Source organism: Streptomyces sp. ME02-8801-2C (assembly GCF_033793965.1).
GTDB lineage: Bacteria > Actinomycetota > Actinomycetes > Streptomycetales > Streptomycetaceae > Streptomyces.
In genome coordinates this window covers 573,210-630,880 of the sequence record NZ_JARAXP010000002.1, presented here as the reverse complement: position 1 = coordinate 630,880, position 57,671 = coordinate 573,210, and the positions used below count along the sequence as shown (strand labels likewise).

Genomic DNA, 57,671 nt, shown 5'->3' with positions numbered 1-57,671 from the left:
CCACCTCGTGATCGGAGTCCAGCAGGGCCTGGAGCGTGCGGTGCCCCCAGGTCTGATAGCCGAACATGACGACCCGCATAGTCGATCCTTCCGTAGACCACACCATTGCAAGGTAAGGCTAACCTTATTTAATATCAGTGGCGCCTAGGGGAAGGGAAGTTGCGGTGAACGCACTGCACGACGCGCCGGACGCCATATATGACGTGCTCGGTATCGGCTTCGGCCCGTCAAATCTGGCGTTGGCCATAGCCATCGCGGAACACAACGCACAAGCCGCGCCAGAGGAGCGGATACACGCCGAGTTCCTGGAACGCCAGCCGCGGTTCGGCTGGCACCGCGGCATGCTCATCGACGACGCGACCATGCAGGTGTCCTTTCTCAAGGACCTGGTCACCATGCGCAACCCGACCAGCGATTTCAGCTTCCTGTGCTTCCTGCGGGACCGCGGCCGGCTGGTGGACTTCCTCAACGCGAAGACCCTCTTCCCGCTGCGGATCGAGTTCCACGAGTACTTCGAGTGGGCGGCCGCCCGGATCGCGGACCAGGTCACGTACGACGCCGAAGTGCTGTCCGTGGACCCCGTGCTGACCGAGGAGGGCGAGGTCCGCTGGTTCGACGTGGTCAGCCGCGTACCGGGCGACCCGGAACGTACGGTGGTCCGCCGGGCCCGCAACATCTCGGTGGCCGTCGGTCTCGAACCGCATGTTCCGCCGGGCACCGCCCTGTCGGACCGCATCTGGCACAACAGCGAACTGGTCCCCCGCACGAGCGAGCTGACCGCCAAGGGCACCTCCGTGGACCGCATCCTCGTCCTCGGCGCGGGGCAGAGCGGGGCCGAGGCGGTGGACTACCTGCACCGCTCGTTCCCGGGCGCCGAGGTCTGCGCGGTCTTCGCCAAGTACGGCTACACGCCCGCCGACGACAGCCCGTTCGCCAACCGGATCTTCGACCCGGAGGCGGTGGACGTCTACTTCCGGTCCCGGCCGGAGGTGAAGCAGTCGCTGCACGAGTACCACCGCAGCACCAACTACTCGGTCGTCGACATGGACCTGATCGAGACGCTGTACGCCACCATGTACCGCGAGAAGGTCCAGGGCACCGAGCGGCTGCGGATGCGCAACGTCTCCCGCATCCGGGACGTCGAGCAACTGGACGACCGGCTGGACGTCACCGTCGAGTATCTCCCCACCGGAGAACGGGAGGTGCTCTCCTGCGACGTCCTCGTGCACGCCACCGGTTACCGCCCCCGCGACCTCGACACCCTGCTGGGCAGAGCCGCGAAGCTCTGCCTGCGGGACGACAACGACGCCGTACGAGTGGGCCGCGATCACCGCGTCGAGGCGGCACCTGAGGTCACCGCCGGCATCTACCTCCAGGGCGCGACCGAGCACACGCACGGTCTCACCTCGACGTTGCTGTCGACGACGGCCGTGCGTTCGGGAGAGATCCTCGACTCCCTGCTCGCCCGTCGCACGGGCGACGCGGTGGTGAGCTCTGGGCAGGCGTCAGCAACTTAGGGTACCCTCACCTAAGTTTTTGGCCTGTCCGGGTGAGCGCACATGTGCCCGGACAGGCCTTCCGGCCCCAACTGTCGTCCGATCCCGGAGGGTTACGGGTGAGTAGTCCTTCACAGCCGTCGGGGCGTGGCGTCCTGCGGCAGGCGGTCCGAGGGCAGCGGCGTGACGTCGCCCTCGGCGCGCTCCTCGGCTCCGGCCATCAGCTGGGCGAGGTGATGGTGCCGGTCGTCATCGGTCTGGTCATCGACCGCGCCGTCACGGGCTCCGACACCGGCGCCCTGCTGACCTGGCTCGCCGTCCTCGCCCTCGTCTACGTCGGTCTCGCGCTCAGCTGGCGCTTCGGCGCCTGGTCCACCGACCGGGCCGCCGCCCAGGCCGAACACACCCTCCGCGTCACCCTCGTACGCCGGATCCTGGCCCCCGGTGGCGGCGCCGAGGAGGGCCGGCTGCCCGGCGCCCTCGCCAACATCGCCACCGAGGACGCCAAACGCGTCGGCGCCGTCAGCATGGCGGCCATGGCCGGGATCTCCGCCCTCGCGGGCATCCTGGTCGGCGCGGTCGTCCTGCTGCGCATGTCCGTCACGCTCGGGCTCGTCGTGCTGTTCGGCACGCCGGTGCTGCTGTGGCTCGGCCATCTGCTGAGCAAGCCCCTGGAATCGCGCAGCGAGGCCGAGCAGGACCGGGCCGCGCACGCCTCGGCCGTCGCCGCCGACCTGGTGGCCGGCCTGCGCATCCTCAAGGGCATCGGCGGCGAGTCCACCGCGCTGGCCCGCTACCGCACCACCAGCCGCGACTCCCTCCGGGCCACCCTGAAGGCGGCCCGCGCGCAGGCCTTCCAGAGCGGCATGGTGCTCTCCCTCACCGGCTGTCTGATCGCCGCCGTCGCCCTGGTCGGCGGCCGGCTCGCCGCCCAGGGGGACATCAGTCTCGGCCAGTTGGTGTCGGCGGTCGGGCTCGCCCTGTTCCTGCTCGGCCCGCTGGAGACCCTCGCCTGGGTCAACGCCGAGCTCGCCCAGGGCCGGGCCTCCGCCACCCGTATCGCCGAGGTGCTGGCCGCTCCGCCCAACGTCACCCCGGGCACGGCGACCCTGACCCGGCCGGTACGCGGTGCCGTCCGGCTCACCGGCGTCACCCTCGGCGGCCTCAAGGGTCTCGACCTCGACATCGCACCCGGTGAACTGCTCGGCGTGGTCGCGACCGACCCCGTCCACGCCACCGACCTGCTGCGCTGCCTGGCCCGGCAGTCCGACCCCGAGTCGGGCACCGTCGAACTGGACGGCACGCCCCTGCGGGACCTGGACCCCGCCGAACTCCGCACCGCCCTGCTGGTCGCCGAGCACGACGCCGACCTCTTCGAGGGCACCGTCCGCACCAACGTCACCGCGTCCGCCCCGCCCGACGCCGACCCGGGACCGGCGATGACCGCGGCGGGCGTGGCCCAGGTCGCGCAGACCCTCCCGGACGGTGAGGACACCGCGGTCAGTGAGCGGGGCCGTTCGCTCTCCGGCGGGCAGCGTCAACGCGTCGCGCTGGCAAGGGCGTTGGCGTCGAAACGGCCCGTCCTGGTGGTCCACGATCCGACGACCGCCGTCGACACGGTGACCGAGGCGGGCATCGCCACCGGTGTCCGGGAGATCCGCAAGGGCCGTACGACCGTACTGGTGACCAACAGTCCCGCGCTGCTGTCGGTCACCGACCGGGTGGTGCTGCTCGAGGACGGCCGGGTCACCGACACCGCCTCGCACACCGACCTGATCAACCGTCACGAGACCTACCGAGCGGCGGTGCTGGCATGAGCGGCGACGAACTCTCCAGCAGTATCCGGGAGTTGCTGCCCACGGCGACACCGCGGCGGACCCGGGAGGCGGTCCGTGAGGTACTGCGTCCTTACCGTCCGCTCGCCTTCGGCGCGTTCGCCGTGATGGTCGCGGCGACCGCTGTCGGACTGCTCGTCCAGCCGCTGCTGGGCCGCATCGTGGACCTGGTCGCCGACCACCGCCCGCCGGGCGACCTCACCCTCCCGGCCGTCCTGCTGATCGTGGTGGCCGTCGTCCAGGGCGTCGCCACCGCGCTCGGGCTCGGCCTGGTGTCGCGGCTCGGGGAGACCGTGCTGGCGCAGTTGCGCGAACGGTTCGTCGAGCGGGCACTGCGGCTGCCCCAGGAGCAGGTGGAGAAGGCCGGTTCCGGCGACCTCAACTCCCGTGTCACCAGGGACGTTTCCGTGGTCGGCGAGGCGGTGCGCAGCGCGCTGCCCGAACTGGCCCGCTCCCTGCTGGCCATCGTGCTGACCTTCGCCGCGCTGGCCGTGCTGGACTGGCGCTTCCTGCTGGCCGCGCTGCTCGCGGTGCCCATCCAGGCGGGGACCGCGCGCTGGTACGTGCGCAACGCGGTGCCGCTCTACGCCGAGCAGCGCATCGCCATGGGGGCCCAGCAGCAGCAGTTGCTGGACACCATCGCGGGCGCCGGCACCGTACGGGCGTTCCGGCTGGAGGAGGAGCACACCGAGTCGGTCACCCGGCGCTCGTCCGCCGCGGTCGCGTTGACGATGCGCGGCGTGCGGCTGGTGCTGAACTTCTACAACCGGCTGCACCTCGCCGAGTACACCGGTCTCGCGGCGGTCCTGGTCACCGGGTTCCTGCTGGTGCGCGCCGACTCCGTGTCCATCGGTACGGCCACGGCCGCCGCGCTCTACTTCCACAGCCTCTTCGGGCCGGTCAACCAGGCTCTGGCGCTGCTCGACGACGCCCAGTCCGCGACGGCCGCGCTGGCCCGGCTGGTCGGCGTCACGGACATACCGGAGCCCGAGGCCGCCGCACCGATGCTCCCGGCACAGCGGAGTGAACCCGGCACGGTCACGGTGACCGGGGTCCACCACGAGTACATAGCGGGGCGTCCCGTCCTTCGGGACGTTCATCTCACGCTGGCCGCCGGGGAGCGGGTCGCGCTGGTCGGGCCGAGCGGCGCCGGCAAGACGACGCTCGCCAAGCTCGTCGCGGGGGTGCACGAGCCGAGCGCGGGCACGGTTGTGCTCACCGGCGCCTCAACGTCCGCCGACAGCCTGCAGGTTGCGCTGGTCACCCAGGAGACGCATGTCTTCGCGGGTCCGCTCGCCGACGATCTGCGTCTCGCGCGCGCCGACGCCACGGACGACGCCCTGCGCGCCGCCCTCACCGAAGTGGACGCGCTGGACTGGGTGTCGGCGCTTCCCGAGGGCCTGGCCACCGTCGTCGGCGAGGGCGGGCACCGGCTCACCGCCGCCCAGGTGCAGCAACTCGCCCTGGCCCGGCTGGTGCTGGCGGATCCGCCGGTCGCCGTGCTGGACGAGGCGACGGCCGAGGCCGGCAGTACCGGTGCGCGGCTGCTGGAGAAGGCGGCCGACCGGGCGATCGAGAACCGCACCGCGCTCGTGGTCGCCCACCGACTCACCCAGGCCGCCGACGCGGACCGGATCGTCGTCATGGACGGCGGCCGGATCGTGGAGAGCGGCACCCATGACGAGCTGTGCGCGGCGGCCGGCACCTACGCCTCCCTCTGGCAGGCCTGGTCCGGCACCCGTACGACAGCCGAGAAGCCCCCCACGCGTCCCAGCACCGAAACAACCACCACCGTGAAGGACCACTGATGTTCGGCTCTCCCAGAGGCACTCGGCTCGCCGCGGCGCTCACCTCCGTACTGCTCCTGTTCGGCACCGCCGCCGCCTGCGGCTCCGACGACGACTCCGGCGCGCCGGGCCCCGCCGCCGACGCGTCCGCCAACTCCGCCTTCCCGGTGACCCTTTCGCACAAGTACGGCAGCACGACGATCAAGTCCGAGCCGAAGCGGATCGTCACGGTCGGTCTGACCGACCAGGACGCCGTGCTCGCGCTGGGCAAGGTGCCGGTGGGCACGACCGAGTGGCTGGGCGGCTACAAGGGGGCCATCGGCCCGTGGGCGACGGACAAGCTGGGCGGCGCGGCGGTACCGACCGTCCTGAAGGACACCGGGACGGGCCCGCAGACCGAGAAGATCGCCGCGCTCCGGCCGGACCTGATCCTCGCGGTCTACGGCGGTCTGACGAAGGCGCAGTACGACACGCTGTCGAAGTTCGCCCCGGTGGTGGCCCAGCCCAAGGAGTACAACGACTTCGGCGTGCCGTGGCAGAACCAGACCGAGATCATCGGCAAGGCGCTCGGCCAGGAGGCCAAGGCGAAGGAGCTGGTCAGCGGGGTCGAGTCCGACTTCAAGAAGGCGGCGGCCGAGCACCCCGAGTTCGCCGGTGCCACCGCCCTGATGGCGACCCCGTACGAGGGCATCTTCGTCTTCGGCAGTCAGGACCCGCGCTCGCGCGTCCTCACGAACCTCGGTTTCAAGCTGCCCACCGACCTGGACAAGGTCATCGGTGACGAGTTCGGGGCCAACATCAGCAAGGAGCGCACCGACCTCCTGGACACGGAGGCGATCGTGTGGATCGTCTCCGACACCGCCAAGGACAAGGCGAAGCTGCGCAAGGACCCCCTGTACGCGGACCTGAAGGTGGCGAAGGAGGACCGTGAGGTCTTCGTCAAGGAGACCAGCGACTACGGCAACTCGGTGTCGTTCGTGTCGGTGCTGAGCCTGCCGTACATGCTGGAGCGGCTCGTCCCGCAACTGTCGGCGGCCGTCGACGGCAAGACGGCCACGAAGGTGGTCGAGGCGACGAGCTGACGGAACAGCAACTGGGCGTGGCCCGACCGGAGTTCCGGTCGGGCCACGCCCATGGGGTCTGTCCGGGAGCTATCGGCTCACGTGGTGGGCTTGATCTGCCACTGCTGGCAGTTGTTGTTCAGCCAGGTCCACTGGCGTACGTCGGCGCCGTTCGCGGTGGAGCAGTCGGCGACGTCGGCGACCTTGCCGGTGGACTCGTTCACGATGCGGACGTAGTCGCCCGTGGCCGTGTAAACCAGCCTGAACTTCTGGCAGTTGTTGTTCAGCCAGGACCACTGGCGCAGATCGGTGCCGTCGGCCGTGGCGCAGGCGGCGGTGTCCATCACCTTGCCGGTGGCGACGTTGACCAGCCGGCTGGTGTCGTTGGCCTGGTCCTCTATGCGCCACTTCTGGTTGGCGCCGCCGTTGCAGGTCCACTGGAAGATGTTGGTGCCGTCGGCGGTGTTCCCGCCCTCCACGTCGAGGCACTTGCCGCTGTTGCGGTTCACCAGCGTGTACGCGGTCGGGGTCGCGGCGGTCTCGCCGGACGGGCCGGGCAGCGTGGTGCCGAGCGCGACCGGAGTGCCGAAGTTCGGCGTGCCGTCCGCGTTCCAGGTGAACTTCTGGGCGCGGGTGGTACGGCCGTTGCCGCAGCCGCCCGAGGCCGAGTCGTTGGCGTGGTAGACGATCCAGTTCTCGGTGCCGTCGGGGGAGGTGAAGAACCCGTTGTGGCCCGGCCCGTAGACCCCGGCGGCGTCGTTGCGCTGGAAGACGGGCGTCTGCTTCTTCGTCCAGGAGGACGCCAACAGCGGGTTGGTACCCGTGAGTTCGAGCTGGCCGAGCTTGTAGTCGGCGGTCTGGCAGTAGCTGGCGGAGAAGGTGAGGAAAGTCCGACCGTCGTGGTAGAGCGGCTCGGGTCCCTCGTTGACGGGCGCCCCGGACGTCTCCCAGGCCAGCGTCGGCTGCGAGATGAGGCTGAAGGTGGAGCCCTGGATCGTGTAGGGGTTGCTCATCGGCGCGATGACCAGGCTCTGCTTGCTGCCGCCGATGGCACCGCTGCCGATCAGGTAGAGCTTGTTGTTGTACGTCAGCACGGTGGCGTCGATGAGCCAGCCGCCCGGGTCGAGGTTGGAGCCGGTGAGCTGGTTCTTGAAGGTGTACGGGCCCATCGGATCGGTGCCGGCGCTCTCCACCACGTACGTCCGCTGCTGGTCGCAGCAGGCGGCCCCGCTCGGCGCGCCCGAGTAGTACAGGTACCAGTGGCCGTCGAAGAAGTGTAGTTCGGGCGCCCAGAAGTTGTTGTTGCGGGTGGAGGTGGTGTCACTCCAGACCTGCACGCTGGGAGCCGTCGCGAGCCCGGCCAGGGTCGGCGACTTGCGCATGGTCAGGACGCCGGTGAAGGACGTGGTGACCAGGTAGTAGTTGCCGTTGTAGTACTCGAGCCAGGGGTCGGCGCCCTTCTGGGACTTGACAGGGTTTGTGTACGGACGCCCCTCGGCCGCACCGGCGGGCTGAATGCCGACGACAGGTACGAGCAGCGCCAGCAGAGCGGCCAGGAGGGTCAGCCAATGACGGGTACGGAACACAGATGCCCCTTCTCACAATCGTGATTCGAAATATCGGACAGTGTGCGTAACTTCGGCCAGAACATAGGTACGCGGGGTGCATGAGTCAACGGTTGTGACAGGTTCCGTTCCGTTTGGGCATGTCTCGCGTAAAAAACAAGTTGTCCGACCCGCCGAACATTGTTCGAAAACTCTTGACGCCTCTGGTCGCACCGATTGACACTCACGCAACGCGCGGACACACAGCCGAAACCTGTTGTCTCCCGCCCCTCCCCCGTGTCCGATCAGAGGAAGCCGAAACGATGCAACTCGCGCGATCACGCGGCCGTAGCAGACCCTGGTCCGAAAGGCTCGCCGGACTGACCGCCGCATCGCTTCTCCTGGGCCTCGCCGGGCCGTTGGCCATGTCGGTGCCCGCTCACGCCGACGCGGCCGACATCACCGACGGGCTGGCCCTCTGGTACAAGCTAGACGCGGCCTCCGGCACGACCGTCACCGACGCGTCGGGCAACGGCCGTACGGGCACGGTGAACGGGACCGCCGGATGGTCCAACTCCGGTGACGGGCTTGCCTTCAACGGTTCCGACACCTACATCAAGGTGCCGGACAACATCATGAGCGGCATGAACTCGATCACCGTCGCGATGGACGTGAAGATCGACTCCGCCCAGTCCAGCCCGTACTTCATCTACGGCTTCGGCAACACCAGCGGGTCGGCCGGCAACGGCTACCTGTTCACCACGGGCAACTCGTACCGGACGTCCATCGCCAGCGGCAACTGGTCGACCGAGCAGACGACACGGAGCGCCGGCACCAACCTGCAGCGCGCCGTCTGGAAGCAGATCACCTACACCCAGACCGGCAACACGGGCGTGCTCTACGAGGACGGCGTGGAGGTCGGTCGCAACACGGCGATCACCCTCACCCCCGGCTCCGTCGGTGCGGGCAAGACCACCGCCAACTACGTAGGCAAGTCGGTCTACCCGGGCGACAACCTGTTCAAGGGCAACATCCGCGACTTCCGCGTCTACGACCGGGCGCTGGCGAGCACGGAGGTCGAGCAACTCTCCGTCCCCATCGCCGCGCAGGGCGTCGCCGCCGACAAGTCGGCCCTCACCCTGGGCGACACCAGCGCGGTGACCGCCGACCTCACGCTCCCGAGCGCGGGCCCGGCCGGTGGCTCCGCCATCACCTGGGCGAGCGACAACGCCTCGGTGGTCTCGGCCTCCGGCGTGGTCACCCGCCCGGCCGCCGGTCAGCCGGACGGCCACGCCACGCTCACGGCGACCCTGAAGAAAGGCCCGGTGAGTGACACGAAGACCTTCGACATCACGGTCCCGGCCACCTTCGACGACGCCACCGCCACTCAGCAGGCCGCCGACGCGCTGACCCTCCCGAACATCGACGACGTACGCGGGAACATCACGCTTCCGACAACAGGCGCCTACGGCACGGCAATTGCCTGGTCCTCGGCGAACCCGGAAGTCATCGCGACCGACGGCGTGGTCCACCGCCCCGCGCACGGCGCCGGCGGCACGACGACCGAGCTGACCGCGACGATCACCAAGGGCACCGCCACCGCGACCCGGGTCCTGACGGCCAAGATCCCCGAACTCCCCGCCAGGGAAGCCCTCAAGGGCTACATGTTCAGCTACTTCACCGGCGAGGGCACCGCGGACGGCGAGCAGCTCTACGCGGCGCTCAGCAAGGGCAACGACCCGCTGAAGTGGCGGGAGCTGAACGACGGCAAGCCCGTCCTGACCTCCACGCTCGGTGAGAAGGGCCTGCGCGACCCGTTCATCATCCGCTCCCCCGAAGGCGACAAGTTCTACCAGATCGCCACCGACCTGCGGATCTACGGCAACGGCGACTGGGACGCCTCCCAGCGCACCGGCAGCAAGTCCATCATGGTGTGGGAGTCCACCGACCTGGTCCACTGGACCGACCAGCGCCTGGTGAAGGTCTCCCCCGACTCGGCCGGCAACACCTGGGCGCCCGAGGCGTTCTACGACACGGAGCTCGGCTCGTACGTCGTCTTCTGGGCGTCGAAGCTCTACGACAACCCCGACCACTCCGGCGACACGTACAACCGCATGATGTACGCTACGACCCGTGACTTCCGCACCTTCAGCGCGCCCAAGGTGTGGATCGACCGCGGCTACTCGGTCATCGACTCCACGATGATCAAGGACAAGGACACCTACTACCGCCTGTCCAAGGACGAGCGGAACAACAGCTCCTCGACGCCGAACAGCAAGTTCATCTTCGAGGAGAAGAGCGACTCGATCCTCAACCCGTCCTACACCGCCGTCGCCGAGGGCATCGGCAAGGGCGCGATGAGCGCGGCCGAGGGTCCGCTGGTGTTCAAGTCGAACACCGAGGAGAAGTGGTACGCGTTCCTCGACGAGTTCGGCGGTCGCGGCTACATCCCCTTCGAGACGACGGACCTGGCCTCCGGCGTCTGGACCCCGTCCACCGGATACGACCTGCCGTCCAAGCCCCGCCACGGCACAGTGCTCCCGGTCACGCAGGCGGAGTACGACCGGCTGCTGCAGACCTACCAGCCGGACCAGATCATCACGAGCGCCGAGAACGTGAAGGTCGAGACGCGCATCGGTGAGGCCCCCGTCCTTCCCGCCACCGTCATCGCCCAGTCCGGGGACGGCGTGAAGCGGCCCGTCGCGGTCACCTGGGCGAGCGTGGACGCGTCGCAGTACGCGCAGGCCGGCACCTTCACGGTGACGGGCGACCTCGCGGGCGACTCGGCCATCGCGGTCAGCGCCGAGGTCACGGTCTCCGCCGAGGGCCCCGACGTCCCGGCCGACCTGCTCCTGCACTACGACTTCGACGAGACCGGCGGCAACATCGCCCGTGACTCCAGCGGCCACGGCTACCACGGCACCTACGTCCGTACACCCGCCTTCGGCACCGGCGTGCACGGCGGCTCGTTCCAGATGTCCGGCGGCAACAGCAGCTCCAGCTCGCCGTACGTGAAGATCCCCAACGGGGTGCTGAAGGACACGAACAGCGTCACCGTCTCCACGTACGTCAAGTGGAAGGGCGGCGACAACTTCCAGTGGCTCTTCGGCCTCGGCCCGGACAACAACAAGTACCTGTTCGCCTCGCCGTCCAACGGCGCCGGCAAGCTGTTCTCCGCGATCACCAAGGCCACCTGGTCCGGTGAGAAGCAGATGATCGGCGGCTCCCCGCTCACCGCCGGCGAGTGGCAGCACGTCACCGTCACCCTGGACGGCGCGACCCAGACGGCGATCCTCTATGTGAACGGCGCCGAGACGGCCCGCGTGAACGGTGTCACCATCAAGCCGTCCGATCTGTACGACGCGTCGAAGGACTACTCCGGCTACATCGGCAAGTCCCTGTACTCACCGGACCCGTACTTCGGCGGCGAGGTCGACGACTTCCGGATCTACAACCGGGCCCTGACGCCCTCCGAGGTCCTGGAGCTCGGCGGCAACACCACCGGGATCGCCGCGGTGACCCACCCGGCGCTCAAGGTCGACGCGATCATCACCGACAAGGAGAGCAAGGTCGTCCTGCCCCTCAACCCGGGCAGCAACATCAAGGCCCTGGCGCCGCAGTTCATCCTGGCCCACGGCGCGACCATCAGCCCCGCCTCCGGCACGCTGCGCGACTTCACCAAGCCGCTCACGTACGAGGTCACCGGCTCGGACGGCAAGAAGCGCACCTGGACCGTCTCGGCGGTGGAGATGAAGAGCCCGGTGCTGCCGGGCCTGAACGCGGACCCGAACATCGTCAGGTTCGGTGACACCTTCTACATCTACCCGACCACAGACGGCTTCGACGGCTGGAGCGGTACGCAGTTCAAGGCGTACTCCTCCACGGACCTGGTCCACTGGAAGGACCACGGCGTCATCCTGGACCTCGGTCCCGACATCAGCTGGGCCGACAGCCGCGCCTGGGCGCCGGCGATGGAGGAGCGCAACGGCAAGTACTACTTCTACTTCTGCGCCGACGCGAACATCGGTGTGGCGGTGTCGGACTCGCCGACGGGCCCCTTCAAGGACGCCCTGGGCAAGCCGCTGCTGAAGGCCGGTGCCTACCCGGGCCAGATGATCGACCCGGCGGTCTTCACCGACGACGACGGCCAGTCGTACCTGTACTGGGGCAACGGCCACGCCTATGTGGTCCCGCTCAACGACGACATGGTCTCCTTCGACGCGTCGAAGGTCTCCGACATCACGCCGAGCGGCTACAACGAGGGCTCCTTCGTCATCAAGCGGGGTGGCGTCTACTACCTCATGTGGTCCGAGAACGACACCCGTGACGAGAACTACCAGGTGGCCTACGCGACCGGTTCCTCGCCCAAGGGTCCCTGGACCAAGCGCGGTGTGATCCTGCTGAAGGACCTGACCCTGGGTATCAAGGGCCCCGGCCACCACTCGGTGGTCCACGTCCCGAACACCGACGACTGGTACATCGCCTACCACCGCTTCGCCATCCCCGGCGGTGACGGCATGCACCGTGAAACGACCATCGACAAGCTGGAGTTCGACGCCGACGGTCTGATCAAGAAGGTCGTCCCGACCCTGTCGAGCATCGACCCGGTGACGATCGTCCACGCCGGCGCCGACGCGACGGGCCCGGAGGGCAGCCCGATCACGCTCACGGGCAGCATCTCCGGAGCGGGCACGCCGAGTTGGAGCGTGGCTCCGGGAACGCCCTGCACGTTCGCCGGCAGGACCACGATCCCGACGTCCATCACCTGCACGGACAACGGCTCGTACGAGGTCACGCTGACCGGTGGCCGCAGCAAGGACACCCTGACGGTGACCGTCTCCAACGCGCCGCCGTCGATCACCTCGGTCCAGGGCCCGAAGACCCCGGTCCCGGCGGGCAAGCGCACCCCGGTCCGCCTGTCGGTGAAGTTCACCGACCCGGGCCGGTCCGACACCCACACCTGCAGGATCGACTGGAAGGACGGCACCGCGCCGACGGCCGGCAAGGTCACGATCGGCACCTGCGAGGCGACCCACGCCTACCTGAAGGCGGGCATCGTCCGCCCGGTGATCACGGTGAAGGACGACGACGGGGCCTCGGCCACCACCCAGCTGCCCGAGCTGATCGTCTACAACCCCGACGCGGGCTCCGCGACGGGCAAGGGCGCCATCACGTCCCGGGCCGGCTCCTACGCGGTCGACCCGAGGCTGAGCGGCAAGGCGTCGTTCTCCTTCGGCCTCTCCTACCCGAAGAACGCCACGGTCCCGAAGGGCCGCACGGCCTTCGACTTCACGGCCACCGGGAAGCCGAAGCCGAGCGTGCAGCTGCGCGCCACGTCCTCCGACTGGCTGGTGATCACCGGCTCCACGGCGGTGTTCCAGGGCTCCGGAACGGTCAACGGCAAGGCCGGTTACGTCTTCCGGGTCACGGTGACGGACAAGCCCGACTCGTTCCGCATCCGGATCTGGAAGAAGTCCACGGGCGTCGTCCTGTACGACAACCGCACCGGGGCTGCGACGAAGGGCATCGTGATCGGCCGCTAGGCCGGATGTACCGGTAGCGCGAACACAGGGGCGCGCACACGGAGTTGGGCCTGACGGCCCGCTCGGTGTGCGCGCCCTCGGCGTTCCCGCCGTCACCCCCTCCCCAAATACGCATCTCAGATGCAACATTGATAGGCTGCCGCCGTGAGGCTGACCAGATACACGGATCTCGCCCTGCGGGCAGTGATGCGCCTGGCCGTCGTGGACGGCGAGGAGTTGCTGACCACGCGGCAGATCGCCGACTCCATGAACGTCCCCTATACGCACATGGCGAAGGCCATCGCCCAGTTGCAGCACCTGGGGGTGATCGAGGCGCGGCGCGGGCGCAACGGCGGGCTGACCCTCACCGACGCGGGCCGGCGTACCGGCGTGGGCGATCTGGTCAGAACACTGGAGGGCGACCGGGAGGCGGTCGCATGCGAGGGCGACGCGCCCTGCCCCCTCTCGAGCGCCTGCCGACTGAGGCGGGCACTGCGGGAAGCGCAGGAGGCCTTCTACTCCTCACTGAACGAGGTGACCGTGGCCGACCTCGTGACCTCCCCGACGGGACCGCTGCTGCTGACGCTGAGCGCTTCCCCGGGCTGACCGCCTCCTCCGCCTCGCCCGCCTCACGAAGAGATCACCATCACCGGGCGGGGCGATTGCGCCCAAAAATAAGCATCCCAAATGCCAATTACCAGCAACCAACGATCCAGGAGTGTGTCTGATGTTGTCCGCACAGTCGGTACCCGTGGTCCGGGCGACGCTTCCCGTGGTGGGAGCCTCGCTGAACACGATCACGGAGTTGTTCTACCGGCGGCTGTTCGAAGAGCGCCCGGAGCTGCTGCGGAACCTGTTCAACCGGACCAACCAGGCCACCGGCGCCCAGCGCGAGGCACTGGCCGGCTCGGTGGCGGCGTTCGCCACCCTCCTGGTCGAACGCCCCGACGAGCGCCCGGACACCGTACTGTCGCGCATCGCCCACAAGCACGTCTCACTGGGCATCACCGCCGACCAGTACCCCCTGGTGGGACGTCATCTCCTCGGGGCGGTGGCCGAGGTCCTCGGCGAGGCCGTCACCCCCGAGATCGGCGCCGCCTGGGAGGAGGTCTACTGGCTGATGGCCAACGCCCTGATCGCCATCGAGGCCAGGCTGTACGCCGAGGCCGGCGTCGAAAGCGGGGACGTGTGGCGGCGCATGGAGATAGCCGAGCGCCACCAGGAGTCCGCCGACGCCGTCTCCCTGATCCTGCGCCGTCCCGACGGCCGTCCCACCGCTCCCTTCCGGCCCGGCCAGTACGTCAGTGTGCGCGTGGAACTGCCCGACGGCGCCCACCAGATCCGCCAGTACAGTCTGTCCACCGCACCCGACCACCGGACCTGGCGCATCACCGTCAAGCGCGAGGACGCCGCCGAGGCCACCGTCCCGGCCGGTGAGGTGTCCTCCTGGCTGCACGCCCACGCCGAGGTGGGCGACGTGCTGGACGTCTCGCTGCCCTCCGGTGACCTCGTGCTCCCCGCCGCCGAGACCCCCCTCTTCCTCGCCTCCGCCGGCATCGGCATCACCCCCATGCTGTCGATGCTCGACCATCTCGCCCTCACCTCCTCCCCGCGTCCCGTCACCGTCGTCCACGCCGACCGCACCCCCGGCGACCACATCCACCGTGCCGAGCAGGCAGACCTCGTCACCCGTCTGGCCGACGCGGAACTTCACCTCTGGTACGAGAACGACGCCCACCGCTCCGCCGCGAGCAACGTCCTCGCCGGCCGTGCCACGCTCGACCACCTCACCCCCGCCCCGGACACCACCGCCTACCTCTGCGGACCGCTGCCGTTCATGCGCGCGGTGCGCGGCGAACTGCTGACCAAGGGGCTGCACCCCTCCGCCATCCACTACGAGGTCTTCGGCCCCGACCTGTGGCGTTGAGGGGCCCGCGGAGAATTTTCCCGTCTTCCGGCGAACAGCTGTCACAGGCAGAGCCGCTGTCCGGTCTTTCTCAGTACAGAGACCGAACGCGGGAGGAATCCGTAATGAAGATCGTAGTGATCGGTGGCACCGGACTCATCGGCTCGAAGCTGGTCGTCAGGCTCAACGAACACGGCCACGAGGCGGTTGCCGCCTCGCCGAACACGGGCGTCAACACGTTGACGGGCGAGGGCCTGGCCGAGGTTCTCGAAGGCGCGTCGGTCGTGGTCGACGTGTCCAACTCGCCCTCCTTCGAGGACCAGCCCGTCATGGACTTCTTCCGCACGTCCACGACCAACCTTCTCAAGGCAGAGGCGGAAGCAGGCGTCACCCATCACGTGGCGCTGTCCGTGGTCGGCACGCAACGCCTCCAGGAGAGCGGCTATTTCCGTGCCAAGCAGGTCCAGGAGGAGCTGATCAGGGAGTCCGGCATCCCGTACTCCATCGTCCACGCCACCCAGTTCTTCGAGTTCGTCAACGCCATCGCGGACATGTCCACCGAGGGCGACACCGTGCGTCTGGCCCCGGTCAGGTTCCAGCCCATCCACTCCGACGACGTGGCCGCGGCCGTCGGCCGCACGGCGGTCGGCACCCCGGTCAACGGCGTGGTGGAGATCGCCGGCCCGGATCTGTTCCAGCTCGACGAGCTGCTGCGCAAGGTACTCGCCGAGAAGAACGACCCCCGCACGGTCGTCACGGACGAGCACGCCACGTACTCCGGAGCCGAACTGCGGGACACCACCCTCGTCCCGGGCGCGGACGCGCACCTCGGCGAGACCCACTTCGCCGACTGGCTCGCAGCTGCGTAAGCCCCGATCCCCGCAACTCCCTGAACTCCAGGGTGTTGCGGGGATCAGTAGAACTGGCCAAGCCGGCGGGGCATCGTCGTATCAGGTCCTTGTCTACGCAGAACCCCCGCCCGAGCAAGCCGACGGGGGATACCGGGCCCGGGGCCGGTTCAGTTGTTCCGATCGTTCAGTACGTTCTCGCGGCTGGTCAGTACGTGGTCGATCAGGCCGTATTCGGCCGCCTGTTCGGCCGTGAGGATCTTGTCCCGCTCGATGTCCTGCTCTATCCGCTCCACCGGCCGGCCGGTGTGACGGGCCAGGACGGTCTCCACCAGCACGCGCACACGCTGCATCTCGCGGGCCTGGATCTCCAGATCGGAGACCTGTCCGCGCGCTCCCCCGCTGTGGGGTTGGTGCAGCAGTACGCGTGCCCCCGGCAGCGCAGCGCGCTTTCCGGGAGTGCCGGCGGCCAGGAGGACAGCGGCGGCGGAGGCTGCCTGACCGATGCAGACGGTCTGGATGTCGGGCTTCACGAACTGCATCGTGTCGTAGATCGCTGTCATCGCGGTGTGGGAGCCGCCCGGCGAGTTGATGTAGAAGGCGATGTCCCGATCCGGGTCCATGGATTCGAGACAGAGGAGCTGCGCCATGACGTCGTTGGCGGATGTGTCGTCGATCTCCGCTCCGAGGAACACGATGCGCTCCTCGAAGAGCTTGGAGTACGGGTCGTACTCACGCGTTCCCTGTGCCGTGCGTTCGACGAAGCGGGGCACTATGTACCGGGCCTGCGGTGGCGTACCGCCTAATGCAGAGGCCGGACGGTCGTGCAGGGCCATGGTCTCGGCTCCTCTTGGGGTCGGGTGTGATTCGGTGGCCGGACGCGGCCGGCCCGGCTCGGCCCCTGATGGGTGAGGGGGTCCTCGCCGGGCCAGTCCGTTGTCCGTTGTCCGTAGTCCGTTCAGGACACGAGCGTGCCACCGGCCCCCGTGACACCGGAGGCGGACTTCATCACCGCGTCGATGAGGCCGTACTCCGCGGCTTCCTGGGCCGTGAACCACTTGTCGCGGTCCGAGTCCCTGGTGATCGTGTCGACGTCCTGGCCGGAATGCTGGGCGATCAGCGCCGCCATCTCCTGCTTGGTGCGCAGCAGTTGTTCGGCGTAGATCTTGATGTCGGTGGCCGAGCCGCCGAGTCCGGCCGACGGCTGGTGCATGAGGATCTTGGTGTTGGGCAGGGCGTACCGCTTGCCCTTCGCACCGGCGGTCAGCAGGAACTGACCCATCGATGCGCAGAAGCCCATGGCGATCGTCACCACGTCGTTCTTGATGTAGTGCATGGTGTCGTACACGGCCATGCCCGCGGTGACCGACCCACCAGGAGAGTTGATGTAGAGGTAGATGTCCTCGCTGGATTCCGCGGCGAGCATCAACAACTGAGCCGTGAGCTTGTTCGCGATGTCGTCATCGACTTCCTTGCCCAGGAAGACGATGCGGTCGCTCAGAAGCCGGCTGAATACCTGGTCGCCCATTGCCATGCCGCTGATGCCGCCTTCACCCCGCGGCATCTGCGAGGCAGACGAATATTCGCGCGCTAAGGTCACTGAACCCCCAGAGATAATGGAGGCGGCGCTTGTGGCAGCCGCCCGGAGTATTTCCCTTTTCTTTATATCCGCTGCCACAGAATGCCAAATGCGTCGGCTTTTTGGTTAACCGCGGATACCGTCCCAACGCTAACACGGCAGCCGGGACGTGTCCTCGATTCCACGGCTGCTTCTGCTGACAGCAGAGGACCATCGGCGCAGCGGACTCGACGGTGTCCCGAAATCGAGTGGTGGCTGAAATACACCAGTCCTGGCGAACGATCTCGGCCACTCCGCTGGAGTTATCACAAACTCAGGCAGGCAGTCCCAGCTCTCGGGCGATCAGCATCCGCTGCACCTCGCTCGTTCCCTCCCCGATCTCCAGAATCTTGGAATCCCGCCACATGCGCGCCACCGGATACTCGTTCATGAAGCCGTACCCACCGTGGATCTGCGTCGCCTCACGCGCGTTGTCCACGGCCACCGTGGAGGAGTACAGCTTTGCCATCGCCGCCTCCTTCTTGAACGGCTTCCCCAGCACCAGCCGCGACGCGGCATCGCGCCAACCGATCCGGGCCATGTGCGCCCGCGTTTCCATGTCCGCGATCTTGAACTGGATCGCCTGGTGGGCACCGATCGGGCGCCCGAAGGCGCGCCGCTCCTTGGCGTACTTCACCGACTCGTCCACACAGCCCTGCGCCAGACCGGTGGCCAGCGCGGCGATCGCCACCCGGCCCTCGTCCAGGACGCGCAGAAACTGTGCGTAGCCGCGGCCCTCCTCGCCCAGTAGGTTCTCGCCCGGTACCCGCACATCGGAGAACGCCAGCTCGCGGGTGTCCGAGGCGCTCCAGCCGACCTTGGAGTAGGGGGCGTGGACGGTGAATCCGGGCGTCCCCGACGGCACGATGATCGAGGAGATCAGCGGGCGACCGTCCGGCTTGCGGCCGGTCACCGCGGTCACCGTCACCAGGCCCGTGATGTCCGTACCGGAGTTGGTGATGAAGCACTTGGAGCCGTTGATCACCCACTCGCCGGTCGCCTCGTCGCGCACCGCCCTCGTCCGGGTGCCGCCCGCGTCCGAACCGGCCTCCGGCTCGGTCAGGCCGAACGCGCCGAGCAGCTCGCCCGCGCACAGCTGGGGCAGCCACTGCCGCTTCTGTTCCTCCGTGCCGAACCGGTACAGAGGCATGGCGCCCAGGGAGACGCCCGCCTCCAGGGTGATGGCCACCGAGGAGTCCACCCGAGCCAGCTCCTCCAGGGCGATGCCCAACGCGAGGTAGTCGCCGCCCATACCGCCGTACTCCTCGGGGAACGGCAGCCCGAACAGGCCCATCCTGCCCATCTCGCGCACGATCTCGTACGGGAACTCATGACGCTCGTACAGGTCGCCGATCTTGGGAGCCACAACGTCGTGTGCGAACGCCTCCACACTGCGGCGGAGTTCCTCGTGCTCGAGGGTGAGGCGGTGGTCCATGGTGATCACCAATCCTTGGGCGAGAGGGTTTTTCTCCGCGGGGACGACGGGGCCTGTGTGCGGTGAGAAAGGCCGCGGCCTCCGCGCCGTCGCCCACCTGCGGCGAAGTGGGAGACCGTGACGGTGGAGCCCGTGTACCCACCCGCGGTGTGGTCAGCCCAGTGGAGGCCAGGTGAGCACCGCCTCGTTCTGGCTGGTGAGCTTGGACAACGGCGTGAACCGAAAGTAGAGGTCGCGCGCCAGGGCCGGACCGAAGCCCTCCAACTGCTCGGTCTCGCTCAGCGCACGGGCCGCGGCGACCAGTCCCTCCGTCCGCGGCCTGCGCTCGTCCTCGTACCCGCGCAACGCCGCGACCGGGTCCGCTGTCGCGCGCAGGTGCTGGGCGAGGACGACGGCGTCCTCGATGGCCAGCGCCGCCCCCTGGCCCAGGCTCACGAGCATCGGGTGGGCCGCGTCGCCGAGCAGGGTCGTGCGTCCGGTGCCCCACCGCTGGAGGAACGGGCGGTCCTGGGCGGTGATGCGGACGATCGATTCCTCGGGGGTGGTACGGATCGCCGCCCGCACCTCGTCGGCCCAGCCCGCGAAGAGGCCCGCGAGCCCCTCCTTGCCGCGCCGCAGGTGTCCGGAGGCGCCCGGGGGCACGTTCTTCGTCGCCCACCAGTAGGCGCGGCCGTGCCCGATGTCGGCAAGGCCGAAGCGCTGGCCCCTCCCCCAGTAGTGCGCCGCGTAGCCCTTACTCATCCGCGGGTGGGTGAAAGGCACCGTGGCCAGCCAGCACGCGTAGTTGCCGGGCCGCGGTTCGTCGGCGCCCCCCACCTGCCTGCGGATCGCCGAGTTGAAGCCGTCCGCTCCGATCAGGACGTCGCCCGAGGCGGTCCTGCCGTCCTTGAAGGTGACCTCGACCCCGTCCTCGCCGCTGGCGAACTCCGCTGCCTCGGCGCCGAGTTCGATGACGCTCCCGTCCCCGAGGGCGTCCAGCAGCGTCTGCTGGAGATCGGCCCGGTGGACGGCGTAGTTCGACGCCCCCAGCCGGTCCGAGACCTCCCGGAAGGGAAGCGCCCTGATCGGACGGCCCCGCCGGGTGAGGAACTTGAGCTCGTCGAACACCGCGCCACGCTTCTCCAGGCCCGGGGCGATGTCGATGTCGAGGCTGCGCAGCGCCAGGACCGCGTTGCACATCAGCGACACCGCCGTGGTACCCGGCCGCAGCTCGGGAGCGCGCTCGAAGACCTGTACCTCGACGCCCACACGGCGCAGCGCCGCGGCGGCGGCGAGGCCGCCGACGCCCGCTCCGATGATGAGGGCCTTGCGCGGGGGGATCTGCGTCATTTCCCACTCCTCTCCGACAGTCGTCGGCCCGGTCGGCCGGCCACCGCCTGTGCCACCTTCTCGGCTACGACGTTCACGTGCGGTTCGTCCAGGAGCACCAGGTGGTCACCGGGGACGTCGACCACCTGGAGCCGGCCCGTGGTCAGGTCGCCCCAGCCGTTGGTGGGGTCCGCGTGCAGGCTCTGCGCTGCTCCGTGCATCGGCTGGAGGATCTCCGGCAGCTCCGAGGTCGCGCGCAGCAGCACCACGTCCTCGTCGCCCGGTTCGGGTTGGTAGGTGAGGATCGCCCGCCAGTGCGCCTGGAACATCTGGAACAGCCGCCGCACGGTGGTGCGCGAGCTGCCCGCGGGCAGGACGCCCGCCCGCGTGGCGTGTCCGACGATGAAGTCGAACTTCGCCTCCTCCTCCAGACCGTCCGGCAGCGGGACCACCGGTGCGGTGCCACCGCGCCCCATCCACAGCAGCTCCCAGAAGAACCACTCCAGCAGCGAGTGGTCGGCGATGTCGGGCCGCTCCCCCTGCTTCACGGCGATCGGGTCGATCAGCACGGTGCCGTGCAGGGCGCCCGGGTCACTGCGGCGCAACTGGCGCGCCATCTCGAAGGCGACGAAGCCTCCGAAGGACCATCCTCCGATCACGTACGGCCCTTCGGGACACGCGCGCCGCACGGCCTCCAGGTAGCCCGCCGCCATCTCCGGGATCGAGCTGAGCGGCTCCGTGCCCGGCACGCTTCCCCACGCCTGGAGCGCGTACACCGGCTGGTCCTGCGGTAGGTGACGGGCGAGGCGTACGTAGCACAGCACGTGGCCGCCCAGCGGATGGACCAGGATCAGCGGCGGCTTGTCCCCCTCGGTGCGGATCGGCACGACCGGGTCGAACCGGGCCGCCGCGTCGCCGCCCCGCAGGCGTTGGGCCAGCCCGGCGACGGTCGGGGCGGCGACGAACGCCGAGAGCGGAACGCTGACGCCGTAGCGCTTCTCGATCGTCATCACCAGCCGCATCGCTGTCAGTGAGGTGCCCCCGATGTCGAAGAAGTTGTCCCGCACGCCCACCGTGGGCAGTTCCAGCAGTTCCGCCAGGATGCCCACCAGCACCCTCTCGTGCTCGTCGGCGGGTTCGGTGGCGTCCGACGAGGGCGCGGCCAGCGGCATGCGGCGCAGCAGCGCGTCGTCCCGCTTGCCGCTGGGCGTCAGGGGCAGGCTCGCCAGCCACTCCAGGTGCGAGGGCATCATGTAGTCCGGTAACACCGCCCGCAACCGGCCGCGCACGTCGTCCAGGTCCACGGCCTCGGGGTCGCCGACGAGGAACGCCGCGAGGAACGCGTCGCCGCCCTCCCGGCGCCGCGACACCACCGCCGCCTCGCGGATACCGGACGCGGACTGCTCCTCGGCGAGCTTGGCGATGGCCAGTTCGACCTCGGCCGGCTCGACGCGGAAGCCACGCACCTTCACCTGGGAGTCGGCGCGGCCCAGCCAGGCGAGGTTGCCGTCCGGCATGACCCTGGCGAGGTCGCCCGTGCGGTAGAGGCGGGCGCCCGGCTCTCCGGACGGGTGCGGTACGAACCGCTGCTCGGTCAGGTCGGGCCGGTTGCGGTAGCCGTGGGCCAGGCACACCCCGCCGACGTAGATCTCTCCCTTGGCGCCCGCCGGGACCGGCCGCATGAGGCCGTCGAGCAGGTGCAGCTCGATGCCGTCCACGGGGACGCCGACGGGCGGCAGGGCGGGGAAGCCGGCCGGGTCACCGGTCATGGTGTGGTGGGTCAGCAGGTGGGTCTCGGTGGGCCCGTACTGGTTCTCCAGTACGGTGTCCGGCCGCGCGGCACAGAACTGGCGGATCTCGTCGGTGACCCTCAGCTGCTCACCGGAGGAGATGACCACCCGCAGGGCACCCGGACGGATGCCCAGCGCCTGGGACGTCTCCGCGAGCTGCTGGAGCGCCACATAGGGCATGAAGACGCGCTCCACCTCCTCGCGGTCCAGGAGCCGCAGCAGGGCCGGCATGTCCCGCCGCTCGTCCTCGGCGAGCAGTTGCAGGGTGCCGCCGCCGCACAGCGTGGAGAAGATCTCCTGGAACGCCACGTCGAAGCTCAGGGGTGCGAACTGAAGGGTCTTGCCGCCCGCCGCGCCGCTGGCCGAGGGCACCTGCCACCGCATGTAGTTGGCGAGCACCCGGTGCGGGAGTTCGACGCCCTTGGGCTCGCCGCTGGACCCGGAGGTGAACAGCAGGTAGGCGACGGTCTCACCGGTGATCTCCGGCAGTTGTGCGACACCTGCCGGGTCGGGTTCCGTCTCCATCAGCTCATCCACGTACAGCAGTCGGGAGGGGTCGTCGAAGAGCGGTACGTGTGTCTCGTCGGTGACGATCCACAGCGGGTCGGCCTGGGCGATCATCGCGGCAAGCCTGGCGCGCGGGTAGGTGGTGTCGAGGGGGACGCAGGTGGCTCCGGCCTTCCCGACCCCCAGTACGGTGGCCAGTGTCTCGGGCGAACGGTCCATGGCGATGCCGACGGCGGTGCCGGTGCGCACCCCGGCTTCGATCAGGGCGTGGGCCATCCGGTTCGCGGCGGCGTCGAGCCGGGCGTACGTCCAGCGGCGCGCGCCGCAGCTGACGGCCACCGCCTCGGGCGTACGGGTGACGTGCTCGTCGATCAGACGGATGACGTGCGCGGGCGCGTCGGCCCCGCTGCCCGCGCCGGGGACGGTTCGCGGCGCGGCCTGCGCGAGCCGGTCGCTCAGGAAGGCGAAGTCCACGTCCGCTTCTGGGTGCTCGGTGATCCGCTGGAGGAGGGCCACGTACGTCTGTCCGATGCTCTCCACCTGGGAGCGCGAGAACGTGCGTCCGTCGCAGTCGATCCGCAGCCACAGGCGTTCGTCCACCGGGTCGACCACGGCGTTGACCAGGAGCTTGAAGTTCGTCTCCTCCCAGGTCCTGAAGTCGGTCAGCTTCATGCCGGTGCCCTCGAACAGCGAGGTGAGCACGTGCGGATGGACGTAGTTGAAGGCGGTGTCGAAGACGGCGTTCCCGCCGCGGTCCTCCTGGATCGCGCTCAGCGGATAGCGGCGGTGGGGATGGCTTGCCCGCTCCTGTTCGTACACCTCGCGCGCCGAGTCCAGCCAGGAACGCGGCCGGCCGTTCAGCCGCAGCGGCAACGTCTCCAGGAACAGTCCGGTGATCCGTTCGGCGTCGGCCTGCTCCGGTCGCCCGCCGGTGACAAGCCCGGTCGTGATGTCGTGCGTGTCGGAGAACAGCCGCAGCGTCAGGCAGTGCGCCGCGAGCAGCAGGGACTTGACCGGCAGGTTGTGGGTGCGTGCCAGCCGGCCCACCCGCTCGGCCAGGCCGTCCGGAAGCTCCAACTGGTGCACGACGAGCCCCGTGTCGCCCACGGGCTCGTACGGCCTGAGACCGTCGATCTGGGCCAGTTCGGCACCGTCGAGCAGCCGCTGCCAGTACCGCTTGCTCTCCTCGGAGGCGAGGGCCCTGCGCTCCTCGCGCACGTAGAGGGCGGGCGAGGGCAGTGCCCGCGCCGGGACGGCGGCGACAGGGTGCCCTGCGTGGTGGAGGAAGTCCTGGAGCAGTTCGCGCACCAGCGTGGCCACGCTCCAGCCGTCCAGGATCGCGTGGTGGAAGCTGAACACCAACTCCAGGGAGTCGCGCAGGACGTGCATGCGGAACAGGTACAGCGGCGGCCGGTCCAGACGGTACTCGTGGTACCGCCGTTCCTGGACGTGCCGGTCCAGCTCGTCCCGCGCCTCCTGCTCGCCGAGACCGCGCAGGTCCGCGATCTGCAGCCCGCCGTCGGCCTCCCGGTGCACGAGCTGGAGTGGCTCGGAGTAGCCGCCGAGGTCGAAGGCGGAGCGCAGCACCGGGTGCCGCCGGACCAGTCCGTCGAAGGCGCGACGCAGCGCCTGCTCGTCCCAGGGCGACTTCAGCGAGTAGCGGAAGACGTCGTGGTAGACGGCCGATTTCTCGTGCTCCCCGCCGTGGTACAGCAGGCCCAGGTGCAGCCGGGTGGCCGGGTAGGCGTCCTCGAGGCCGGTCAGCCGTGCCCGGTCGATCCCCGGGACCAGGGCGAACGGTTCCAGCGGGGTGTCCGTGCCGTCCTGCGGCACGGTCGTCGCGACCGCGGCGAGTTCGGCGACCGTGGGGTTGCGGACCATGTCGGCCAGGGTGAAGTGGACGCCCGCACGCCGTGCCTCCGCCTGGATGCGGAGCATCTGGATCGAGTCCCCGCCCAGGGAGTAGTAGTCCTGGTCGGTCCCGACGGCGTCGGTCCCCAGGACGGCCGCCCAGGCCGCCGCCACCTTGACCTCGGTCTCGGTGGACGGCGCCCGTGACCCGGCGCCCGTCTCCACCGCGGGGGCGGGCAGCTGCCGCCGGTCGGCCTTGCCGTTCGCCGTGAGCGGTATCCGGTCGATCCGCACGAAGTACGCGGGGATCATGAACTGCGGCAGGGTTTCGAGGAGTCGGGCGCGCAACCGGGCCGCCCCCACTTCTTCGTCGGCCACGTAGTAGCCCACCAGGTGCACACCGCGGCCCGGTTCGGTCCGGTCGACGACGAGGGCGTCCCGGACGCCCGGACAGTCCGCCAGGCGATTGCGCACCTCGCCCGGTTCGACCCGGTTGCCGCGGATCTTGACCTGGTCGTCGAGGCGTCCCAGATACTCCAGGGTGCCGTCCGACAGCCAGCGCGCCCGGTCCCCGGTCCGGTACATGCGCCCGCCCGGCGTGAACGGGTCCGCCACGAACACGGCGGCGTCCAGCTCGGGCCGGTCCAGGTAGCCGCGCGCCACGCCGACGCCCGCGATGCACAGCTCGCCGGCCACACCTGCGGGCTGGAGGTGCCCGTGCGCGCCGACCACGTACAGCCGGATGTTGTCGATCGGCCGCCCGATCGGCACCCGGCCCACTTCGCCGTCCGTGCCGCCGGGGCATTCGTAGGAGGTGACGTCGACCGTGGCCTCGGTCGGGCCGTAGAGGTTGACCAGCCGGGGGGCCGCGGCGCCGGCGTCGGCGAACACCTGGTTGAACCGCGCCACATGAGCGGGCGTCAACGCTTCTCCGCTGCAGAACACCTGGCGCAGGGAGGCCGCGTCCGCCACCCGGGCCGGGTTCTCCTCGATCCGGTCGAGGAACGGGCCGAGCATCGACGGCACGAAGTGGGCCACGGTCACACGGTGCGCCCGCACCGTACCGAGGATGGCTTCGGGGTCGCGTTCTCCCCGGGGCGGCAGCAGCGCCAGGCCGGCCCCGGTGATCGCCCACCAGAACAGCTCCCACACCGAGACGTCGAAGGTGGCCGGCGTCTTCTGCAGCAGGACGTCCTCCTCGCCGACCGGGTAGCGGCGCTGCATCCACTCCAGACGGTTCACCACGGAGCGGTGCTCGACCTGCACGCCCTTGGGCAGTCCTGTCGACCCGGAGGTGTAGATGACGTACGCGAGGTCGTGCGGCCCGCCCAGGGCGACGGGTCCGTTGGGTGCTACGGACGCGGTCGCCGCAAGGCGCCGTACGGACACGGCGTCGCCCACCGGGGCGGCGGGCACGGTGCTGCCCAGCAGCACCGCGGCGGCCCCGCTGTCGGCCAGCACGAACCGGACGCGCTCCTCGGGATGGTCCGGGTCGACCGGAACGTACGCGGCGCCCGCCTTGAGGACGCCCAGGACCGCGGCGACGAGCTGTGGGCCGCGCTCGGCCAGCACGGCGACCCGGTCGCCCGTGCGCACGCCGTCCTCGCGCAACTGGTGCGCGATGTGGTTGGCCCACCCGTCGAGGCGGGCGAAGGTCAGCGACTGGGCGGGGTCGTCGGTGACGACGGCCATCCGGTCGGGAGTTCTCGCCGCCTGTCGCTCGAAGAGCGCGTGGACGGTCGCGTCCTCGCTGAACGCGTTCACCGGGCCGGTGCCTGTCGCGATCAGGGCGGCACGTTCGGCTTCGCCGACCATGGGGATCTGCGACAGCGTCAGGGCGGCCCCCGCGAGAGCGCCCTTGAGGATCGCCTCGATGTGGCCGGCCACCGACGCCACGGGGAAGTCGGCGTCGAACACGTCGAGGGCGTAGTCCATGTCGACCAGGACGTCACCGACGTCGTCCAGTTCGTTGACGACCACTGCCAGCACGTCGTCGTCGTGGGCACGCGCCTGCACGACGGTCTCGTACTCCACGCCCTGGACCGCGAGGGGACTGGGCCAGCGCAGATACGCGATGGTGGTGTCGAACAGCCGCTTGGGGCCGCTCTCCTGGAGCGGTACGCAGCGCAGCAGGTCGCCCAGGGAGAAGCGCTCGTGGGGCTTGAGTTCCCGGGTCGATGCCTGGACCTCGGCGACGAGTTCACTCATCGTTCGGTCCTCGCCGGCTGTCACCCGCAGCGGCAGGGTGTTCGCGAAGTGGCCCACGGTCTGCTTCTGCGCGGCGGTGGGCCGGTTCAGCAGCGGTACGCCCAGGACGACTTCGTCGCTGCCGTGCACCCGCGACAGGTAGACGGCGAAGGCACCCGCGACGAACGCGAAGACCGAATGGCCGCGTTCACGGATGCTCTCGATGACACCACGTTCGATCATGAAGCTGTGGCGGGCACTGCTGCGGGAGCCGGCCGGGGCCGAGCGGCGGAAGAGGGCCGGGGAGACACCCCGCAGCTGCTGCTGGAAATAGGCCCGGTCATTCGCGTGGTCGTCCGAGGCACGGTAGCGGCGCTCGTCCTCCGCGAAGTCCAGGTACGACGGCACGGACGGCTCTTCGAACCGCCCGGTCCTTCGTAACTGGTCGTACTCGGCGCGGACTTGGGACATGAAGAGGTTCAGGCCCCAGGCGTCCGCGACGATGTGGTGAACCTTGACGTAGGAATGAAAGACTCCCTCGCCCTCCTTGAGGACCGCGAGCGTGAACAGCCGGCTGCGTTCCACCTCGAAAGGAACGTCGAACGCGTCTCTTATCCACGCCTCGCAGGAATCCCGCGGCGACGGGGCGTCGGAAAGGTCGATCGTCGGAATGTCGTAAGCCTCGTCCTCGGACCACTGGACCGGGGTTCCCTCCTCCGGGTCGATCCGGATCCGGAACGCGTCGTTGCGGTCGACCGCCCGGCGTAGGCACGCCTTGAGGAGGTCGACGTCCACGTCACCGGTGAACCGGTCCGTGATGAAGCAGTTGAACTGCGGGAGATCCGGAAAGATGGAGTTCGCAGCCCAGATATCCTGCTGGTAGGCCGTGAGGGAGTTGCGCTCCCGTCGATTCACGATCGCTCGCCGCCGTTCTCCGCGGCGATGGTGCTGCCGTGGTACCAGGGATTTCCCGCGGCCTCGGATATGAGGTTGCGCGACTTTGCCTCCCGCGCCTTGCCCAGATCGAGAGTGAGGTACTGGACGAACTCCAGAGCGGTGAAATACTGCCGGATGAAAGTCGACTGGTCGAGTTCGATCTCGGTGACGGTGACCTGTGCGTTCTGCGGGATCGGTGCAGTCAGCAACGACACCAGGTTCTTCCGCTTGGCCCGGGTGTATTCGTCCTCTTCCGGGTCGGCGAAGACGAGGATGCTGTGCCTGCGCTCGGGGTCGGTGAGCGTGGCCACCTCGCTGTGACAGAACTCGTGGAAATAGTTGCGTGTCGCCGGCACCATGGCGATTTCGTTGAAGTGCATCTTGGCCAACTTCAGCAGGCTCTCGTGCCACTTGGGCGAACCGAGCATGATGACGTTGGCGTTCTCGCTGCGCGCGGCGGCGTCCGCGGCCAGGGCACGCAGCTCCGGGGTGAAGTCGGTCCGCAGGTCCTCGGCCAGGGAACGGACCTCGGGCCCGTAGTCCTTGTCCAGCAGACCGAGCTGCAGGAACATGTCGACCAGGATCGAGAAGTACTGGCCCACGTGGAACAGCGGGTACTCACGGTCCGGCCTGCTCAGCGTCCAGCGCGCGATGGACACGCCGTGCTCCTCGCCCAGCTCGCCGAGCCGGCCGCCGGAGGTGAGCAGCAGCACCCGGTCGTGCATGGGGCGCAGCGCGTGGAAGGCACGGACCGGCTCGTTGGAATGGCCGCTGTACGAACTCAGGATGATGAGCGTGCGCTCGTCCTCGATCACCGCGCGCGGAACAAGGTACTCGAAGTCGTAGTCGTTGAAGACATACACTTCGAGGTCGCTGCGGATCGAGTTGAAGAACACCTTTATCACGTCCGACACGATGGCCGAGCAGCCCATTCCACTGAAGACGATGCGCGTGAAGTGACCGTCCTTCAACCTCTTCAGGAGGTCGGAAGAGATGCCGGACATGTCATACTCGTCGAACTTGGTGAACCCTGCGCGGTACTCCTGCTCCAGGAACTCCTGGTAGCGCTCAAGGCGTGATCGCATGAGTATTCCTCTTCCCGGGAAGTAGTGCTTCACCACATGAACTGGCCGCCGTCCACAATCAGTTTCTGCCCCGTGATGTACGCGGCCCCCTCGCCCACCAGGAATTCCAGCGCGTCCGCCATCTCGTCGGTGGCACCTATCCGGCGTTGCGGTATCTCGTTCAGCAACGCATCCATGTACTCCGGCTCGGCCACGCGGTAGCGCGTACGCATTTCCTCCGTGTCGATCATTCCCGGAATGAGGCAGTTCACCCGGATACTCGGAGCGAGTTCCATGGCCAGGCACTTGGTGAGATGAAGCATCCCGGCTTTGCTCGAACAGTAGTTGGCGCCGTTCGTCCGGGGCCGAATCGCTGTGGTCGCACCGATGTTGACGATGGAACCGCCGCCGGCCTCCAGCATGACCGGGGCGAAGGCCCTCGTCATATAGAAGGGGCCGGACAGATTGGTGTCCAGTACCCGGCGCCAGTCGGAGTCGGAAATCTCGAGCACCGGACGGTCGATATTGAGACCGGCGTTGTTCACCAGGACCTGCGGGACTCCGTGCTCGGTCCGTACGAGTTCAGCGAGTTCGGCGACTTCGTCCGGGTCGGACACATCAGACCGTACGACAGACAGCCCCTTCTCCACCTGTTGCAGAGCAAGATTCGCCGACTCTTCGTCACTGCGATACGTGGCGACCACCCGGAATCCCATCCGGGTCAGCCGGAGGCTGAAAGCGAGACCGATTCCCTTGGTTCCGCCGGTAACGATGGCAAGCCTGTCAGGCGAATTCACTCAAGCTCCTTTTCTTGGATGCGGCGCCGAGGACACGAAACAGGGCACGCCGCTCCGACCCGACACCGAGGGGCGGGAAGGCGTGTGAGGTGACGACAGGGGTGACGGTGATGCGGTCCGGATCAGGTGTCTGCAGCGCGGGGCGGGCCGCGCACGTGCGTTGTTACGCAGCCGCGCGCGGAGCCGCACGGACGCGTGCAACGCGCACACCCGCGTGCCGCGTGGAGGGAGGGGACGGGCCTGTAGGTCGACGCACTGCGCCCGGGTGAGGGATGCGGGAACGCAGGGGTGCACGGGAATGAGGCCCCGAAGGGCGCGTCACACGGGCGCGAGGCCCCGTCGAAGTGATCCGGCCGCGCCCTGACGGGCGGCCGCCCGTGTCAGACGGCCGGAGTTGCCCGCCTGACGGATCGGCAGGGCGGCATGGAACGGACCGGACTCAGCGGGTGAGGGGCTTGCGGGCGCGCAGGATGACGTCGAAGCGGCCCGGATACTGGCGGTCCATCACCTCGAAGCCCGCTTCGGTGTACCACTGCTCGAATTCCTGCGCCGTGTAGATACGGCCCTCGGGTGACGCGATCGTCTGGACGTATCCCGCCATGAACGCGGCGTGGGCGGGCCCGGTCTCGTCGTCGTCCTGGGCACACGCGACGATCACCATGTGACCGCCCGGCTCCAGCGCGCGGTACGTCTTCGCGAAGAGGTCGCGGACCTGGTCGGGCGACCAGATCTCAAGGAAACGGGAGTAGACGACGCAGTCGTGGGACGAGGGGAACTCGTCCTTCCAGATGTCGGTTCCGACCGCGTCGATGCGCTCGGAGAGGCCCGCCTCGGCGATGCGGGCGGCGGCCATCTCCGCCACGTTGGGCAGTTCGAGGATGGTTGCCCGAAGATGCGGCCAGCGCTGCGCGAAACCGATGGAGTTGGTCCCGGTGCCTCCGCCGACGTCGAGCACCTTCTTGTACGACGAGAAGTCCACGGCTTTGACGATGTCTTCGACCACCGAGCGACTCTGGTGTTCCATCATGACCGTGAAGACCCGCTCCAGGTTCTTGTCCTCGCCGAGGAGCTCGTAGAGCGTGGTCGCCGGGGAGTCGGCGAGGAGTTCGCGATGCAGCCCCTCGTTCTCGTTGTTCACCAGCGACTCGTGGAGCCAGCCCATCGGCTGGTACAGCATCTCGTGGGTGTAGCGGACGATCACCGGCATGAACGCGTCCTGATCGCCGGCCAGCAGGTCGGTGGCCGCGGTGTTGTGGTAGCCGTTGCCCTCCTTGCGTAAGAGGTCGAACGCACAGCACCCGAGGAGCAGCACGTGTCCGGCACGTTCCTCCAGCCCGAGTTCGGCGGTGATCTCCTCACGGCTGCTGCCCGGCCGGTTCTTGAGCAGGGTGAAGAGCTCAAGACGCAGAGCGGCGTGCATGAACGGGAACCTGAAGCTGGTGTACACCAGCTTCCACAGCTCGTCCAAGGCCGTTTCCGAAGATTCCTTCATAGTTTTCCCTCCACGTTTCTTGCAGGTCGCGAGCAATCGCTTTCGGCCATGGAGTGATTGATGCTCAATGCGGGGCCGGCGAGCAGTGCCGCGACGGTGGCTTTCGAACGTCGACCGGCAGCGTGGCGCTACGCGCACAGGGCCCGCGCCGTGGAGCGATATCGGCATGAATGGAAGGTGTCGCCACGACCGCTCACGTAGTTGACACTTGCAACCACAGACTTAACTTCACATGCAGCAATCACACAAGACATCACTGGACTCTTCCCTCCACCGGTGGCGCGAATCGCGCGATGCGCGAACACGTATCCCCCTAGCTCAGCGAGGTACGTCTGTCGGGAACGGGCCGAATTCCGAGTCGATTCTGTCTGAAAATATCTCAGGCTCCCACAACTCCCAGGAGCGCTCACCGTTATTCCCGTGCCATGAAAACCCGAGATCGACAAGGAGGGCGTGCAGTTGTGCGGGTGGTGGTGCGAGATTAGAGTGAGCGGCCGTGCTCGGAGTGGTCGGCGGGGGCCGGTAACCCGGGCCTGAGGGAAGGGAATTCCGTCGTGACCGAGACCGAGAAAGCCGTCACCGATCCCGCGATACCCGACAGCATCGACCGGCCCGGCAGCCCCGGCGGCATCGAGGTGCTCGCCTCACTCAGCCCCGACTTACAAGCCGACCCGTACACCGCCTTCGCGCGGCTGCGCCGGCGCGGTCCGGTGCACCAGGTAGTGACGCCCGACAGGGGCCTGGTGTGGCTCGTGGTCGGGTACGAGGCCACGCGCGAGGCCTTCACCGCCCCGCAGCTCAGCCGGGACTGGCAGCGCGAGTATCGGCAGCCCGGCTGGAGCCCGCCGTACGCCCTGAACATGCTCGGCAACGCCAACATGCTGATGAGCGACCCGCCCCATCACACCCGGCTGCGGAGGCTGGTGGCGGGGGAGTTCACGGCCCGGCGGGTCGAGGGGATGCGGGGGCGCGTCCAGGAGATCACCGACGAGCTGCTGGACCGCATGACGGCGGACGGAGCGCGCCGCGCCGACCTCATCGAGGCGTTCGCCTCCCCGCTCCCCATGATCGTCATCTCCGAACTGCTCGGCGTACCCGGCCTGGACCGCGCCTCCTTCCACGCCTGGTCCAACGAGACCCTCGCGCCCACCAGCCCCGAGGCGGAGAAGGAGGCGTACGAGCAGGTCATGCCATATCTCACCGGGCTCATCGCCGCCAAGCGCGAGAGCCCCGGGGAGGACCTGCTCAGCGCCCTCGTCCACACGGTCGACGAGGGCGGCGACCGGCTCACCGAGGACGAACTGGTCTCGTTGGCCTTCCTGCTGCTCGTCGCCGGGCACGAGACGACGGTCAACACGATCGGCAACGCGGTGCGCGCGCTCCTCGCACACCCCGAGCAGCTGGCGGCCGTACGGGCCGATCCGGCGGGGCTGGCGGCGGGGCTGGTGGAGGAGACGCTGCGCTACGACGGGCCGGTGGCGACCACCACGCCGCGCATCGCTCTGGAGGACACCGAGATCGGCGGCGTACAGGTGCCGCGCGGTGGCATCGTGCTGATCGCCATGGCCGGCGCGGACCACGACCCGGCGCGCTTCCCCGAGCCGGAACACTTCGACGTACGGCGTCACGACGCCCGGGCCCATCTCTCCTTCGGACACGGGATCCACTTCTGCCTGGGCGCCCCCCTCGCCCGCCTCGAGGGCGAGCTGGGGCTGCGTACGCTGCTGGAGCGCTGCCCGGACCTGACGGCGGACGGGGAGCCCGGGGAGTGGCTCCCGGGGATGCTGATCCGGGGGAGGCGGAGCCTGCCGGTGCGGTGGTGACCCGCCCGCCGCGGGTGTCAGGAAGTCGCCGTGCCGGGGACAGGACCTGCGGGCAGCGCACCCGGTACGGACAGGGCCGATGTCTCCAACAGCCGCTCGGCGTACAGCCAGGCCGCGGACGCCACCCACCGGTCCCGTACCAAAAACGCCTGGAAGGCCACCAGTAGCGTCTCCATGACTACGAGGACCACGAGCAACTGGGTACTCGGCCGTCCCAGAAAATCGGGCTCGGCGAAGGCCCACGCGAGTACGGCGAGCAGCGCGACCACGGCGGTCGGGAGGGCGTACGGACGCAGCCCGAGGGTGTTGCGCCGGAAGCCGTACTCGCAGTTCTGCTCCTGCACCAGTTCGGCGCCGGGCAGTCCTCGCGCCCGCACTCGAAGCGCCAGTCCCGCCGCGTCGTAGATCTCGTCCGCCCGCTGCGGGTCCGCCGACTCCTCCTGTTCGGTGGGCAGCGGCAGGGACGCACCGACGATGTCCTGGATACGGGTACGCAAGAACTCCAGCCGCTGCCTGTCGGTGGGGCCGCGCCAGCGCAACAGCTGCACGGTCGGTTTGCCGCCCCAGGACTGGAAGAGCCGCGCCTCGATCCGCTTCCCCCTGCTGCGGCCCAACTGGTCGGCGAGCAGGGGCAGTCCGCTCAGCAGGACCAGCGACCACAGCCACCGGCCTCGGGGCAGGGCCTGCACCCCCACGACAAGGGGCAGCGTCGGCGGCAGCAGCATGATCAGGACCGGCCTGAGACGAGCCCGTCGGCTGTACTTGTCGAACAAGACGAACAGCGCCGCATGCCCCATGGCAGCCCTCCCCCGAAGTGTGCGCGCCGCCCCCGGGGCGCCCACGCGAACCCCTCCGCAGGGATACCCGTGCCGCACCCGGGTCATGCCCCCGCAGCCGTGGGCGTCACAGGGGCGGGGCCTGCCGCACCCGTCCCTTCTCCACCAGGACCGCGATGCCCTCCGAACCGGGTTCGGGGTAGCCGGCGTCGAAGTCGAGTTCGGCCGCGAGGGCGGTATCGGCGTAGCGTTCAGTGCTCGGCACCCAGTGGTTGAACCAGAAGGTGGGGCGCGTTCCCGGCCTCATCATCCGGGCCATGGCACGCAGGCTGGGGTGAGCGCCCTCTCCGTACCGGTACCGCGCCTCCTCTGACAGGCGCCGCAGAGCCCGGCCTCCGTGCGTCGAGATGAGCCAGTGGTTGCAGTCGAGGGCGTCGAGGAGTGCGGTGCTCGTGTTGTGAGCGCTGCCGTGGTGCGGGACTTTGCAGAGGTCGACACGGTACGGGCGCCCCGCACCGAGCCTGTTGAGCGAGGCGGCCAGTGTCTCCGCGTGGGCGTCGGCGCCGAACAGCACCCGGGCGCCCGTGGTGTCCTCGGCACAGAAGGCGATACTGGACCCGTTGTGGGGATGGCGGTCACGTTCGTAGCCTGCGTCGTCGGCGAGTTCGCGCCAGGGAATCGCGGCGGGCTCCTCATCGTCGGGTGGGTCGAGGTCGAACAGGTCCTCCAGGTCTCCGAGCAGGTCGGGTTGACCCGGTGCGGAGTCCTCGGTCGACGGTTCCGGCCAGGCGGCGTGCAGCTTTGTGAGCCCCGTCCGGTCCGGCGAGAGCAGGGTGAGCCGAAGACCGGGGAGGGGGAAGACGGGTGGCGTGCCGTCGTCCGCCACCACCACGGGCCCGCCACGTGCGCGGCTGTTCCAGGCGACGCCCCGCGCGCGCAGCAGTTCGGCGAGCCGGTCCCCCTGTCGCGGCCCGAGGCGGTCGGCGGGGACGAGGTGGTCCCGACCGTTGAACCACACTTCGTCGGCGACGAATCCTTCGGGTGGCCGGGTGAAGAGGTCGAGCAGCCCGCCGATGTGGTCGGTGTCGATGTGCGTGCACACGACGAGGTCGAATCGCCGGTCGTGGACCGGCAAGCGGCCGAGCCGGTCGGTGAGCCCCTCGGGCAGGCGGGCGCGGCCTCTGGTGCCGCCGTCGATCAGCATGCGGTGGGGACGCCCGGCGTGCGTCCACTCGACCCACAGGCAGTCCCCCTCCGCCGCGGGGAGTGCCTCGACCCGGATCACCGTCGTGCTCCTTCCCCGACCGCGCCGGCCCGGCCGTGCACGCGGACCTCCCAGTCCGTGTCCCCGTAACCCACGAGAGCCAGGGCGGACGCCTCGCCCTTGAGCAGAGAGGCACGCCGGGCGCGGGTGAGTGCCTCGCCCAGCAGCAGTCCTGCGCCGGATTCACCCGCCAGGCGTCTGATCTCGGCCATCAGTTCGACCGCCACGGGCACGATGTGCCGGGCGAGGACGGGAGTGAGGGTGCCGACGACTCCCGGTGCCCCGGCTTCGAGCATCCTGAGCTGGGCTCCGAGCAGCGGCGTGTGGTGGTCGGCGGTCCGGCAGCCCAGCAGCAGGACCAGGGGGTTCGGCTCGGCGGGCCCGGCGAGCAACGGGTCCAGCGTCTCGTACAGGGACAGCCGGTCGTCCGTGCCCAGCACGAGGAAGGACGTCCCGCGTGCGGGGCCGCTCACGACATTCCCGCTGTGGACGACGAGAAGGAGTACGCCCGGTGGTTCCCCCTCGTCCCGCAGGCGTTGTGTGCGTCGGGCCAGTTCACTCCAGGTGGCGACGGGGGCGGACCCGGCGCCGAGCAGGGGGAACGCGGTCGACCAGGCGCGCTCGGTGTTGTGGTCGGCCCGGTCGCAGGCCGCCGCGAGGACGGACTCGCCGACGTCGATGGTGCCGCGTCGGGCGGCCGGGCCGATGGTGAGCGCGAAGTCCTTGGTGAGTCCCGCGGACTTCTCGGCGTGCACGTACCGTTCGATCACTTTGCTCGTCCCCCAGAACCCGAAAGGGCACACCACGCTGTCGTCGCTGTGTCCGGGGCAGCGCGCCGCGCAGTCCTCGGGACCGGAGAGGGCCGGGGCGTCGGGGCAGAGCCGGCCGGGCACGCCGAGCGGTCCGCCGACCCGCAGCGGCTTGTCGTACACGAGTTCCAGCGGGAGGAGGTCGCCGGGCCTGGCGGCCAGCACGGAGATGGTGTCGGCGCGCCGTAGTGCCTCGGCGTGCTGCCGGGGAACCAGTCCGATCCGCTCGCCGAACAGGGCCCGGGACAGGGCCTGACCGCTCTGGGCGAGGCTGATCAGCAGCTCTTCGTAGGTCGGACTGCGATAGCCGCCGTACTTTTCGGGGTGCTCGGCCGGATCGCGCAGCGCCGCCGTCAACGCGCTGATCGTGCGGGACAGATCGGCCGGCGCACTGATCTCGACGGAGTTCGAGATCACGGTGGTGAGGACGGGTTCTCCCCCGGCGTCGGTTCCGAGGGTGAGAGCGACGTCGTGCGGCGTCCGGGCGGCGAGGTCATCGGTGTCCGCGCGGACCACGGCGTCGATCTCGAAGACGGGCGCGTTCCCCGATCCCACCGTGCCGCTGAGGACACCGCTCTGGAGGAAGCGATTGCGGTGAAGGACGGTGACACGGACCTGGAAGGGGCTGCCGGCGGCACCCGAGGACACCCTGAAGACGGCCTCCCCCGACCGGCCGACGGGCGGCAGGTCGACGTCCTGGAGCTGACCTGCTCGGGACGGCGGTGAACCGTGCAGTTGTACGGCCGTGATCCGGAGCCGATGCGTCCGGTCGGGTACGAACGAGTCCGTGGGCAGCGGCTCCTGGGCCGCCGTCTCCCTTCCGGGTCGGCCGACCCAGACCGTGAGGTCGTAGTCCGTGTCGGGGCGGACCGCCGTCGGCCAGGTCCGTTCCCCTGTGCTCTCCGCGGTCTCCGCGAGCGCGGTGCGCACCACTCGGTGCGGCTGCCGGTACCGGTCGTGCGCCACCTCCCGCAGCAGGCGTGACCATCGCCGGGTCGTGGCCTCGGCGTCGGTGGTCTCCGGGCGGTTCCGCGGGTCGGGGAGGGTACGAGTCCAGCCGGCGACGTCGCTCGGGAGACCGACGCCGGTCCGGGTGATCGCCGCGCTCAGCCGGGTGGTGTCCAGCAGTCTCGGATCGGCCCGCAGCACGGGAAGGGGGGCGCCCACCGAGGCGGCGGCCCAGTCCAGAGCGATGTCGAGGGGCGCGTCGTGCGCCATGGCGGAGAGCACGGCCACCAGCCACTCGGCGTCGTCGCCTCCGGTGTCCGCGAAGGCGGCGCTCGTGGTGCCGTGTCGGGCCGCGATCCGGGACAGCAGTGTGTCGGCGTCGGCGGGCGTACGGCCGGGCTCGACCAGCGCGATCGCCATGGCAGCCGTCGGCCCCTGGCCGGCGGGGACGGGCGGCAGGGACGAGGCGTCCGCCCGGCACACCACGATGGCCGCACGCGCCCATCGGCCCTCCGGCGCGGTCTCGACGACGCAATCCCGCCACAGCGCGCTCCGCGCGGCCAACGCGTGAGCGAGGTCCGCGCGCTCCTCGGGCGTGCCGTCCGGGAGCAGTGCGACAGGCAGCGGCCAGGACCATCCCGGACACGCGGCCGGGGTGGGCGGGGCGACGAAGCTGACGGCGGCGACATGGCGCCCGGTCCGCAGCTGGGCACCGACGTCGTGGCACGCGCCCTGTGGGGGCGACACCGACAGCCGGACTCCCGGAGTCCCCGCGCAGGTCTCGTACCACTCGTCGGCGAGCCGGGACACGGACGCCGGGTCGCGCTCGAACAGGGCGACCGGGTCCGTCCAGGGGACGAGCACGGCGTGCCCGCCGGTCCGTTTTTCGAGGAGTGGACCGAGCACGGAGCCGACGCCGGCTGTCCGTCCCCCGGGCCCCGCCGCCGCGGCCACGACTCCGCCTGCCACGAGCGTGTCCACGCTTCTGCGGTCGTCGGCCCCGCCGCCGAGGATCCGGCTCACGACGCGCAGTGATTCGTACGGCTTCACGCTGTCCTCTCGACGGTCCGCGCCACGAGGGCCGCTCGCCTCCACTATGCCAAGTAAGTTCTCTCGATGGACAGTTGTGGCACTCTTGCCCAAACGATCCGGTAAGGGGCAGGGGTGAGCCGTGGCGACGGACGAGTCGGCCGAGGATCTGACGCTGACGATGGACGGCTTTCGCAGCGACGCGGACGGGATGTCCTGGCGCTGGTTGCTGACCGGTCCCGGAGGCGTGTTCGAGGCGGACGCCGAGATCCGGCTGCGGCGCGAGGAATGGCAGTTCGACGCCTTCGAGGATCTCTACGGCTATCTCGCGTGGCGCGTCGACCCGGAGCGGCGGACGGAGCGTGAGGCCGCCGTGGTGCGCGAGGTGGGTGAGTGGATCGGCACCCGGGTGCTCGGAGAGGTGGGTGTCCGGCTCGCCCGGTTCGCCGAGGACGCGGTCGGCTGCACGGTGCGCGTCACTCTGCCTCGGGAGGCTCGGACCCTTGCCGCGCGCCCGCTGGAGGCCGCCGTGATCGACGGCGTCCCGTTGCGGCGCTACGGGGTGGTCTTCGTGCATGACGTGCCCGCGCCGGGCGGGTCCGCGCCCAGATTGCCGAAGCGCCCGGTCGGGGCGGCACTGCGGATCCTCGCGCTGTTCAGCCTTCCCGATACCACCACCGCCCTGGACCTGCGGCGCGAGCGCCACGAACTGGCCCGCATCGTGCGTACGGTCAGTGCCGTGCACGGCCGTGCCGTCGAACTGCGGGTGCTTCAGTACGGAGTCACCCGCCGGCGGCTGCGCGGAATCGCGGAGGACGGCCGCGGGTGGGACGTCGTCCATGTCTCCGCACACGGCGGCCGTGCCGTTCTGACGCTGGAACACGAGGACGGCAGCCCCGACGAGGTGCCCCACGACGTGCTGGTGGACCTGCTGGCCCCCCTTCGCCGCCAGGTGAAGCTGATCACGGCATCGTCCTGCTCGTCGGCCGACGACCGGGCGCGCGACTCCTTCGACGCACCCGGTCTCGGGCCCGCGCTGCGCCGTCGGAGCTCCCCGGCAGCCCCGACGGCCCCGCTGGCCGATCTCGCGTCCTCGCTCGCCGGACGGCTGGACTGCGCGGTGGTCGGCATGCGTTTTCCCGTAGTCGACGACTTCGCCATCGCGCTCAGCGGGAAGCTGTACGAGGCGCTCCTGATCCGTGACCAGCCGTTGGCCACGGCGCTGACCCGGGCGCTGGCGTCGGCCGTGCCCGACCGGCCGACCGCCTCCTTCCCGGCTCTGTCCGCGGTGACGCCGGCACTCTTCGGTCGCAGCGCAGCCGCCCTGCGCCTCTCCGCACCCCCGAGCAGTCCCCTTGTCTACGACGAGGAGAAGCTGAAACTCGCGGGTTTTCTCGACCAGCCCGCACGGTTCGTGGGCAGGGTCGCGCTGATGAGCCGGGCCAACGCGGTGCTGGCACCGCGCAGCAGGGTGTCCGGCATCGTTCTGCACGGCATGGCGGGGTCGGGCAAGACCACCGCGGCCCTCGAACTGGCGTACACCCAGGAGGACAACTTCCAGGCCCTCGTGTGGTTGCGGGTCGGAGGCGCCGAACCCGCCGACGGCGAACTCCGGGCGCCGAGCGCCCACGTGGTCGACAGCGCGCTGACCGATCTGGCGATCACCCTCGAGCGGAAGCTGAAGGGCCTGTCCATGACCCCCGCCCTCACCGACCGCGAGGAGTTGCACAGGCTGTTGCCCCTGCTCACGGAGTTCTTCGAACGGCGGCGGGTACTGCTGGTCATCGACAACGCGGAAGCTCTCCTGACGAGCCGGGGCACCTGGCGGGACGAACGCTGGGAGGCCGTGTACACCGCGCTCACCTCGCACACGGGGCTGTCGCGGACCGTACTGACCAGCCGTGTCCGTCCGGCATCCACCCCTGCGGCGGTCTCGGTCGAACCGGTCCACGCGCTCGGCCGACGCGAGGCGATTCTGCTGGCGCGTGAACTGCCGCGGCTGGGGCAGCTGATCGAGGGCTCAGCCTCCGATGTCCCGGCGGAGCGGGGGCGTGAGGTCGTCTCGGAGGTCCTCGCCGCGACCGGAGGCCATCCCGAACTGCTGGTCCTCGCCGACGCACAGGCCACGGACCTCGACCGGCTCGGTCCGCTCCTGGACACCGCGCGGCGCACCCGTGAAGCCGCCCGCTCCGAGGGCGCCGACATCGGCGGAGACGGCGGCGCCGACGCGGCGGAGACGGCGACCGCCGAGGACTACGCGATCCTCCTGGACTCCTGGACGCGAGGCATCTCCGACGAACTCGGCCCGGCCGAGCGCACGTTGTTCCAGGTACTGAGTGTGATGGAGGAAGCCGACCGCAGCCAGGGAATCGTGACCGTGGTGTGGAACAGCCTGAATCGGAGCGGCGGGGGCTGGTCGGACGGCGCCCCGGTGCCCGCGCTCGTGCGGAGCGGACTGGTCGCGCAGAGCGCCGACACCGACGGACAACCGCGCTGGGACCTGCATCCCAGCGTGGCCGGCACCGGCCGGGCGAGCGCCGATCCGTCCCTCGTCCGTCAGGTCGAGGTCGCCCTCGCGGACCACTGGTGTGCCGCGCTGGACGCGGCACTCACGAACGAGGACACCGGCCGCACCGGCACAGAGGTGCTGCGTGCGGCCCGCGCGGCGTGTCCGTACCTGTTGCGGTTGGGCGACTGGGAACAGCTGGTCGACGTGGTGAGCCAGGTGCTGGCCCGTGACCTGACACGGCCCGGCGCACTGGCACTGCTGCCGTTCGTGGAGGCGGCGGTCGCGGACGCCGGTGACGCCGACCGGGACGCGCGCGTCGCGCGCACACAGGCGAGGGTGCTGCTCCGGGTGGACCCCGCGGCCGGTGAGCTCCGTCTGACCGAGCTGTTCGACGGCGCGGTCCGCCGCGGGGACCACGAGCGGGCCGCCAACCTCGCCAGCGATCTCCGGGCCCGGCACCGCAACGTGGGCAGGCTCGCCGAGGCGCTGACATGGGCGGAACGTGCCATCGAGCACATCGCCCTGACGGGCCGCGGACCCTGGACCAAGCTCGGCATCGAGGCAGCGCACGCCCAGCTCCTGGCCATGACGGGGCGTTTCGAAGAGGCGTTGGAACGAAGCCAGGACCTGCTGGACCGCTCCGGCCGGCTGTCCCGGCACTCGGACGTTTCCGAAGGTCTGGAGCCGTGGACCGTGGAGGAGATGCTGCTCGACGTGGGACGGCTGGCCGCCCACGGCCTCGGCCGCCTCCAGGAGGCTCTCGACTTCAACAAACGCATCGCAGACTGCGAGTTGCGGCGCGACGCGCCCGTCCTCGAACGCACCCACACTCTCTTCAACACGGGGGAACTCCTGCTGTCCCTCGGCGAACTGGACGAGTCCGCCGCCGTGTTCCAGCGGTGCCGGCAGGAATACGAGCGCCAGGTGTTCGCGCCGGGGCTGGCATGGACGTTCACCGCGTTCGCACGGGTGGAGCACCGGCGCGGTCACGGCTCGACCGCCCTCGGACTCGCCCGGGACGCGCTGCGCTACGCCTACCGTGCGGACCTGGCGGTGGACATCGTCGTGGCACACCATGGCATGGGGGTGCTGACGCGGGCCCACGACGACGATCCGCGGACCGCGGTCGCCCATCTGCTGGCCGCCGAGCTGATCGAGGCGGCCGGGGGGCCCACCGACGGCGAGCGGCTTCCCGAACCGGCCGGCACCGAGGGCTCCGGCGCAGGCGAAGGTCCTGGTGAGGGCGACGGTTCTGGTGAGGGCGACAGCCTGTCCGTCCCCGGCACCGTGGACGAGGTCATCGAGTTGGTCGGCCGGGTGCCGGGCGTGGACCTGCGTCGTGTCCTCACCGCAATCCTCGGTACGGACGCGCCGCTGTCTCTGCAGGCCCTCCTGGAGGGGGTACGAGCATCCGCTCGGCCCTCCTCCTGAACTGCTTGTGGTGCCGACCCGGCAACAGAGCGGTCCGACCCGGGCGGCGGCCTCAGTCGTCGCCCGCTCGGGTCCAGGCCTCGACCACTGCGCCCCACGTCACCCGCACCTCCTCCGGGTCGGCCACGCGGGCGAGGACATCGGCCAGCCGGATGCCGGGTTCGGCGTCCATGACGCTGCCCAGTTCCTCGACGGTGGCGGGCGGTGACTCGTACACCGGGACGAGCCGGCGGATCAGCCCGATGGCGGCCCCGAGGTCCACGCCGTCGACGAGCGCGCCGAGCAGCACCGAAGTCAGACCGTGCAGAAGGACCCGCCGCGTGTCCTCGGGTGTCCTCGTCGGCAAGGAGGCGAGGAAAACCGCCAGGTTGTGGTGCGCCACCCGCAGCGTCTGGACATGGGCGTTGCCCGCACCGTAGAGCCCGAGCAGCGCCTCGGTCATGAGACTCACGGCGGTGTCGAAGCGCCCGCGCCCGGCCTCGACGTCGGCCAGTGCCCCGGTGGTCAACGCCACCTGTTCCCAGTCCTGTTCGCGGGCGAAGAGGGCGCGGCAGCGGATGAGGACCTCGTGTGCCTCGTCGCCCCTCCCCAGCCGTTGCAGTGGCCCGTACCGGTTGAAGAGGGTATGGGCGGTATCCGTGGCGGGGGCGTCCCGGGCCTGCTGGGAGGCGAGGACGGCGTCGATGAGGGTCAGCTCCAGTTCCCAGGCCCCCATGGCGTCGGCCGCGGCGCACCCGATGCCCAGCACCGCCTCGCGAACGTTCCACGGGTCCACGTTCTCCGGGCCGTCCGGCAGGTCGCCGGCGGACAGGGCGTCCATGCGGTCGAGGAGTCGCTCCACCTCACCGAGGACGGTCTCGGGCGGGTCCCTGCGCTGCAGGATCTGCAGTCGTTTCGCCTCGTCGCCGAGGACCGACCACGGGCCCAGACCGGCCTGCCGCGTGTAGTCGGGCTTCCGATCGAGAAGGACCAGAGCCCCCTCCCAGTCCCCGTGGCGGAAGCGGAGCCAGCCGAGGTCGCCCGTGAGCCCGGTTGCGGCGAGGTGGTCACCGCGGATGAGAGCGACCTCCAGCAGTCGTTCCAGGTGGGTTCGGGCCTCGTCCGGATCGCTGCGTTCCAGCACTCGGGCGAGAATCCGGGTGGCGGCCAGTTCGTCGTCGCTGCCCTCGGCTCGGCGTCCGATGTCCCGAAGCGCGGGCAGCAGCGTGGCGGCGGTCCTGGGCGAGGGGTCGCGGAACAGCACGCGTTCGAGGAGGAGGGCGGCCCGGCTCCAGTGGCCCCTTCGCAGCAGGTACGGCAGGGCGGCCCGGGCCGCGTCGATGACCTGGCCGGAGCCGCCCTCGCGTTCGGTCGCCAGGCTCTCCATCGCGCGGTCGGTCCAGTACGTGGCGAACTGTCGGTCGACGACCTCCCGCAGGTGCTCGGCGGTCTTGCGGCCGGCCTCCGCGACCTCGGGGTGCACGACCAGGGTGACATGGTCTCCGCCGGCGTCCCGGTCGACGGTGACAAGGCTGCTCTCGGCCAGCTCGGACCAGTCCTGCCACCACGTGTCCCCGTCTTCGGGGCCCCCTGGCCCGGTCTCCCGGAGCAGCGGGCCGATCTCCTCGAGGAGCGCGGGCCTGCGGTCGGCCGGCTCCAGCCAGCACAGGACACGGAAGAGATGGCGGGCGGACCCGGAGAGCGCGGACACCACGCCCCTGGTCCACATGGCCAGAACGGCCGTGTAGGCGGTGGCATCCGCACGGGTGGCAGCGCCGAGGTCGAGGTAGCTCCGCGGGGTGATACCCAACTCCTCCCAGGAACGGTCCACTTCGGCGAGACGCGCGGCGAGGCGCTCCGGGTCGGACAGTTCGCCCTCGGCCAACTCGATGAGGGTGGGGTGCCCCTGTGCCGAGGTCAGAACACCCACCGCGAGAGCCTTGCACCGGCTCGGGTGCAGCCCGGCCAGCTCCCCGTCCAGCAGCGCCCTGAGCTGCGGCATCTCGCGAGCGAGCAGCACGCTCTCGCGTGGCGACAGGGCTTCGACCTGGTACACGGACACACCGGGGTCGAGGGAGCGGGGCGCGCGCCGTCCGGTCATGATCAGCCGGGACAGGCCCCGGTGCCGGGTCAGGGCATCGACCACCAGCCCCCATCGCGGGTCGCGCCACTCACCTGACGTGCTGAGCAGGGACTCCACGTTGTCGAGGACGACCAGGACCCGCTCCTCCTTGCAGAACTGGGTGAGCATCGGCAGGAACGCCGACAACTCCTCCGGCTTGTCCAGTAGCTCGGCGAAATGAAGGTTCTCGACGCGGTGCTGCAGGGCCCGGACGAAATCGGTGAGGGAGGTGGCGATGTCCGCAGCAGCACCGTCGGTCCCCTCAGGGGCCCTGTGCCAGACGAGCGCCGCGAAGTTGTCCTCCTGTCCATAGGAGAGTTCAAGGGCGCACGCGGTCTTGCCCGCGCCCGCCATGCCCTGGAGGAAGATGCCGGATTCTCCGCTGTGCTCCGCCAGACAACGGTTCGCCGCGGACATCAGGGCGCCCCGGCCCACGAACCGTGCGGGCTGGTCGAGAAAGCCCGCCAGTTTCAGTGCGCTCCTGTCGAAGATCAGGGCGGGGCCCTTGGGCGGTGGGAGCAGGAGTTCCACGGCGGTGCCGCCGAACAGCGCGGGCGAGCTGGCGGCCAGGGGCGGGCTGGCCTCGGTGGCCGGCGTGTCGACCACTCGGGGCAGGGCGAGGGCCACCGCACGTCCCAGGGTGTTCGCCTGTTCCACCATCAGTTTGAACACCGCACCGTTCAGCTCCGTCACGAAGTCGTCGGTGACGGTGTGCCGCATGCCGAGCACCGCGCAGTCGAGGCGATCGGCGAGGACCTCGGCGAGGGTGCCCACGTGCGGGGAGGTACCGGACCGCTCGGGGCCCTGCGGGCCTTCGTGCGAAGACTCGGCGGACCGGTGCGCGGGGCCGATCCCCAGCGCCTCCAGTCGCTCGTCGGTCAGGGTGTCCGCCGACGAACAGGCCGCCGCCAGTACGAACTTGACGCGGCGGCGCAGCGGTGCCAGCAGCTCCACCAGCGCGTCTCCGCCGATCGGATCACGACTGCCGTCCGGCTTCTCCAGGACGAAGACGCCTTCCCCACCGTGACCCGACAGCACGAGAACGTCCCAGCCGCGCCCGTCCTCCACGAGCCTGCTCAGCCGCGCACGCGTCACGCCGTACTGCAGGACGGCCAGTTCGATGGCTCTCCCACTCGTCTTGGCCACCGTGTCCAGCAGTCGGACGAGTTGCAGGCGTTCCCGTCTGAGATTCAGCGCGGAGGTGCCGTCGGGCAGGCTGAACAGAGCCAGTACACGCAGGGCGTCCGCGATGGGATGCTTTTTCCTCCGTAACGGCCTGGCAGACGCCGCCGCGAGATCCCGAACGAGGCTGACGCGGTGCAGCGGCAGGGGCTTGCCGCCGACCACCGCCGCCTCCCAGGGCAGTCCCCCGACGAAGCGGGCCTCGGGAGGGACCTTCATCCGCACCACGCAGGGGCCTTCGTCCGCCAGGATGGGGCCGATCTCCTCGAGCGCCGTACGGGTGATCCACCGGCCCAACTCGTCGAGGAGTTCACTCTCATGCTCCAGGCGCCGGCTCGGGTCCGCCCGCCATCGCAGATACGACTGCAGATCACGGAAGGCGTCGACCTGCCAGTCCGAGCCGTTGAGGCGGACGTCGGCCTCCTTGATCACACGACCGTCGGCCTCCAGGACCCAGCGCCAGCTCGCCTCCGTCATTCTGCCCGTGGCGGGGTCCGTCACCACGTGAAAGCCGGTCACACCGAGGCAGAAGTCCGCCGATTCGGCATCCACGAGGCCCCCTGTGCGTCGCAGCTGATTTCGGTCCCCACCTGGTCCCCAAGAATAGCCAAGGGCCGGTTTCGGAACTTCCCGAAACCGGCCCTGAACTGCGCCAGGAGTGTCGGTCACCCGAATTATCTGTCTCTACTGATGTTGTGGCCGTGGTGTCGTCAAGGTGAGGCCGGTTTCGGCGAGGCATGCGTCGATGAGGTTGCTGCGGTACTGGATCCGGCGGAGACCGTGCCGGAGCGTGCGCATGAGGTGGTCGGGGTCGGTGAAGGCGGTGTTGGCCTGGCTGCTGCGTCGCAGTAGTGACCAGATGCCCTCGACGGGGTTGAGGTCGGGTGCGTAGGCCGGCAGGAAGTAGCAGCTGATCCGGTCGTGGGTGTCGATGAACTGCCGCATTCGGCGGTCCTTGCGCCTGCCGTTCAGGCGTCAGCCCACCACCTTGCGGATATCTCACACAACCGGCATACCGCGAAGTTCACGCATCGTCAGCCCCCGGCGACAACACGCCTCAAAGGTCAGTAACAGGCTCAATCCGTCCGCAACCTGTGCGCCGACGTGCCTGCCGTCCGGTATCGCGCACACCCTGTGGTCCCCAACCGGCCCCCAGGCACGCCTCGGGGGAAACCCTTCCTGAGGGGATGGCCTCGCGCCGCCGACTGATCCTCACGGGCGGCCGCCGCGACCGCCCGCACGGACGCTCATGCGGCCTGCTCACCCCCGGCGACCGCCCCCTCGACGCCGCGCCCACCGCGCCTTCGCATCGGGACTCCCCACCCCACTCGAACGCACCATCGGGGGGACGCACCCCCCACGTGGAGATCGCCTGGCTCCCCCAAGTCGCGGCCGCCTGTCGATCCCTGGGCTCCGACGAACCGGAACTAATCGAACGCCCTTGTGCGACTGTCCACGGCTCACTGTTCCGGACAGTTGCTCAACAGGGTCGGGGACCGGCTCGGTGACTCATGCTCCGTTTCCAGTCCCGGCGACCGTACTCAGGGCACCGGAATGATGTCGGGGGCGCCGAGCCGTACCGCGTCGGCGGTCTGGTCGTCCGGCTGCTGCTGGGCCTCGCGTTCGGCGGCCACCCGCTTCAAGTAATGGTTTACCTCACGGTCCCGGTGCGCTTGGCCCCACCCCAGGTGAGACGCCATCAGTTCCGCGACGGTCTGCGCCGCGTCCACACCACGGTCCCAGGACTCGATGGAGATCCGGGTACGTCGGGCGAGCACGTCCTCCAGGTGGCGGGCACCCTCATGGGTCACCGCGTAGACGGCCTCGACCCGCAGGTAGTCGTCGGAGCTCGGCAACGGCTCGCCGAGCGAGGAGTCGGCTGCGACCATGGCGAGCAGTTCGTGCACCAGGGAGCCGTAGCGGTTCAACAGGTGCTCGATGCGGGCGACATGCAGCCCGGAGCGCTCGGCGAGGTTGTGACGGGAGTTCCAGAGGGCCGGATAGCCGTCGGCGCCGAGCAGCGGAACGCGTTGCGTGACGCAGTCGGGCACTTTCTCGTCCAGGCCGCGGGCCGCCTCGTCGACTGCGTCCTTGGCCATCACTCGATAGGTCGTGTACTTGCCGCCGGCCACCACGACGAGACCGGGTACCGGGTGTGCTACCAGGTGCTCCCGTGACAGTTTGCTGGTTTCTGCGGCCTCGCCTGACAGGAGGGGACGCAGACCGGCGTAGACGCCTTCGACATCCTCCGGAACCAAAGGCGTGGCCAGGACGCTGTTGACGTGCTCCAGCAGGTAGGTGACGTCCTGGGAGCTGAGGGCGGGATGGGCCTTGTCGAGTGTCCAGTCGGTGTCGGTGGTCCCGATGATCCAGTGTCGTCCCCAGGGGATGACGAACAGCACGCTCTTCTCGGTGCGGAGGATGAGCCCGGTGCGGGAGTTGATCCGGTCCCGGGGGACCAGCAGGTGTACGCCCTTGGAGGCGCGGACGTGGAACTGGCCGCGCGTACCGACGAGGGCCTGGGTGTCGTCGGTCCACACGCCGGTCGCGTTGATGACCTGCTTGGCTCGCACCTCTGTCTCGTCGCCGGTCTCCAGATCCGTGACAGCGGCTCCCACCACCCGCTCGCCCTGCCGCAGGAAGCGGCTGACACGGGTGCGGTTGGCGGCCAGCGCTCCGTAGGCGACGGCCGTGCGGGCGAGGAACATGGTGTGCCGGGCGTCGTCGACCTGGGCGTCCCAGTACTGAATCGCGCCGACCAGGGCGTCGGAACGCAACGCGGGCGCCTCGTGCAGGGCTCGACGCTTGAGCAGGTGGCGGTGGTGGGGCAGACCTCTGGAGGTACCGGAGGCCGCGGCCATGGTGTCGTACAGGAGCACGCCGGCGCCGACGTACGGGCGCTCCCTGATCCGGTGTCGCAGGGGGTAGAGGAACGGCACCGGACGCACCAGATGAGGGGCCAGGAACTGCAGCAGGAGTCCGCGTTCCTTCAGGGCTTCGGCTACGAGTCGGAAGTCCAGCATCTCCAGGTAGCGCAGACCGCCGTGGATGAGCTTGCTGGAGCGGCTGGAAGTGCCCGAGGCCCAGTCCCGGGCTTCGACGAGGCCGACTCTCAGGCCCCGGGTGGCGGCGTCCAGGGCCGCGCCGGCGCCGACGACGCCGCCCCCGACGACGAGGATGTCAAGCTCACCCTCTCCCAGTCGGACCAGGGCCTCCGCGCGTGCGCCGGGCGAGAGAGCCACCGGGTTCGCCATGGTGTCCTCCTCGTGCAGCTGGTGCGGGTGGGGGCCGCGCACGCGGCTCGGGCGGCCCCGTTCGGTCGCTCCCGGCCAGGACCTATTCGACCTTGGCCCAGTCGAGCGTGCGCTCCACCGCCTTCTTCCAGCCCGCGTATCCTTCCTCGCGCTGTTCCTCGGACCACTGGGGTTCCCAGCGCTTGGACTCCTGCCAGTGGGTGCGCAGTTCGTCCGTGTCCCGCCAGAAACCGGTGGCCAGACCGGCGGCGTAGGCGGCGCCCAGCGCGGTGGTCTCGGCGACGACCGGGCGGCTGACCGGGACGCCGAGGACGTCGGCCTGGATCTGCATGCACAGGTCGTTGGCCGTCACGCCGCCGTCGACCTTGAGCACGTCGAGGTGGACGCCGGAGTCCTGCTCCATGGCTTCCACCACGTCTCGGCTCTGGTAGCAGATGGCTTCCAGGGCGGCCCGCGCCAGGTGGCCGCCGTCGTTGTACCGGGCGAGACCGACGATCGCGCCGCGGGCGTCGGAACGCCAGTACGGGGCGAACAGGCCGGAGAAGGCGGGGACGAAGTAGATCCCACCGTTGTCTTCGACGGTACGTGCCAGGCGCTCGCTCTCGGCGGCATCGTTGATGATCTTCAGCTGGTCACGCAGCCATTGCACCGCGGAGCCTGTGACTGCGATGGAGCCTTCGAGTGCGTAGATCGCCGGGCTGTCGCCGAACTGGTACGCCACGGTGGTCAGGAGGCCGTGCTGGGACCGCACCAGTTCCGTGCCGGTGTTGAGCACCAGGAAGTTGCCGGTGCCGTAGGTGTTCTTGGCTTCGCCGGGCGCGTAGCAGACCTGCCCGACGGTGGCTGCCTGCTGGTCGCCGAGCACACCGGTGATGGGGATGGCTGCCCGCAGCGGCCGGGACGTACGGGTCTGTCCGAACGCCTCCGCGTGGGAGGACGGGTTGATGGTGGGCAGCATCGCCCGGGGAACGCCGAAGAAGCCGAGCAGCTCGTCGTCCCAGTCGAGGGTCTCCAGGTCCATCAGCATGGTGCGGCTGGCATTGGTCACGTCGGTGGCGTGGACGCCGCCGTCGGGGCCGCCGGTGAGATTCCACAGCACCCAGGAGTCGGTGTTACCGAAAAGGGCATGGCCCTGCTCGGCCGCCTCGCGGACTCCGTCGACGTTCTCCAGGATCCACTGGATCTTGCCGCCGGAGAAGTACGTGGCCGGCGGCAGCCCCGCCCTGCGGCGGATGACGTCGCCCTGGCCCGAGCGGTCCAGCGCTGCCGCGATGGAGTCGGTACGGGTGTCCTGCCAGACGATGGCGTTGTAGTACGGGCGGCCGTTGCGCGGGTCCCAGACGACGGTCGTCTCCCGTTGGTTGGTGATACCGATGGCCGCCAGGTCCTCCGGGGAGAGGTTTCCGTGCCGGAGCGCGTTCTGGATCACCGAGTTGGTGCGCTCCCAGATCTCCACCGGGTCGTGTTCGACCCACCCAGAGCGCGGGAGGATCTGTGAGTGCTCCAGCTGGTGCCTCGCCACCTCGTTGCCGGCATGGTCGAAGATCATGAAACGGGTGCTGGTGGTCCCTTGGTCCACCGCGCCGACGAAGTCCGCCATGGGATGCCGCCTCTCCTTGGGCTCTCCCGGGGCAGCCGGATGACGGCAACCCCGGGAGCCGGTCAGCTCTCGTGTCAGCTTTCGTGTCAGCTTTCGTCCGGGGCCGGGACCCGTCCGGGGGGCTCCGGCTCGGCAGTCGGCAGGAACCGGCCGATGAAGAACTTGTACAGGCCCGCTCCCAGCAGACCTCCGATCAGCGGACCGACGATCGGCACCCAGAAGTAGAAGTGCCCGTACTGATCTCGCCACGCTCCGCCGTACCCGGTGAAGAAGCTGGCCAGCCTGGGACCGAAGTCACGTGCCGGGTTGATCGCGTAACCCGCGTTGGTGCCCCAGGCCATGCCGATGGCCACGACGATCAGGCCGACGATGAACGGCGCCAGGTTGGCGCCGGGGGGCGTGTTGAGCAAGTCCGTGACCGCGAGGATCAGCAGCAGCAGGATCGCGGTGCCGATGATCTGGTCGCGGAGTGCGCCCCAATCGCTGACCGGCAGGTTCGGGTTGCCGTTGGCGGGCAGCGTGGAGAAGACGCCCTGTGTCTTGATCGTGTGGGTGGGATCCGCCTTTGCCAGCGCCTCGGTGTAGTTCCACCGGACGAGCAGGGCTGCCACGAAGGCTCCGGCCGTCTGGGCCAGCGCGTAGGGAGCCACTTTGCTCCACGGGAAGCCCTTGAAGGACGCCAGCGCGACGGTAACCGCGGGATTGAGGTGAGCACCGCTCAGCCTCGCCGCGACGTAGACGCCAAGGGTGACGCCGAGGCCCCAGGCCCAGGCGATGCTGTCGTGGTTTCCCAGGCCGCCCGCCGGGTCCGTGAGAGCCCCGCCGGCGACTACCTGAGCCACCACACCGCACCCGAAGAGGATGAGGATCATGGTGCCGGCGAATTCTGCTGAAAGCTCGCCGACCAGCCCTGATCTCTTGAGCCGCTCAGCCATGGGTGCCCGCTTCCCGCCGGCCCGAGGACCGGCCGTCGACTGCCCCGAGTACTCCAGAGATCATTGTAGGACCGGCCAGAGCCATGCGCGCGCGAGGCGATACTGCCCGCTGCCCGGCCATGGAGCGGAAGGCCGCCCGTCGGCAGGAGATGCCTGGGGCTGCCCTTTGTGCTCCGCTGCGACTGCGAGCGCTGCTCTCTCCACCGGCTCACGAGCACCGGCCGACAAGTGGTTGCAAAAGAGCGACGAACGCAGGCGGGTTCCCCGTCGTCGTCCCAGGCAAGCACTCCGCCGACGGCAACCGGGGGGTCCCGGGATTGCGGCGCTTCGGCGGCACCTGCCTTCGCCGCGCACGAGGCCGACGTGACCGGTCGTCGTCACCACCAGCTCCTCCACCACACCCGCCGAGGAGTACGACACCACCTGCGGCATCGTCTGCGTCGACGGCACCGCCCTGGCCCCTGGACCGAGCCTGCCGCGCCCCGCCCGGGGAGGCGGGCGGAAGCGAGCACCCATCGCGGATGTCCACGGCGTGACGGCACACTGTTCGTGTGGCGGACGATCGCGAATGCGCCCGCCTGTCACCGGCGATGCCTGAGCCCCGTGCGGACACCGGGCAGAGGCTCAGCCGCCGGTTCCACCCGGGAGGTCCCATGAAGATGCTGATCAACAGTCCGGAGACCGTGGTCGCCGATGCCCTGCGGGGGGTGGCTGCCGCCCACCCGGAGCTGAACGTGGACGTGGAGCGGCGGGTGGTCGTACGGCGAGACGCGCGGGAGGGCGGGCGGGTCGGGCTGGTGTCCGGCGGCGGCTCCGGTCACGAGCCGCTGCACGCCGGGTTCGTCGGATACGGGATGCTGTCGGCCGCATGTCCCGGGGATGTGTTCACCTCGCCCGTCCCGGACCAGATGCTGCGCGCGGCGAGCGCCGTCGAGGCCGGGCAGGGCGTGCTGTTCGTCGTCAAGAACTACACCGGCGACGTGCTGAACTTCCAGATGGCCGCCGAGCTCGCCGAGGAGGACGGCGTCCGGGTCGAGCGGGTCCTGGTCAACGACGACGTCGCCGTCACCGACAGCCTGTACACGGCCGGGCGGCGGGGCACCGGGGCGACCCTGTTCGTGGAGAAGATCGCCGGGGCGGCAGCCGAGGAGGGTGCACCGCTGGAGCAGGTGGCCGCGATCGCCCGGCGCGTCAACGAGTTCTCGCGCAGCTTCGGCGTGGCGCTCAGCCCCTGCAGCACTCCCGCGAAAGGCGGCCCGACCTTCGACCTGCCGGACGGGGAGATGGAGCTCGGGGTCGGGATCCACGGCGAGCCGGGCCGAGAACGGCGCGCGATGATGCCGGCCCGGGCGATCGCGGAGGTCGCGGTGGGTGCCGTACTCGAGGAGCTGGTGGAGGTGGCTCCGGCCGACGGGCCGGTAGTGGCCTTGGTCAACGGGATGGGAGCGACGCCGCTGCTGGAGCTGTACGGCTTCCACGCCGAAGTGGCCCGGCTGCTGGAAACCCGGGGCGTGCCGGTGGCGCGAACGCTCGTGGGCAACTACGTCACGTCGCTGGACATGGCGGGCTGCTCGCTGACACTGTGCCGGGCCGACGCGGAAATGCTGCGGCTGTGGGACGCACCCGTGCAGACCGCCGCGCTGCGCTGGGGCCGCTGACCCCATGGTGGCGTAGGACCAGCCAGACCCGATGCGCGGCGAGGAGATCCGGTGCGGACGCAGACTTTTCCGGCTCTCGATGGCGGCCGCCGCAGCCGCCGCGGAGCGAGAGCCGGACCGGCCGGCCGAGTCGGCTCCCCGTCGGGGACGCCGGCCGCGGGAGTGACCTGCTACGTGGTTTCACTGCGGTACGGGAGGTCGTGGGGCCGGAGGCCCCGGCTACGCCGGGAGCAGTGCTGCAGCTCGCCGGCGGACCCTGATCTCCACCGTCGGCGGCACATCGGGACCGCTGTGATCCGGCTGACCGACGCATGTACCCGGGCCACCGGCCGCCAACTGTGGCGCACCCTGACCGGGTCAAGGTGCGCCACAACCGCTGCGAAATGCACTGGTCCCCAAGCAGTCCCCAAGAATGATCAAGGGGCCGCCTCAGATCTCCTCTGAAACGGCCCCTGACCTGCGACTTCAAAAAGTCGGGACGACAGGATTTGAACCTGCGACCCCTTGACCCCCAGTCAAGTGCGCTACCAAGCTGCGCCACGTCCCGGTGCGTCGTCCCGCGGTTGCCCCGCGTGATCACGCGGACAGAACTTTACCCCACGTCAGGGGCTGCCCCGAAGGCCGTGGGGAGCGCGCGACAATCGGGGGATGAGCAGTGCGTGGAAGGGCCGGGCAGCAGCAGTGGGCGGGCGGGATAGGGACCAGGAGGGTCGGGCGCGCAACGCGCGGCCCCGGGACGGGCTCGGACGCCCGCTGCCGTACGGCGAGCCCGGGGTGGCCCGGCAGCCCGAGGGGGTCGTACGCCCTCCCGAGGAGAGTGTCACCGAGGCGCAGGCCCTGCTGGACGCCGGGAAACCGTTCCATGCGCACGAGGTTTTCGAGGACGCCTGGAAGTCGGGGCCGGAACAGGAGCGTGGCCTGTGGCGGGGGCTCGCGCAGCTGGCCGTGGGACTCACGCATGCCGCGCGCGGGAACGTCACGGGCGGTGTCCGGCTGCTGCGACGCGGGGCCGGCGCCGTCGAGGAGTGGGCAGCCGTGGAAGCGCGGACGCAGCCGTACGGGCTTGACCTCGCGGGGATCGTCGGCTGGGCGCGGAACCTGGCGGCGGAGGTTGAGCGGGACGCGGTGGCCGTCGACGCGGTGGCTCACGCGCCACGGTTGTCGAACCGCGGCGCCGACGACTGACCCGGTCCGTCGGCCGCGTTGTCAGTGGGGTGCGGCAGACTCGGGACGGACCGAGCAGCCGTAGGCGCCGTACCAAGGGGCACCCGGGCGCACCGCACCCCTTGCACGGGTGTACCACCGGTGTGATCGTGACCTCGTGACAGTCGCCGAGGACACCGCACCGCCCGTCTCCGCGCAGCCACCCGTGCTGGACTCCCGCCGCCGCAACGTCGTCTTCGTCCGCCGTGCGAACGGCGCCGCCGACCAGGCCACCATCACCAGAGCGGCGACCAGCCCTGAGGGCCTGCACCAACTGCCCGCCCAGACGGCCGACCCGATCGTGGGCGCCTACGCGGACACCATCCAGACCGTCTTCCTGCGGACCGTGCGAGGGGTTCGCGACACCGGCCGGCGCGGACTCCCGCCGTCTGCTGGAAGCCTCGGTCGGCAAGATCATCGGCAGTACGGACATGGACACCGCGCGGCGGATCGTCAGCGACTCCGACACCCGGCTCGACATCGCGGGCGCGTGGGCCGTGATGCAGGTCGAGCTGTTCACCCGCATGGTCGGACACGCGGGCCCCGGCCTGATCGCCGCCCGGCGTCAGATGCCGCCTGAGGTCCTCGTCCCGGTCTTCGACCGCATGGTCGAGGAGGGATATCTGACCCGCACCGGTTCCTTCTTCTCCCACACCGAGGCCGGCACCCGCGAGGCCGAGGTGATCAGCAGGGCCTGGGGCACCTGGCTGGCGGGACGAGTGGAGCAGGACCTCGGCCGCCCCTCGGGGCAAGACCTGCGCAACGCGGTGGACGCCATCTCCAAGCGCCTCCTGGTGGATGACCTCAGCAGCAGCCTGCCGAGCCGACCGGCGGCACTGACGGGTGGGAGCGTCTGATCAGCGCAGCAACAGCTGCGCGCCCCCCACCACCGTGGCCGCGATCACCAGCTGCTCGAACAGCCGTTGGTTGATTCGGTTCACAGCCCATTTGCCGATAAACGCCCCGGGGATCACGAACACCACGAGCGCCGCGTCGAGCAGGAGCGAGTGGCCGTCGATCAGTCCGAGGCCGGCGCTGAAGGGGACTTTCGAGACGTTCACGATCAGGAAGAAGAACGCCGACGTTCCCAGGAAGCCGAGCTTGCGGAAGCCGGCGGACAGGAGGTACATCGACATGACCGGGCCGCCCGCGTTGGCGACCATCGTCGTGAAACCGCCGAGGACACCGTACGAGCGGGCCTTGAAGCGGCCGGCGGGTGTACTCACCGCATCCGGCTCGTCCTCCTCCGACTCCGACCCCGACTGTGCCTTCGCCTCCGCGTCCGCCTGCCGTCGGCGCCACACCGTCACCCCGGCCATCAGCAGCAGGATCGCCCCGATCGAGGTCCGTACGACCTCGTCGTCCGCCCACACCAGGAACACCGTGCCGACGACCACACCCACCGCGACCGCCGGAAACAGCCGCCACAGCGTCGGCCAGTGGGCGTGTCTGCGGTAGGTGAGGACGGCGAGTACGTCACCCGCGATCAGGATCGGCAGCAGCACCCCGGTGGACTCGCGGGCGGGCAGGACGGCCGCGAAGATCGCCAGACTGACCGTGTTGGCCCCGCTGACGGCGGTCTTGGAGAAGCCGACGAGTACCGCCGCCGCGGCGAGTGCGGCGAACTCCCAGTGCGTCATGTGCCAGAGCGTCATCGTGTTCATGCGGAGACCGATGCTATGCCCACCCAACTGCGCCCATGAGAACCGTCTCGCCAGGTGACCCCAGCCCCACACACACCCACACCACGGACGTCACCGATGGCACCCACCGCGCCGACGCGTCACCGTGGACCGGCCACCCCGCCCCCTGGGAAGATCCACGCAGCTCCCGCAACACGCCGCACACCCCGCACCCCCTCCAACGACGCACCCGGAGAAGCCATGGCCGACTCCCGCGAGTACGTCCTCACCGGCACCCGGGGCACGATCTCCGTCCGCGAATGGCCTCGCCCCGCCCGAAGTGGTCCCGGCCACCCCACCGGGCAACCACCCCGCTACCTCGCCCTCATCTCGCACGGATACGCCGAGCACATGGGCCGCTACGAGGAGCTCGCCCATGTCCTGGTCACCCACGGCGCCACCGTCCTCGGCCCCGATCATCAGGGACACGGCAGGTCGGCGGGCGAGCGGGCGGTGATCGCGGACTTCGAGGACGTCGTCACCGACCTGCACGGTGTCGCCGCCCAGGCCCGGGCCGCCCGTCCCGACGTACCGCTCGTCCTGCTCGGCCACTCCACCGGCGGGCTGATCGCGGCCCGCTTCGCGCAGCGCCACGGCGACGAACTCGCCGCGCTCGTCCTGTCCGCGCCCGTACTCGGCAACTGGGACCTGCCCGAGCGTCTGCTCGCGCTCGACGAGATCCCCGACCGGCCGATCAATCCGGCCGCGCTGTCCCGCGATCCGGCGGTCGGGGCGGCGTACGCGGCTGACCCGCTGGTGTGGCACGGCCCGATGAGACGGCCGACGCTGGGGGCGTTCGTACGGACGCTGGACACCGTGGCGAAGAGCGGTGACATCGGAGCGCTGCCGCTGCTGTGGCTGCACGGCGACGACGACCGGCTCGTGCCCCTCGCCGGAAGCCGCGTCGGCGTCGAGGAGCTGCGCGGCACCGACTGGACGGAGCGGATCTTCCCGGGCGCCCGGCACGACGTCTTCCTCGAGACGGACAGAGCGGCGGCCTACGCCGAGGTGACCGCGTTCGTGGACCGGGTGCTCGCAGCCCGGACGGACCGCCCGAACTGAATGCCCTGCCGTCACGTTTCCACCCTTCCGACCTGGGCACCCGCGTCCCCATGGAGTGGTTGCGGCGAGCAGCGTGCGTGGGAGAGGACCCGGAACTGTTCTTCCCCGTGGGCACGACAGGGCCGGCGGTGCGGGACATCGCCGCCGCCAAACGCGTGTGCGCCCACTGCCCGGTGACCCCGCAGTGCCTGGACTGGGCCCTGCGCAGCGGTCAGACCTCGGGCGTGTGGGGCGGCACCTGCGAGGACGAGCGCGCCGCACTGCTCCGTACCGCGAGAGAACGGGTCCGGTAGCGAGATCCGGGCCGAGTCACGAGGAGGAGTGACCCCATGACTGTCGTGAAGAGCAGCCTGCCCGAGCCGGAGCGCCGGATCACCGGCGACGCTCTGCAGGAGACCTTGGTGGATCTGCTTGCACTGTCACTGATCGGGAAGCAGGCCCACTGGAACATCGTGGGGCCGAGGTTCCGTTCGATCCATCTGCACCTCGACGAGGTGGTGTCGGCTGCCCGCGCGTTCTCCGACACGGTCGCCGAGCGCTCCGCGGCCCTCGGTGTGCCGCCGGACGGCCGCCCCGAGACCGTCGCCTCGGCCTCCGTCTTCCAGGGACCGAAGGACGGCTGGCTGCATGACACGGAGGTCGTACAGCTTCTTGTCGAGGCACTGGCGACGGCGATCGAACGCCTGCGCAAGCGCGTCGAGGCGACGGAGGAGGCGGATCCGGTGACCCAGGACCTGCTGATCGGCATCACCGCCGAACTGGAGAAGCAGCGCTGGATGTTCGAGGCGGAGAACGCGACCCGCAGCGACTGACCCGCCCCCTCCTCGGGTCAGTCAGTCCCTTTCAACGCCGTCGCGTTGACGGACCGGTTGCGCAGCAGGAAGTCGACTGCGTCCACCACGTCGGCCGTCGTCGCGAGTCGCCTGGACGGCATCCGGGCCCGTAGGCCAGCCAGTAACTCGTCGGCTCGCCGCGCCAGTAGCAGCCGTCTGTCGCCGACGGCTCCCGGGTGCCGCTCCTCGGCCTGTCCGTACGGGAGTTGCGGCGCGTCCGTCGCGCGCCGCACCCCGTAGATGGCTTCGCCGGGACGGAGGAACCCGTCAGCTCCTCGTACGGGCCTCGACCGTGTCACCAAAGAGATCCTCCGCGTCACGTCTTTCCGGTGGGGAAAAGGGCCCGTACCTCCCAGCCCTCCGTCTGTCCGTCCGGCGGCCCCGCTCTCAGGTCACCGCCCAGGGCCGTGACGCGTTCCGTGAGCCCGACCAGGCCGAAGCCGCCCCCGTGTGCGGCGGCCGGCAGCTGGGTGCCGCCCCGGCCGTCGTTGATCACACCGACCTCCAGCCGGTGACCCTCGTGGCGGAGCCGGACGGTGATCCCGATGGCGTCCGCCGCGTGCCGTCGTACGTTCGTCAGGGCCTCCT

Annotated in this window: 35 protein-coding genes, 1 tRNA gene and 2 pseudogenes (2 of these 38 cut by a window edge); 16 read left to right on the top strand and 22 right to left on the bottom strand. The window is 69.8% G+C overall.

Annotation, left to right across the window (positions count from 1 at the left end):
- On the bottom strand, positions 1-79 hold the 5' portion of the coding sequence (locus PV396_RS07365) for a methionyl-tRNA formyltransferase (protein WP_319201621.1). 869 nt of this gene lie to the left of the window's left edge; only the first 79 of its 948 coding nucleotides appear in the window; it begins with the start codon at positions 77-79; its stop codon lies off the left edge, out of view.
- An 85-nt stretch (positions 80-164) separates the two neighbouring features.
- Here PV396_RS07365 and PV396_RS07360 point away from each other — a divergent pair, with 85 nt between their 5' ends.
- The 4 genes from PV396_RS07360 (at position 165) to PV396_RS07345 (ending at position 6,200) form a co-directional block, all read left to right on the top strand.
- Positions 165-1,517: a lysine N(6)-hydroxylase/L-ornithine N(5)-oxygenase family protein gene (locus tag PV396_RS07360; RefSeq protein ID WP_319201620.1), complete on the top strand. Its 1,353-nt coding sequence runs from the start codon at positions 165-167 to the stop codon at positions 1,515-1,517.
- Between the two features lie 98 nt (positions 1,518-1,615).
- A complete protein-coding gene (locus PV396_RS07355; protein ID WP_319201618.1) occupies positions 1,616-3,313 on the top strand; it encodes an ABC transporter ATP-binding protein in 1,698 nt (565 codons plus the stop codon).
- A complete protein-coding gene (locus PV396_RS07350) occupies positions 3,310-5,139 on the top strand; it encodes an ABC transporter ATP-binding protein (protein WP_319201616.1) in 1,830 nt (609 codons plus the stop codon). The genes PV396_RS07355 and PV396_RS07350 overlap by 4 nt, the downstream gene beginning before the upstream one ends.
- Positions 5,139-6,200: an iron-siderophore ABC transporter substrate-binding protein gene (locus PV396_RS07345; protein WP_319201614.1), complete on the top strand. Its 1,062-nt coding sequence runs from the start codon at positions 5,139-5,141 to the stop codon at positions 6,198-6,200. The genes PV396_RS07350 and PV396_RS07345 overlap by 1 nt, the downstream gene beginning before the upstream one ends.
- A gap of 77 nt (positions 6,201-6,277) precedes the next feature.
- Here PV396_RS07345 and PV396_RS07340 read toward each other — a convergent pair whose 3' ends face one another.
- Positions 6,278-7,765, bottom strand: a complete 1,488-nt coding sequence (locus tag PV396_RS07340; protein ID WP_319201612.1) for a family 43 glycosylhydrolase — start codon at positions 7,763-7,765, stop codon at positions 6,278-6,280.
- A 281-nt stretch (positions 7,766-8,046) separates the two neighbouring features.
- Here PV396_RS07340 and PV396_RS07335 point away from each other — a divergent pair, with 281 nt between their 5' ends.
- The 4 genes from PV396_RS07335 (at position 8,047) to PV396_RS07320 (ending at position 16,020) form a co-directional block, all read left to right on the top strand.
- The gene (locus tag PV396_RS07335) at positions 8,047-13,266 is read left to right on the top strand and encodes a family 43 glycosylhydrolase (protein ID WP_319201610.1); all 5,220 of its coding nucleotides are present in this window, start codon (positions 8,047-8,049) and stop codon (positions 13,264-13,266) included.
- A gap of 144 nt (positions 13,267-13,410) precedes the next feature.
- Complete coding sequence (locus PV396_RS07330) at positions 13,411-13,851, top strand: Rrf2 family transcriptional regulator (protein ID WP_319201608.1); 441 nt, start codon at positions 13,411-13,413, stop codon at positions 13,849-13,851.
- 121 nt (positions 13,852-13,972) lie between these two features.
- On the top strand, positions 13,973-15,172 hold the full coding sequence (locus PV396_RS07325; RefSeq protein ID WP_319201607.1) for a globin domain-containing protein: 1,200 nt from the start codon (positions 13,973-13,975) through the stop codon (positions 15,170-15,172).
- 104 nt (positions 15,173-15,276) lie between these two features.
- Complete coding sequence (locus PV396_RS07320) at positions 15,277-16,020, top strand: SDR family oxidoreductase (RefSeq protein WP_319201605.1); 744 nt, start codon at positions 15,277-15,279, stop codon at positions 16,018-16,020.
- Positions 16,021-16,169: 149 nt separating this feature from the next.
- Here PV396_RS07320 and PV396_RS07315 read toward each other — a convergent pair whose 3' ends face one another.
- The 8 genes from PV396_RS07315 to PV396_RS07280 form a co-directional block, all read right to left on the bottom strand.
- Complete coding sequence (locus PV396_RS07315; RefSeq protein WP_319201604.1) at positions 16,170-16,835, bottom strand: ATP-dependent Clp protease proteolytic subunit; 666 nt, start codon at positions 16,833-16,835, stop codon at positions 16,170-16,172.
- 122 nt (positions 16,836-16,957) lie between these two features.
- The gene (locus PV396_RS07310; RefSeq protein WP_416071351.1) at positions 16,958-17,563 is read right to left on the bottom strand and encodes an ATP-dependent Clp protease proteolytic subunit; all 606 of its coding nucleotides are present in this window, start codon (positions 17,561-17,563) and stop codon (positions 16,958-16,960) included.
- Between the two features lie 328 nt (positions 17,564-17,891).
- Entirely contained in the window at positions 17,892-19,058 is a 1,167-nt protein-coding gene (locus PV396_RS07305) for an acyl-CoA dehydrogenase family protein (RefSeq protein ID WP_319202293.1), read from the bottom strand.
- 147 nt (positions 19,059-19,205) lie between these two features.
- Positions 19,206-20,381 carry an FAD-dependent monooxygenase gene (locus tag PV396_RS07300; RefSeq protein WP_319201600.1) on the bottom strand — a complete coding sequence of 392 codons (1,176 nt, stop codon included), beginning with the start codon at positions 20,379-20,381 and terminating at the stop codon, positions 19,206-19,208.
- Entirely contained in the window at positions 20,378-27,610 is a 7,233-nt protein-coding gene (locus tag PV396_RS07295; RefSeq protein ID WP_319201598.1) for a non-ribosomal peptide synthetase, read from the bottom strand. The genes PV396_RS07300 and PV396_RS07295 overlap by 4 nt, the downstream gene beginning before the upstream one ends.
- Entirely contained in the window at positions 27,607-28,716 is a 1,110-nt protein-coding gene (locus PV396_RS07290; protein ID WP_319201596.1) for an SIS domain-containing protein, read from the bottom strand. Before PV396_RS07290 ends, PV396_RS07295 begins: the two co-directional genes overlap by 4 nt.
- Before the next feature lie 29 nt (positions 28,717-28,745).
- Positions 28,746-29,492 carry an SDR family oxidoreductase gene (locus PV396_RS07285; RefSeq protein WP_319201594.1) on the bottom strand — a complete coding sequence of 249 codons (747 nt, stop codon included), beginning with the start codon at positions 29,490-29,492 and terminating at the stop codon, positions 28,746-28,748.
- 439 nt (positions 29,493-29,931) lie between these two features.
- The gene (locus PV396_RS07280; RefSeq protein ID WP_319201592.1) at positions 29,932-30,984 is read right to left on the bottom strand and encodes a methyltransferase; all 1,053 of its coding nucleotides are present in this window, start codon (positions 30,982-30,984) and stop codon (positions 29,932-29,934) included.
- 554 nt (positions 30,985-31,538) lie between these two features.
- On the opposite strand from PV396_RS07280, the gene PV396_RS07275 reads away from it, so the two are divergent.
- The gene (locus PV396_RS07275) at positions 31,539-32,807 is read left to right on the top strand and encodes a cytochrome P450 family protein (protein WP_416071350.1); all 1,269 of its coding nucleotides are present in this window, start codon (positions 31,539-31,541) and stop codon (positions 32,805-32,807) included.
- Between the two features lie 17 nt (positions 32,808-32,824).
- Here the strand turns inward: PV396_RS07275 and PV396_RS07270 are convergent, their stop codons facing one another.
- The 3 genes from PV396_RS07270 to PV396_RS07260 all read right to left on the bottom strand — a co-directional run bounded on the left by PV396_RS07270 (position 32,825) and on the right by PV396_RS07260 (position 37,654).
- Entirely contained in the window at positions 32,825-33,604 is a 780-nt protein-coding gene (locus tag PV396_RS07270) for a hypothetical protein (RefSeq protein ID WP_319201590.1), read from the bottom strand.
- Between the two features lie 106 nt (positions 33,605-33,710).
- Positions 33,711-34,868, bottom strand: coding sequence for a ComEC/Rec2 family competence protein (locus PV396_RS07265; RefSeq protein WP_319201588.1), 1,158 nt, complete (start codon positions 34,866-34,868; stop codon positions 33,711-33,713).
- Positions 34,865-37,654: a CHAT domain-containing protein gene (locus tag PV396_RS07260; RefSeq protein ID WP_319201586.1), complete on the bottom strand. Its 2,790-nt coding sequence runs from the start codon at positions 37,652-37,654 to the stop codon at positions 34,865-34,867. The genes PV396_RS07265 and PV396_RS07260 overlap by 4 nt, the downstream gene beginning before the upstream one ends.
- A 121-nt stretch (positions 37,655-37,775) precedes the next feature.
- Between PV396_RS07260 and PV396_RS07255 the strand changes: the two genes are divergently transcribed.
- The gene (locus PV396_RS07255; RefSeq protein WP_319201584.1) at positions 37,776-41,573 is read left to right on the top strand and encodes a CHAT domain-containing protein; all 3,798 of its coding nucleotides are present in this window, start codon (positions 37,776-37,778) and stop codon (positions 41,571-41,573) included.
- Between the two features lie 52 nt (positions 41,574-41,625).
- Here PV396_RS07255 and PV396_RS07250 read toward each other — a convergent pair whose 3' ends face one another.
- The 5 genes and pseudogenes from PV396_RS07250 to PV396_RS07230 all read right to left on the bottom strand — a co-directional run bounded on the left by PV396_RS07250 (position 41,626) and on the right by PV396_RS07230 (position 50,645).
- Complete coding sequence (locus tag PV396_RS07250; RefSeq protein WP_319201582.1) at positions 41,626-45,408, bottom strand: tetratricopeptide repeat protein; 3,783 nt, start codon at positions 45,406-45,408, stop codon at positions 41,626-41,628.
- Positions 45,409-45,540: 132 nt separating this feature from the next.
- A pseudogene (locus PV396_RS07245) lies at positions 45,541-45,813 on the bottom strand (transposase); the annotation flags it as partial.
- Between the two features lie 584 nt (positions 45,814-46,397).
- Positions 46,398-48,110 carry a glycerol-3-phosphate dehydrogenase/oxidase gene (locus PV396_RS07240; protein ID WP_319201580.1) on the bottom strand — a complete coding sequence of 571 codons (1,713 nt, stop codon included), beginning with the start codon at positions 48,108-48,110 and terminating at the stop codon, positions 46,398-46,400.
- An 82-nt stretch (positions 48,111-48,192) separates the two neighbouring features.
- A complete protein-coding gene (gene glpK, locus PV396_RS07235; protein ID WP_319201578.1) occupies positions 48,193-49,710 on the bottom strand; it encodes a glycerol kinase GlpK in 1,518 nt (505 codons plus the stop codon).
- An 86-nt stretch (positions 49,711-49,796) separates the two neighbouring features.
- Positions 49,797-50,645 carry an MIP/aquaporin family protein gene (locus tag PV396_RS07230; RefSeq protein ID WP_319201576.1) on the bottom strand — a complete coding sequence of 283 codons (849 nt, stop codon included), beginning with the start codon at positions 50,643-50,645 and terminating at the stop codon, positions 49,797-49,799.
- 653 nt (positions 50,646-51,298) lie between these two features.
- Between PV396_RS07230 and dhaK the strand changes: the two genes are divergently transcribed.
- Positions 51,299-52,303, top strand: a complete 1,005-nt coding sequence (gene dhaK / locus PV396_RS07225; protein WP_319201574.1) for a dihydroxyacetone kinase subunit DhaK — start codon at positions 51,299-51,301, stop codon at positions 52,301-52,303.
- A 473-nt stretch (positions 52,304-52,776) separates the two neighbouring features.
- Here the strand turns inward: dhaK and PV396_RS07220 are convergent.
- Positions 52,777-52,850, bottom strand: a tRNA-Pro gene (locus tag PV396_RS07220).
- A gap of 101 nt (positions 52,851-52,951) precedes the next feature.
- On the opposite strand from PV396_RS07220, the gene PV396_RS07215 reads away from it, so the two are divergent.
- Together PV396_RS07215 and PV396_RS07210 are read left to right on the top strand one after the other, a co-directional pair.
- Positions 52,952-53,488 (top strand): DUF309 domain-containing protein, encoded by a 537-nt coding sequence (locus PV396_RS07215; RefSeq protein WP_319201572.1) that lies wholly within the window; start codon positions 52,952-52,954, stop codon positions 53,486-53,488.
- 217 nt (positions 53,489-53,705) lie between these two features.
- Positions 53,706-54,363: pseudogene (locus tag PV396_RS07210) on the top strand (MFS transporter); the annotation flags it as partial.
- On the opposite strand, the gene PV396_RS07205 reads toward PV396_RS07210, so the two are convergent.
- Positions 54,364-55,170 (bottom strand): sulfite exporter TauE/SafE family protein, encoded by an 807-nt coding sequence (locus PV396_RS07205; protein ID WP_319201571.1) that lies wholly within the window; start codon positions 55,168-55,170, stop codon positions 54,364-54,366.
- A gap of 219 nt (positions 55,171-55,389) precedes the next feature.
- Here PV396_RS07205 and PV396_RS07200 point away from each other — a divergent pair, with 219 nt between their 5' ends.
- Genes PV396_RS07200 through PV396_RS07190 form a run of 3 tightly spaced genes read left to right on the top strand, consistent with a single transcriptional unit; the run spans position 55,390 to position 57,062 of the window.
- Positions 55,390-56,250: an alpha/beta hydrolase gene (locus PV396_RS07200; protein WP_319201569.1), complete on the top strand. Its 861-nt coding sequence runs from the start codon at positions 55,390-55,392 to the stop codon at positions 56,248-56,250.
- Between the two features lie 50 nt (positions 56,251-56,300).
- On the top strand, positions 56,301-56,543 hold the full coding sequence (locus PV396_RS07195) for a WhiB family transcriptional regulator (protein WP_319201568.1): 243 nt from the start codon (positions 56,301-56,303) through the stop codon (positions 56,541-56,543).
- A 36-nt stretch (positions 56,544-56,579) separates the two neighbouring features.
- Complete coding sequence (locus PV396_RS07190; protein WP_319201566.1) at positions 56,580-57,062, top strand: Dps family protein; 483 nt, start codon at positions 56,580-56,582, stop codon at positions 57,060-57,062.
- A gap of 17 nt (positions 57,063-57,079) precedes the next feature.
- Here the strand turns inward: PV396_RS07190 and PV396_RS07185 are convergent, their stop codons facing one another.
- Both PV396_RS07185 and PV396_RS07180 read right to left on the bottom strand, forming a co-directional pair.
- Complete coding sequence (locus tag PV396_RS07185; protein WP_319201564.1) at positions 57,080-57,382, bottom strand: hypothetical protein; 303 nt, start codon at positions 57,380-57,382, stop codon at positions 57,080-57,082.
- Between the two features lie 17 nt (positions 57,383-57,399).
- A protein-coding gene (locus PV396_RS07180) for a sensor histidine kinase (RefSeq protein ID WP_319201557.1) crosses the window boundary here: on the bottom strand, positions 57,400-57,671 show its end. Its footprint extends 892 nt past the window's final position; the window shows 272 of its 1,164 coding nt (coding positions 893-1,164); its start codon lies off the right edge, out of view — the gene reads right to left on this strand; it ends in the stop codon at positions 57,400-57,402.

Bases quoted from the DNA above. Each gene is read 5' to 3' on its own strand.
- PV396_RS07345 (WP_319201614.1), top strand. From the start codon at position 5,139: ATGTTCGGCTCTCCCAGAGGCACTCGGCTCGCCGCGGCGCTCACCTCC.
- PV396_RS07315 (WP_319201604.1), bottom strand. From the start codon at position 16,835: ATGGCCCTGCACGACCGTCCGGCCTCTGCATTAGGCGGTACGCCACCG.
- PV396_RS07290 (WP_319201596.1), bottom strand. From the start codon at position 28,716: ATGCGATCACGCCTTGAGCGCTACCAGGAGTTCCTGGAGCAGGAGTAC.
- PV396_RS07215 (WP_319201572.1), top strand. From the start codon at position 52,952: ATGAGCAGTGCGTGGAAGGGCCGGGCAGCAGCAGTGGGCGGGCGGGAT.
- PV396_RS07270 (WP_319201590.1), bottom strand. From the start codon at position 33,604: ATGGGGCATGCGGCGCTGTTCGTCTTGTTCGACAAGTACAGCCGACGG.
- PV396_RS07240 (WP_319201580.1), bottom strand. From the start codon at position 48,110: ATGGCGAACCCGGTGGCTCTCTCGCCCGGCGCACGCGCGGAGGCCCTG.
- PV396_RS07195 (WP_319201568.1), top strand. From the start codon at position 56,301: ATGGAGTGGTTGCGGCGAGCAGCGTGCGTGGGAGAGGACCCGGAACTG.
- PV396_RS07335 (WP_319201610.1), top strand. From the start codon at position 8,047: ATGCAACTCGCGCGATCACGCGGCCGTAGCAGACCCTGGTCCGAAAGG.
- PV396_RS07300 (WP_319201600.1), bottom strand. From the start codon at position 20,381: ATGACGCAGATCCCCCCGCGCAAGGCCCTCATCATCGGAGCGGGCGTC.
- glpK (WP_319201578.1), bottom strand. From the start codon at position 49,710: ATGGCGGACTTCGTCGGCGCGGTGGACCAAGGGACCACCAGCACCCGT.
- PV396_RS07280 (WP_319201592.1), bottom strand. From the start codon at position 30,984: ATGAAGGAATCTTCGGAAACGGCCTTGGACGAGCTGTGGAAGCTGGTG.
- PV396_RS07205 (WP_319201571.1), bottom strand. From the start codon at position 55,170: ATGAACACGATGACGCTCTGGCACATGACGCACTGGGAGTTCGCCGCA.
- PV396_RS07325 (WP_319201607.1), top strand. From the start codon at position 13,973: ATGTTGTCCGCACAGTCGGTACCCGTGGTCCGGGCGACGCTTCCCGTG.
- PV396_RS07310 (WP_416071351.1), bottom strand. From the start codon at position 17,563: ATGCCGCGGGGTGAAGGCGGCATCAGCGGCATGGCAATGGGCGACCAG.
- PV396_RS07230 (WP_319201576.1), bottom strand. From the start codon at position 50,645: ATGGCTGAGCGGCTCAAGAGATCAGGGCTGGTCGGCGAGCTTTCAGCA.
- PV396_RS07320 (WP_319201605.1), top strand. From the start codon at position 15,277: ATGAAGATCGTAGTGATCGGTGGCACCGGACTCATCGGCTCGAAGCTG.
- dhaK (WP_319201574.1), top strand. From the start codon at position 51,299: ATGAAGATGCTGATCAACAGTCCGGAGACCGTGGTCGCCGATGCCCTG.
- PV396_RS07350 (WP_319201616.1), top strand. From the start codon at position 3,310: ATGAGCGGCGACGAACTCTCCAGCAGTATCCGGGAGTTGCTGCCCACG.
- PV396_RS07190 (WP_319201566.1), top strand. From the start codon at position 56,580: ATGACTGTCGTGAAGAGCAGCCTGCCCGAGCCGGAGCGCCGGATCACC.
- PV396_RS07200 (WP_319201569.1), top strand. From the start codon at position 55,390: ATGGCCGACTCCCGCGAGTACGTCCTCACCGGCACCCGGGGCACGATC.